The organism is Cryobacterium sp. MP_M3, from assembly GCF_015752155.1.
Classification (GTDB): domain Bacteria; phylum Actinomycetota; class Actinomycetes; order Actinomycetales; family Microbacteriaceae; genus Cryobacterium.
The window spans coordinates 1-56,926 of sequence record NZ_JADOVI010000013.1; the positions used below are offsets into that span (position 1 = coordinate 1).

A 56,926-nucleotide genomic window follows, 5' to 3' on the forward strand; every position below is an offset into this window, starting at 1 on the left:
TTGTGCTTGAGCTTGGCCACGGTGAGTTGCTCCGCCGCCGGCAGAAGGGCCTGTTCGAACGCGGCCAAACCCTCCTCGGGGATCGACCAGGACTGGGCCAGGATCGCCTGTGCATGCCGGTAACTGATCCGCCCCTCCGCCAACGCCGCCCGGGTGCCGGGGAGGTCCTCGGCCAACGCCTGGCTCTCCGCCAGCAGGGTCTCCGCGGTGCGCTCCGGGATCCGGAGCGTGGCGGCGAGTTCGCTGGAGAGCTCCCGCTGCGCGATCTCCTCCCGGCTCCACCGGGACTGCAGGCTCAGCGGAATCGACGCGGCCTGCGCGGCGCTGAACCGGCGGGCCCGATCGACCGCCTCGGCCCGCACCGCGAAGCACCGGGCAATCGCCTTGTCCGCTGCCGCGACCTCGTCAAAGAGCCGTCCGAGCTGCTGCTGGGTGGTGCTCACCGGGGTGGCCATACCCGCACACTACGACCAGCCACCGACATTCCCCGGGGCACAACCGGCCCTCGCACTTGGGTGTGGATAAGCTGATCAAACCCGTTTTGTGGAGGACAAGTCGGGGGCGATTTCGACAAGCTCAATCACCGGCACGGGGGTCGAGCTTGTCGAGACCCGGTGCGCTGATTTCGACAGGCTCAATCGCCGGCGGCGGGCCTGATTCGATAGCGCACGTGGGGGCGAAGGGGGGAGCCGAGGGCGACCCGCGGGTGCTCGAACTCGTCGACGAAGGTCATCCCGAGCCGTTCCATCACCGCACGGGACGGGAGGTTGATCACAGCGGTGATGGAGTGGACCTCCGACAGCGCCAGCTCTCCGAAGGCGAACCCCAACGCCGCGTGGGCAGCCTCGGTCGCGTAACCCTGGCCCCAGAACTCCCGGGCCAGGCGCCAGCCGACCTCGACCCCGCCGGAACCCGGGATGCCGACGGGCATCGGCGCCAGTCCGGTGAAACCGAGGAACTTTCCCGAGGAGGCATGTTCGAGCGCCCAGAGCCCGTAGCCGTGTTGATCGAAGAGCGCGTCGGCGCGGGCCGCCAGCCCGCCGCTTTCGGCCCGCGTCAGCGTCGCGGGGAAGTAACGCATCACAGCCGGATCGGCCCCCATGGCGGCGAAGGGTTCCCGATCGGGCTCACGCCACCGGCGGAGCAGGAGCCGGTCGGTACGGAGGTCGAAAGGCATCCGCCCAGACTATGGGCGATTGCGCGCCAGGTGTGACAGGCAGATGAGAAAGTCACAGCCATTTAGCAATGGTGCTACATTGCTAACATGCAAGAGAGCGCGAGCGACGTATTCACGGCCCTGGCCCACCCGACCCGGCGGCAGATCCTGCAGGATCTCAAGGAGGGTGAGCTGGCCGCGGGCGAGATCGCCGCCCGCTTCACCAGCTCCGGTCCGACCATCTCCCGGCACCTTTCCGTGCTCCGTGCCGCCGGGCTCGTCACCGAGCGCCGCGATTCGAACCGCATCCTCTACTCCCTCGTCGGCGACCGGCTCGCCCTGTCGGTCGGGGATTTTCTGTCCACCGTCTGCCCCGAGCAGATGCTGCTGCGCGGACTGCGCCCGGGCGCAGAGACGTCGGGCCGGCCGGCCGCGGCCGAGGTCACGCCGTGAGGATCCCCCTGCCCACCCTGGCCGCGACCATCGAACGTCGCCTCCTGATCAACTACCGGGTCGATCCGGCGGTCGCGCAGTCGCTGCTCCCGGCATCCCTTCGGCCCCAGCTCGTCGACGGCAGCGCGGTCGCCGGGATCTGCCTGCTGCGCCTCGGTGCGCTTCGCCCTGCCTGGTTCACACCCCCGGTCGGCTGGGGCGCCGAAAACGCCGCCCATCGCGTCGCCGTCGAGTGGGACGATGCGGCCGGCACCCACTCGGGCGTCTACATCCCCGAACGGCACAGCGCCTCCCGGCTCCCGGTCGCCGTCGGCGGCCGCCTCTTCCCCGGCGTGCACACCCTCGCCCGTTTCCATGGCTCCGAGCAGTTCGACGGCCCCGAGTCCGGCGACCGGATCCGGCTCAGCATGACCGCGCCCAACACCACGGTACGAGCGGATGTCCGGGTGGGCACGGGCTGGACGAGCACGCTCTTCGAGACGGTTGCGGACGCATCCGCGTTCTTCCGGAACGGCGCCGTCGGCTGGTCGCCGTCCCGCGACGGCCGCAGGCTCGAAGGACTCAGGCTCGACACCACCGCATGGGCGGTTCAGCCGGGCGAGGCGCTGACCGTGGAGTCCTCGTTCTTCGACGCCCTGCCCGACGGGTCGGCCACCCTCGACAGCATGCTCGTAATGCGGAACGTGCCGATCACCTGGACGGTGCCGGCCGGGGTGGGCCCTGCCGGACCGGCCACGGCGACGGCCGCCACGACAGTGGAGTGACCACACAGTGGAGTGACCACACAGTGGAGTGATGACTCAGATCGCTCCGGCGGCCACCGGCTCGTCGCCGGGAGCCATGGTGATCCGCGCCACCGCGATCCCCCCGACCCCGTGCAGGGTGAGTTGCCTGCCGGCACCGAGGTACACGGCATCGTGACGGGCCAGCGTGCGGGTGGACGCGCCCGGGGGAGTGCCCCCGGGGACGGTGTCGAGGGCGGCGTCGACAACACCGTGGAGAACGAGGATCACGAGTTCCTCGCCGGCGGCGGTCGTCAGTTCCGCGCGCCCGGCCACCTCCGCCGCGCACAGCGATCCGGTCGTTCCGCCCCGGCGCACCATCAGGTTCAGGTCGAGGGTCGGTTCGGTGACGCCGAGCGACGTCACGGCCCGTTCGCCGGGGAAGGCGCGCACCTCGTGCTGCCCGACCGGCACCAGCTCGCCTTCCTCGACGAGCCGCAGCCCGTCGGCGGACAGCGGCATCAGCCACCGGTCGACGCCCGGATAGGGGGAGAAGTCCCCGTCGCGCTCGACCGTCGCGATGCTGACCCGCCAGTCGAAACCCGGGTCCGCGCCCGGACTGCGGTGGTCGCCCCGAACAATCACCTCGGCGGTCGTGCCCCCGCCGTTCCGCCACGCGGCGCGCACCCGGCCTGCGACCGGCAGCAGGACCGGGCCACCGTCAGACATTCGGCCCGCCTCAGGCATCCGGCCCACCTGAGGCGTCGAGGCCGCCGCCGCGCCGGCTCCGCACGCCCCGGCGCCAGACCGCGGCGGTGAGGGGCACCCCCGGCCGGTAGGCCAGATGGGCGACGGATGGCGCGTCGAGCACCTGCAGGTCGGCCCACCCGCCCACCCGCAGCGACCCGACCGCATCGGCTCCGTGCTCGCGGCCGATCGCCGCCGCGGCGCCGCGGGTCGCCGCCCAGACGGCCTCCTCGATGGTCAGCCCCATCTGCAGCACGGCCGTCGCCACGCAGAACGGCATCGACGTCGTGTACGAGGTGCCCGGATTGCAGTTTGTGGCCAGGGCGATCCGCGCCCCGGCGACGAGCAGGCGCCGGGCCGGCGGGAACGGCTCCCGGGTCGACAGGTCGCAGGCCGGCAGCAGCGTCGCCACGGTCGCCGACCCCGCGAGGGCCTCGATGTCGCGCTCCTCCAGGTGGTTGCAGTGGTCGACGCTGGCGGCGCCGAGTTCGACCGCGAGCCGCACCCCGCCGCTGAAGCCGAGCTGGTTACCGTGCACGCGCACGCCGAGACCGGCCGCGCGGCCGGCGAGCAGCACCTCGCGGCTCTCCTCCACGTCGAACGCGCCGACCTCGCAGAACGCGTCGATGTAGTCGGCGTGCGGGGCCACGGCGGCGAGCATCGGCCCGGTGACGAGATCGAGGTAGGCGCGCCGGTCCATCCCCGCCGGCACGAGGTGGGCGCCGAGGAAGGTGACCACGTCGGCCACGGATGCCGCCGCGCGCGCCGACCGCTCCTCGCTCGCCAGGTCGAGGCCGTAGCCGGTCTTCGTCTCGAGGAATGTGGTGCCCTGGGCCTCGGCCTCCCGCCGCAGCCGGGCGGCACCCGCGACGAGTTGCTCTTGGGTGGCCGCCCGGGTCGCGGCCACAGTGGTGTTGATGCCGCCGGCCGCGTAGCGCTGCCCGGCCATCCGGGCCTCGAACTCCGCGGCTCGGTCGCCCGCGAAGATGAGGTGGGTGTGCGTGTCGACCCAGCCGGGAAGCACGGCGCGACCGCCGACATCCGTGCGGGTGTCGGCCACGGGGGCTTCCGCGGCCGGGCCCAGCCAGACGATCCGGCCGTGCTCGACCAGGAGCGCCGCATCCGTCCGGCGGCCCGGACCTGCCGGGAGGCCTGCCCCGGCGCTGTCCGATTCCCCGGCCTGGGTCGTCAGCTCGCGGATGCCCGTGATCAGTTCCGTCGTCATGGCCGGCCTCCTGGTGCTGGTGCGGGTGCGGGTGCTGGTGCGGGTGCGGGTGCGGGTTCGAGCGCGGCCAGGGCCGAGCGCAGGAGTTCCTCCGGCCGGTGCCCGGCCGTGCCGTCCCACGCGACGAGCCGGCCGGAGTCGGCGACGACCCTGCCGTGCACGATCACCCGGCGCACGTCGGCGGACGTCGCGGTGAGGGGCAGTTGGGCCGGCGCGGAGCCGAGCGTGCGCACGGTGTCCGTCGCGACCTCGACGAGGTCGCACAGTTCGCCCGGTCGGAGCCGGTGGGCACCGAGGCCCAGGCAGAAGTATCCGTTGTCGGTCGCGGCGGCGAGCAGCTCGGCCGGCGTGAACCGGCCGCGCTTCCCCGAGGCGAGGCGTTCGCCGGCCTCGAGCCCCCGCATCTCGAGGAACGGATCGACGACAGCGTTCTGGTCGGAGCCGAGCGCGATGCGCGCGCCGGCGCGGTGCAGGCGCAGCGCCGGCCCGATCCCGTCACCGAGGTCTGCCTCGGTGGTCGGGCACATCACGACAGTCACCTCGGACGCGCCGAGGAGCGCCACGTCGGCGTCGCTCAGGTGGGTGGCGTGCACGACGCTGAGCCGTGGGCTCAACCCGGCGAGGCTTGCAAGCAGGCCGGTCGGGGTGGTGCCGTAGGCGGCGCGGCAGTCGGCGTTCTCCTGCGGCTGCTCGGAAAGGTGGATGTGCACGGGGACAGTCGGCGGAAGGCCGGCCAGCGCCTCCCGCAGGGCCTCCGGCGGCACCGCCCGCACGGAATGCAACGCGGCGCCCAGTCCGATCTTGACCTCGGGGTCGTCGGCGACTCTTGTGCGAAGTGTCTGCCAGCGTTCCAGCCACGCGCTCGCCGAGCCGTCACCGAACGCGCGCTGTTCCGGAGCGAGAGGCTTGCGGATGCCGCCGCTCAGATACAGGGTGTCGAGGAGCACGAGCCGGATGCCCACCGCGCGGGCAGCCCTGGCCAGGGCGAGTTCCATGGCGTGCCGGTGCGGGTAGGGAGTGCCGTCGCTCCGGTGGTGCAGGTAGTGGAACTCGCCGACCGCGGTGTAACCGCTGGCGAGCATCTCCGCGAAGACCGCCCTGGCAAGTTCGAAGTACAGTTCGGGGTCGAGCAGGCCCGCAACCTGGTACATCGCCTCGCGCCACTGCCAGAAATCCCCGCCGCCGGCGTGGGTGCGGCCGCGCAGCGCGCGGTGGAAGGCGTGCGAGTGGGCGTTGGCCATCCCGGGCAACACGGTGCCGAGCCGCACGTCGCCCGGCAGCGGTGCCGACCGCTGGGTCACCCGGGTGATGCGGCCGTCCGCGCCGGCCTCGAGGCGCACGCCGGGGGTGGGCGCCCCGTCGATCAGCAGGGTCTCGCACCAGTACGTCACTGCTGGTCGGGCCGGTCCGGACCCGGTGTCCCCCGTCACAGCAGCGACCTCAGCAGCGCCTCCAGGGCGTCGATCCCGGCCACGCAGTCGTCGGCCTCGGCGAATTCCTCGGGGGAGTGCGAGACGCCGGTGGGGTTGCGCACGAAGAGCATGGCGCTCGGCACGCTCGCGGCCAGAACGCCGGCGTCGTGGCCCGCCCCGGTGGGCAGGAACGGCACCCCGCCGAGCTCACGGCCGAAACGCTCGCGGAGACCCTGGTCGAAGGTCACCGTGCCGGTCCAGGATTCCTCGGTGACGGCGACGGTGCATCCGTTCAGGCCCACGGCCTGCTCGACCTGGGCCGTGATCGCGGCGACCAGCTCCCGGGTCTCCGCGTCGGTGTCGCTGCGGGCGTCGAGCCAGGCGTGGACCGCGGAGGCGATCACGTTGGTGCCGCCGGGCACGACCTCAAGCCGGCCGACCGTGGCCCGGGCACCCGGGATCGCCGACGCGGTCTCGTGCACGGCGACGACGGCGCGGGCGGCGGCGACCATCGGGTCGCGGCGCCCGGGCATCAGGGTTGCCCCGGCGTGATTGCCCTGGCCGGTCACGGTGAGGCGCCAGCGGCCGTGGGCGAGGATGGACGAGGCCACGGCGACGGGCCGGCCCAGGTCGATCAGGCCGCGGCCCTGCTCGACGTGCGGCTCGATGAAGAGGCCGATCCGGCCGAGCGCCTCCCGGTCGGCGCCGAGGCGCTCCGGGTCGAAGCCGGCGCGGACGGCGGCCTCGGCGAGCGTCACGCCGTCGGGGTCGACCAGGGCCCTGGCCCGGTCGGCGTCGATGCCGCCGGTCATCAGCCGGGAGCCGAGGCAGGCGATCCCGAACCGGGAGCCCTCCTCCTCGGCGAAGACGAGGACGGCGACCGGCCGGGACGGGGTGAAACCGGATGCCTGCAGCCGCCCGATCGCCTCGAGCGCCGACACGACCCCGAGCGGGCCGTCGTAGGCGCCGCCGCCCGGCACCGAGTCCAGGTGGCTGCCGGTGACGACCGCCCCGGGCCCGGGCGCGCCCCACCAGGCCCAGAGGTTGCCGTTCCGGTCGGTCTCGACCCCAAGACCGAGGCGTTCGGCGCGTTCGATGAACCAGGCCCGGAGCTCGAGGTCGGCACCCTGCCAGAGGTGGCGGGAGTACCCGCCACGGTGGGCATCCCGGCCGGTGCCGGCGATCTCGTCGAGGCCGGCCAGCACCCCGTGCGCGAGCAGCGTCGGCCTGCTCACTCGGACTCCCACATCGGCACGCGCAGGCCGCGCTCGCGGGCCACCTCTTCGGCGCGCTCGTAGCCGGCGTCGACGTGCCGCATCACGCCGGTGCCCGGGTCGTTGGTGAGCACCCGTTCGATCTTCTCGGCGGCGAGCGGGGTGCCGTCCGCGACGATGACCTGGCCGGCGTGGATGCTGCGGCCGATCCCGACGCCGCCGCCGTGGTGGATCGACACCCAGGTGGCGCCTGACGCGGTGTTCAGCAGGGCGTTCAGCAGTGGCCAGTCCGCGATCGCGTCCGAGCCGTCCTTCATCCCCTCGGTCTCCCGGTAGGGCGAGGCGACCGAGCCGGAGTCGAGGTGGTCGCGGCCGATCACGATCGGCGCGGAGAGCTCGCCGGAGGCGACCATCTCGTTGAATTTGAGCCCGGCCAGGTGGCGTTCCTTGTAGCCGAGCCAGCAGATCCGGGCCGGCAGGCCCTCGAAGTGCACCAGGTCCTGCGCCTTGGTGATCCACCGGCGCAGGTGCTCGTCCTCCGGGAACAGTTCGAGGATGGCCTTGTCGGTGGCCGCGATGTCGGCCGGGTCGCCGGAGAGCGCCACCCAGCGGAACGGTCCCTTGCCCTCGGCGAAGAGCGGGCGGATGTAAGCGGGCACGAACCCGGGGAACTCGAACGCGCGCTCGCAGCCGCCCAGCTGCGCCTCGGCGCGGATGGAGTTGCCGTAGTCGAAGACCTCGGCGCCGGCATCCTGGAACAGGACCATCGCCTCCACCTGCTTCGCCATGGATGCGCGGGCCCGCAGGGTGAACTCCTCCGGGTTGGCGGCGGCGTAGGCGTGCCACTCGGCCACGGTCACGCCCTCCGGCAGGTAGGACAGCGGGTCGTGCGCGCTGGTCTGGTCGGTGACGATGTCGATCGGCACCTTGCGCGCCAGCAGCTCGGCGAACACGGTCGCGGCGTTGCCGACCAGGCCCACCGAGAGGGGCCGCTTCTCCGCCTTCGCCGCGAGCACGCGTTCGACGGCGTCGTCGAGGTCGGTCGTGAGCTCGTCGAGGTAGCCGTGGTCCACCCGGCGCTGCAGCCGGGTCTCGTCGACGTCGACGATCAGCACGACACCCTCGTTCATGGTGACGGCCAGCGGCTGCGCGCCGCCCATGCCGCCCGCCCCGCCGGTGAGGGTCAGCGTGCCGGCCAGGGTGCCGCCGAACCGCTTGGCGGCGACGGCGGCGAAGGTCTCATAGGTGCCCTGCAGGATGCCCTGGGTGCCGATGTAGATCCAGGAGCCGGCCGTCATCTGGCCGTACATGGTCAGGCCGAGCGCCTCGAGGCGGCGGAACTCCGGCCAGGTGGCCCAGTCGCCGACGAGGTTGGAGTTGGCGATGAGCACTCGCGGCGCCCACTCGTTGGTGCGGAACACGCCGACCGGCTTGCCGGACTGCACCAGCAGGGTCTCGTCCTTCTCCAGTGTCGTCAGGGTGCGCACGATCGCGTCGTAGGCCTCCCAGTTGCGGGCGGCCTTGCCCGTGCCGCCGTAGACGACGAGGTTCTCGGGGTGCTCGGCGACCTCGGGGTCGAGGTTGTTCATGAGCATCCGGAGCGGCCCCTCGGTCTGCCAGCTCTTGGCGGTGAGGGTGGTGCCGCGCGCCGCGCGGACGGGACGGGATTCGGACATGGATGGTTCCTCTGGCTCGTGGTTGTTCTGGATGGGCGAAGGTCGGGGTGCTCGCTGAGGCGAAGCGGGTCAGGCCGGGCCGGGGGCGGCCGGGTCGGTCGCGGCCGGGACAGCCTTGCCGAGCCCGGCGGACACGGTGCCGGCGGCGCGCACCAGCAGAGGACCGTACCGGTCGAGGTCCTCAGGGGTGACCCGGTAGCTCGGGATGACGAGGCTGAGGGCGGCCACGACCCGCTGCTCGGAGCGGATCGGGGCGGCGATGGCCGTGACATCCGTTTCGACGCCGCGCTCGACCACGACGTACCCGGCCGCCGGGGTGTGCCCGGTGAGCACCTGGCCGACCGCGGACCGTTCGAGCGGCACCGTGCGGCCGACCCAGTTGGCGTGCCGCACCGAGTGGGTGCCCGGGGCGATGGCGATGTAAAGACTCGAACGGTCGTGGCCCTCTACGCTGAGGTACGTCGACTCGCCGGTCTCGGCGACGAGGTCTTCCATGGCCGGCCTGGACAGGGTCACCAGTGATTCGCTGCTCAGTGACTGAGCCCCGAGCTGGATGATCCGGCTGCCCGGCCCATAGCTGCCGTCTTCGTCGCGGCGCACGAAGCCGCGCGTCTCGAGGGTGCGCAGCAGCCGCAGAGCGGTGCTGGGGGAGAGGTCGACCGCGCGCGAGCTCTCCGAGAGGGTCAGCCCGTCACCGTCGCAGATCACGGCGAGCAGGTCGAGCGCGCGCTCCACGGTGCGGGTGGACGACTCGGCCATGCAGCTCCCTTGCCTTGACTATGCCATCCAGTAAAACACGGATGTCACTGGCTGGCAATACTCACGGCACAGCAAAGCGGCCGGTGGCCAGGGTGATCACGCCTGCCTGGCCGACGCCGGGCGGTCGGCCGGCCGGTCAGTTGCCGAGGTTCACGCCGCGCTGGGCCATGAACGGCACGGCGTCGACGGCGGTCCCGTCGATCCGGACCTCGAAGTGGAGGTGGCAGCCGGTCGCGGCTCCGGTGCTGCCCACCCCGGCGATCACCTGGCCGGCGATCACCGGTTCGCCCACACTGACCAGGGTTTCGCCGGCGGCGATATGTGCGTAGCCGGTCTCGATGCCGTTGCCGTGGTCGATCAGGATCCAGTTGCCGTAGGTGCCCAGCACGCCGGCGGCCTCGACGACTCCGTCGGTCGCCGCGTAGATGGCCGCGTCGCAGCCGGCGCCGATGTCGGTGCCGCGGTGGAAGTCGCTGACCCCGGCAACCGGGTGCACGAGGCGGGGGCCGAACGAGTCGGTGATGCGCCCGGCGGCCGGCTTGGCCCAGCCCTGGTCGCTGAGGCGCCCGGTGTCTGCGGCCGACGGAAGGGCCGGCAGCGGCCGGAGCTCGCTCGCCGCGGGCGCGGCCGGAGTCGACAGCGCGAGGGCCGCGAGGTCGGCGGATGCCGCGTCGACGTCGGCCTGCGCCGCCGCGATCGCAGCGAGTGCGTCGGCGACGGGGACCGCAGCCGTCACGGCCTGCGCCGCGGCATCCTGCGTCTCGAGCGCCTGCTCTCGTTTGGTGTCGGCGGCGACCCGCGCGCGCACCTCGTCGAGGTTCGCGGTCAGCCTGGACAGGGTGTCGAGCGTGCCGAGCTGGAAGAGGAGGTCGCTGCCGGCCTTGTCGTCGAGCAGAACGTCGACGGTGGCGGTGCCGGATTGCTGCATCATCCCCCGGACGAGCATCGCCAGTACTCGGCGGGACGCGTCGGCGGTGACGCCGGCCTTCTCCCGGAGGGCGTGCACGAGGTCGGCTCGGCTGACGGCGGCTTCATAGTCGGCCTTGGCGGACGCGTAGGCGAGATTCGCCTTGCCCAGGGCGGTCTGGGCGGCGCCCAGGTGAGACTGGGCCGCTGCGACGGCGGCGGCGTGGCGGGCGGCGGCTGCGAACGCCGCGGTGGAGGCGCGCTCAGAGGCCGCTCTGGCGGCCCCAGCGGCCGCTGTGGCCGCGGCTGCCTGACGCGCGGCCGGCGACACGGTGGGGGCCGGGGGGCCGAAAACCTGTTTCGGTTCCGGCGCGACGACCGGCGGCGTCGCAGCGGGGGCCGCGGTGGGTGTCGCGGCGGGTGAGGGTGTGGGAGCGGGAGTGGGAGTGGGTGTGGGAGCGGGAGTGGGTGTGGGTGTCGGAGTGGCGGTCGGATCGGGGGTCGGTGTCGCCGTCGGGGTGGGGCTCGGTTCCGGTGTCGGCGTGGCGGCCGGCGTGGGCGTGGGTGTCGGCGTGGGGTCGGGCGCGGCCGTGGGATCCGGTGCCGGAGTGGTCGTCGCGACGGGACCGGGAGGGACCACGGGCTGCGGGTCGGCTTGCGGGGCCGGAGCGGGCGCTGGAGCAGGTGCAGGCGCTGGTGCAGGCGCCGGGTCGGCGGCCTGCTCGACCACCACCGGGCTGTCCCGCGGGGCAGGGGCAGGGGCCGGAGCGGCGGCTTCCTCGACCGGGTCCGCCGGGGCCGGGGTCGACGCTTCCGCGGTGGGCGTGCCGGGCGCGCTGTCGGCGGCCACAACGAGCACGGGCTGCCCATCATCGGCCAGGGCCGACGTCGGCACGCCCACGATCGTGAGCGCGACGATCACGATCGACGCAAGCGGAAGCGCCAGTCGGCTGGCCGGACGGGCGTTCCCGGGGCGACTGGTTCGACGAACACTGCGTGGTGAGCTCATGTGCCTATGCAATCCATGTTCGGGTGATGGACGGCCGGATCGAACGGGTCAACGTCCGGCCATCATTACACGGGCGGGCGAGGGGCACAACCATCCGGATTCGGGAGCCGGAGGGTGCGGCCGGGGACACGGTGGAGGTCATGTCAAACCGCCACGAGGGCCCGGCGCAGGAACGAATCGATCACCAGGCCGGCCTCCCGGAGCGACTCGTTGGCGAGCGGCGCCGGCGGTGCCGCGGCCGCATCCGCTCCGGTGCTGCGGAGCCGGTCGTGCAGCAGGAGCAGCGCGGAGAGCAGATCCGAGAGCTCGCCGTCGGCGGTGGCGTGCAGCATCCTGACCTGGGCCTGGCGGAGGTCGGGGCCGGGCGCGCAGCCCAGCTCCCGGTTCAGGATGCGCCGGCACCGGTCGAACGCGGCCAGGCCGTCCGTCGGCCGGCCGGCCAGTTCCAGCGCCAGGACCAGCGCGGTCCAGGCGCGCTCGTTCAAGGGGTCGCCGTCGGCGGCCTGGCTTGCCCAGCCCACCGCTTCCGCCGGGTGGAAGAGGGCCATGGCGCACCCGGCGGCGAGGATCCTCGCCTCGGTGACCCGGGCCGCATGAGCGGAGCGTTCATCGACCGCCCAGGCCGGCAGCAGCTCGCTGCCGAGCAGGGGCCCGGCCGCCAGGTCGAGCGCTTCGTGCAGCATCGGCAGAGCCTCCGCCGCCCCGGAGTGCTGGGCGAGGCGGAGCAGCGTGTCGAACCGGTCGAGATCGAGATCGACCAGGGCCTTGTCCATGACGTAGCCGCCGTTGACCGTCTGCAGCGGTCCGGACTTGCCGGCGCCCGGCTGCAGGTACCGGCGCAACACGCATACGTAGCTTTCCAGCGTGGCCTGCGCCTCAGCGGGCGGGTTGCCACCCCAGAGCAGGTCGATCAGCCGCTCTTTGGAGACCGGCGTCCCCAACTGGAGCAGCAGGATTTCAAGGATCTGCCTGGGCTTGGGTCCGCCCAGGTGGTGGGCGCCGAGGACGGCGCCGCCCCGGCAGACCCGAAGGCTGCCGAGGATCTGGATTGTGACGCGGGTAGGTACTGCTTCGAATGTTGGCCCGGGTGAGCCATGGGATTTCTCCATGACGGCCTCCAATAGCGGATTGGCTTTCATCGTGCCGACCAGGCCGAGGATGAGGAAGCCTCAGGCAGGGGGGGCGCGAATCCCCAAAATTAGGGGGCGCGGGGAGCGCCGATTCGTGCGGTGGGGGTGAAACCGGCGCGTGCAAGATTTTCCCAAGGCCGCGGTCACACGCTGTCGTCCTCTATTCACTTTCACGAGGCAGGTGTGTCATGAATCCATTTGAGGGCAAGGACAACGTCGGCAGGGTATGGCCGGCCTGGGCCACTGCGGGGAAGAACCGCGGGCGACCAGGCCCTGAGCAGAGTCCGGGATCGGTGTTCGGCACCCCCACCAAGGTGGTCGCGGCCGGAATGGCCATGGTCCTCTACGCCTTCCTCGGCCTCTCCGCCACCACGTTCAGCGCCGCCGGCGCCCCGGTCGGCCAGGGCTTCACGGTCACGGCGTCCGACCTCGCCTACATCCTCAAGCAGATCAAGGTCGCGGAGGCGCACGTCGCCAACACGACCTCCCTCACCGGCCCGTGCGGCGCCCTCGTCGGCCCGGGCGCGAACCAGGTTCCGGACGCCCTGACCTCCTATGGCCTGCGCACCGTCGACGGTTCCTGCAACAACCTGCTCGCCGGGCGCGAGACCTACGGGGCCGCCGACGTGCTGTTCCCGCGGCTGACCACCCCCGTCTTCAAGGACGCCGAGGCGAGCCCTCCCGGCTTCCCGCCGGCGGCATCCTCCTCCTACACCCAGAAATCCGGCTTCGTCTATGACAGCCAGCCGCGTGAGATCAGCAACCTGATCGTCGACCAGACCGCGACCAATCCCGCCGCCATCGCCGCCGCCGGGTTCCCGGTGCGCTCGCAGAGCGCCCCCGGCCTCTTCCCGTGCACGACCGACCCGCAACCGCTGGCCGTGCCGCCGGTCGCCGGCGTTCCGCTCAACTGCGTTCCGTCGGGCCAGACCCTGTTCATCCCCAACATCACGACCGACGTCGGCCTCTCGCCGCCGTACAACTCGATGTTCACCCTCTTCGGCCAGTTCTTCGACCACGGCGTCGACCAGACGGTCAAGGGCGGCGGCACCGTCTTCGTGCCGCTCAAGGACGACGACCCGCTCATCCCGGGTGCCGACCACGTCCTCGGCACGGCGGACGACCTGCCCGTCGGCCAGCGCTTCATGGTGCTGACCCGGGCGCAGAACCAGCCGGGCGTCGACGGCGTCCTCGGCACCGCCGACGACGTGCAGGATGCCGCCAACACCGACACCCCCTACGTCGACCAGTCGCAGACCTACACCTCGCACCCCTCGCACCAGGTCTTCCTGCGCGAATACGTGAACAACAGCCTCGGCAAGCCGGTCTCCACCGGCAAGCTGCTCGGCGGCCCGGCCGGCCCGACTGCCGGCGGAATGGCCACCTGGGCCCAGGTGAAGAAGCAGTCCGCGGAACTTCTCGGACTCCTCCTCGCCGACAAGGACGTGCTCGACGTGCCGCAGCTGGCGGTCGACCCCTACGGCAAGTTCATCCCCGGACCGGTCAGCGGACTTCCCCAGTACGTCACCGCCTCCGGACTGGTCGAAGGAAACCTCGCCAACCCGGTGCCGGTCCCGGCCGACGTGGTGTACTTCCACACGCCGTTCCTGACCGACATCGCGCACAACGCGGAGCCGAAGGCCGGCCTGGTCCCGGATGCCGACACCACCGCATCCGCCGACTTCGCCGCCCAGCCGGCCGGCACCTACGACGACGAGATGCTGGGCGCCCACTTCACCGCCGGTGACGGGCGGGTCAACGAGAACATCGGACTCACCACCATCCACCAGGTCTTCCACTCGGAGCACGACCGCCTGGTCGGCGACATCGAGAACACCCTCACGAACGACACCTCGGTCAAGGGCATCGCCGCCCTCGCCGAGTGGAAGCTCGCGACCGGTGCCGGCGGCTGGAACGGTGAACGACTGTTCCAGGCGGCCAGGTTTGTCACGGAGATGGAATACCAGCACCTCGTGTTCGAGGAGTTCGGCCGCAAGATCCAGCCGGCCATCCAGCCGTTCCACGTCTATCACACCGACCTCAACCCGGCCGTCAAGGCGGAGTTCGCGCACGCGGTCTACCGCTTCGGGCACTCCATGCTGACCGAGACGATCGCCCGCACCAACGCGGACGGCACCGACAACTCGATCTCCCTGCTCGACGGCTTCCTCAACCCGCCGTCGTACACCGACGGCGGCAGCGCAGGCTCCCTCACCTCGGAGGATGCCGCCGGAAGCGTCGTCATGGGCATGAGCGACCAGACCGGAAACGAGCTCGATGAGTTCGTCACCGACACCCTCCGGAACAACCTGCTGGGGTTGCCGCTCGACCTGGCAACCCTCAACATGACCCGGGCGCGTGACGCCGGCGTTCCTCCGCTCAACGAGGTGCGCCGACAGATCTTCAACTCCACCGGCGACGGCCAGCTCACGCCCTACTCGAGCTGGGCCGACTTCGGCCAGAACATCAAGCACCCGGAGTCGCTGATCAACTTCGTCGCGGCCTACGGCACCTACCCGACCATCACCAGCGCCACCACGCTGGCGGGCAAACGGGCGGCCGCCACGGCCATCGTCAACCCGGCCGGTGCGCCCACGGCCGAGGAGCTCGACTTCCTCAACAGTGCAGGGGCTTACGCCACGGCGGAGACCGGGGTCAACAGCATCGACCTGTGGATCGGCGGGCTGGCCGAGAAGACGAACCTCTTCGGAGGTCTGCTCGGCAGCACGTTCAACTACGTGTTCGAGAACCAGATGACCGACCTGCAGAACGGGGACCGGTTCTACTACCTGCTCCGCACCCCCGGCATGAACCTGCGCACCCAGCTCGAGGGCAACTCGTTCGCCGAGATGATCATGCGCAACACGAACGCGAACACCCTCAAGGCGGACGTGTTCGCGACGGCCGACTGCAAGTTCCAGATGAGCAACCTGGCGGGAACGGCGGCGGGATACGTCGCATCCGGTCCGACGGTCGGTGACGACCCGAAGTCTGAGTGCAACGAGACCGCGCTGCTCCTCCGCAAGCCGGACGGCACCATCCAGTACAAGGAGGTCAACACCATCGACCCGGTCGGCATCAACGGCCAGTCCGTCTACAACGGCACCGCCGGGGCAGACCGGGTGGCCGGCGGCAACGACAACGACACCTTCCTCGGCAACGAGGGCGACGACGTCATCGCGGGAATGGGCGGTGACGACGTGGCCCTCGGCGGCGACGGCAACGACCGGATCACCGACTCCGCCGGCGACGATGTGCTCAAGGGCGGGCCGGGCAACGACTACATCAACTCCGGCATCGGACTCGACATCATGATGGCCGGCGACGGCCAGGACTTCGTCAACGGCGGAGCCAACGACAACGAGACCTTCGCCGGACCGGGCAACGACTTCGTGCGGGCCGGTGACGGCGCAGACGCCGTGTTCGGCGACGGAGGCGACGACTGGATCCAGGGTGGTTCGGGCCAGGACCTGCTGATCGGCGACCACAGTGCGCCGTTCTTCAACGACCCGGGCCAGACCAGGCCGGGCAACGACATCTTCATCGGCCAGGTCGGCGAGAACGATTACGACGCAGAGGGCGGTGACGACATCATGACCTCGAACGCGGCCATCGACCGCTACGCTGCGGCCGCCGGCTTCGACTGGGCCAACCACCAGTACGACACGGTGGCGGCCGACGACGACATGAAGATCAACCAGAACCTGATCGGCGTCGCACTCCCCGTCGTGGTCAACCGCGACCGGTGGCAGGAAGTGGAGGCCAACTCCGGCTCCGCGTTCAACGACGTGATCCGTGGTGACGACGTAGTGCCCAGCGCCGTAGGCGGCGCCGGCTTCAGTGGCTGCGACGTGCTCGACCAGGCCGGCATCGACCGGATCGCCGGACTCGGGGCAATCCTCCCGGCCCCGACGACACCGCTCGCACCGGTGGAGGCGGCATCGCCGATGGGCGAATGTCCTCTCGTCGGCCCGGTCTGGGGCGATGGCAACATCCTCCTCGGCGGCCTCGGCTCCGACACGATCGAGGGTCGCGGCGCCAACGACGTCATCGACGGTGACCGGTACCTGCGGGTGCGGATCAGCGTTCGGGATGCCGCCGGCACCGAGATCGGGTCGACCGACCTGATGGAACACCCCTACCTGGCCGGCAGCACGCACACCCTGGAACAGGATGTCGCGGCCGGCGTCGTCGACCCGGGCAACCTGGTCGCGGTGCGGGAGATCATCACGCCGACCGCCACGGAGGCCGCGGGCAACCGTGACTCCGCGGTGTTCTCCGGCCTGACGGCGAACTACACGGTCACCACGACCGGCGGAGACGGCACGCTCGGCTCTCCCGGTTCGGTCAGCACGGTCGTCGACAACGTCGGGACCGACGGCACCGACACCCTGCGCAACATCGAACGGCTTGCCTTCCTCGACACCGTCGCCCCCGGCACCCCGATCATCGGCCTCGCGGCCGCCGGGAACGCCACGGCCACGGTCGACTGGACCGCCGCCGCCGGAGCCACCGCCACCGGATTCTCGGTGAAGGTGCTCGATGCCACCGGGACCCAGGTCGGCGCCCTCCGCCCCGTCCTGGCCGGTTTCAGCCGGTTGATCGTGACCGGCCTGACCAACGGTGTCAGCTACACCTTCCAGGTCTCGGCCACCAACGCGGAGGGGACGAGCCCGTTCTCGGCCTCCTCCAACGCGGTGACCCCCGTGGCCCCGCCGGTGCTCACCGTGGCCGGCGCGCCGACGATCGGAACCCCGGTCGCCGGTGACACGCGGGTGACCGTCAACTGGACCGCTCCCGCCCCGCTGGCCGGCGCCGCACCCATCACCGGGTACCGGATCCTGACCTACGCGGGAACCGCCGTGGCACCGCTGTTCTCCCAGGAGACCGGCAACGTGACCAGCGGGACGGTACTGCTTCTCACCAACGGGACCGCCTACACCTTCACGGTCGAAGCGATCAACTCGGTGGGAATCGGGGCCCCGTCGGCCCGGTCCGTGGCAGTGACCCCGGCCGTGCCGGTCACGGTGGCAGGGGCGCCGACCATCGGCATCCCCACGGCCGGGATCGCCTCGGCAACCGTGAACTGGACCGCTCCGGCCTCCGACGGCGGTTCGGCCATCACCGGCTACACGGTGCGGGCGTTCAACGGTGCCACGCTGGCCGTCACCCAGACGGTCGCGGGCAACGTGGGAACGGTCGTCGTGACCGGGCTCACCAACGGGACGGCGTACACGTTCGACGTCGCGGCGGTCAATGCAGTCGGGACGGGCGCCTTCTCGGCCCGCTCCGCCGCGGTGACTCCGCGGGCGGACTTCATCGCCCCCACGGTGACCGCCCGCACCCCGGCTGCCGGCGCCCTGGCCGTGAGCCAGACCGCGAACCTGACGGCAACGTTCAGCGAACCGGTCACGGGAGTCAGCGCAACCAGCGTCGTGCTCACCCAGGGAGCGACGGCGGTCCCCGCCGTCGTGACCTACAACACGGCAACCCGGGTGGCAACACTCAACCCGAACGCGACCCTGGTCGCCGACCGGGTCTACACGGTGACCATCTCGGGCATCCGTGACGTCGCGGGGAACGTGATGATCATCGACACCTGGACCTTCACCACCGGTCCGGCGCCGACGATCGTCACCGCCAACCCGGCGGCCGGCGACACCGGGGTCGGCCGGAACCGCAGCGTGGTCGTGAGATTCAGTGAAGCCGTCACCGGCGTCACCGGAGCCACGGTCCAGCTCACCCGGGTCTCCAACGGCGCGGTGGTCGCGGCCAGCAACACGCTGACCAACGCGAACCGGGGCGTCACGATCACACCCACCGCCACCCTCCTCGCCAACACCCGCTACCGCGTCACCATCACCGGTGGCACGGCGGGCGTGCGAGACCTGGCCGGCAACCCGCTGGTGACCCAGACCTGGGTGTTCACCACGCGCTAGCCCGTTCCAGCCAACCGGCCGGCGTCCTCCCGTGAGGGCGCCGGCCGGTTGCCCACCGATCACCCCCCGATCCGGACCCTTACCCACTCTGGAGAGATCATGACCACACGCAGGGAAGTACTCCAGCTGGGCGCATTCGGTGCGCTCGGCATCGCCGGGATGAAGGGCGGCAAGGACCCTGTCCCCAGCGTTCCCGCCGTCCCCCTCCTCACCTCGAGCCAGCTGGCCCCCCAGAACATGCCGGTGCCCTACGCCGGGGTGTTCCGCCGCCCACCCGAACTGGCGCCGTTCGAGACGGGCTTCGACGACGGCGACCCGATGCGGCCGTTCGCCCGCTACGCCCTCACCCAGAAACTCGGCCAGGCCCAGTTCGTGCCCGGGCTGTCGACGACGGTCGCCGGCTACAACGGCATCTTCCCCGGGCCGACCATCCGGGCCCGCCAGGGCACCCGGATCGAGGTCCGGATCCGCAACGGCCTGCCGCAGAGCGGCCTGCTGCACCCGAACGCCTTCCGCACGGTCACCCACCTGCACGGCTCGGCGTCGCTTCCGCAGTACGACGGCTACGCCAACGACTTCACCGTGCCCGGCAACGTGAAGAACTACCACTACCCCAACTGGCAGACGGCCCGCACGCTCTGGTACCACGACCACAACCACCACGTCACCGCGCAGAACGTGTACTCCGGGCTGGCCGGGTTCTACCCGCTCTCCGACCGGTTCGAGCGGGCCCAGCTCCCGCAGGGCGAATACGACGTGCCGCTGATGATGTCCGACGCCATGTTCAAGGCCGACGGGTCCCTCGGCTACAACGACAACGGGCACAACGGGCTGTGGGGCGACATCATCATGGTCAACGGGGTGCCCTGGCCGACCATGAAGGTCAAGCCGCGGCTGTACCGCTTCCGGGTGCTCGTCGCATCCATCTCCCGGTCCTACCGTCCGGCCCTTTCGACGGGGGACCCGGTCTACGTGGTCGGCACGGATGCCGGGATGGTGCCCGTCGTGCAGGCCGTGCCGTCCTGGCGGCAGGGCACTGCCGAACGCTACGAGATCCTGATCGACTTCCGCCGGTACCGGACGGGCCAGACGGTCGATCTGCAGAACCTGAGCAACAAGAACAACGTCGACTTCGCCAACACCGGCAAGATCATGCGGTTCGAGGTGGTCGCGGACTCCGGCCCGGCGTCGATGTCGGCCATTCCGACCACCCTGGAAGACGGCGGGGCGCTCAACCCGTCCCGCGGCGGCATCGCGACGATGGCGCTCACCGCGGACATGGCCAAGGTGAAGCGACAACTTCGGGTGACCAAGGAAAACGGCAACTGGGTGATCAACGGCGACACCTGGGACACGGTGGAGAAGTCGGGGTTCACCAAGCTGTTCGGCAATCCCCAGCCGTACGACGTCGAGGAGTGGACCATCATCAACGCCTCGGGCGGCTGGTTCCACCCCGTGCACATCCACCTCATCGACGCGAAGATCACCGGGCGCAACACGAACGGCGGCAAGCCGTTCGCCTGGGAAACCGGGCCGAAGGATGTCTTCTACGCGGGCGAGAACGAGTCCATCACGGCGCTGATGCAGTTCGACACCGGGGCGGATGCCGGCGGGCGCTACATGATCCACTGTCACAACCTCGTGCACGAAGACCACGACATGATGGTGCAGTTCTCGGTGGGCGACTGGCGCAACAACGACCCGATCGCCTCGGATCGTCCCGTGCCCGACACCACGCCGATCGATTCGTTCCCGCCGGTGTACCTGCCCGGCTTCCCGGCGGGAACCTGAAATGAACGGCGTCGTCCGCACGGCCACGGTGGTGCTCCTCGCTTTCGCGTTGAGCGGGTGCACCGCCGTGGCCCCTGGTCCGGGCCAGACCGGCGGCGCGGCCGGGGTCACGGCCGCGCTCAGCGCAGAGGCGGTCTCCGACGTCGGCAATGCCCGGCCGGCGGTGAGCTACGACGGCCTGATGGTTCGCCGCCGGGTGGTGGTGGCGATCCACCCGAACGACGGGGCCGACCTCGTCGCGCTCCGCCGGGAACTGAACCGGGCGGCGGCCAGGGAACACCTGTTCCTGGCCGACGTCTCGCCTGACGTCCTCGACGCGGTGGTACTCGAGCATCTGGTGCCCGAGGTGATCGTGGCCCTGCCGGACGGGGCGACCCTGAGCGACGCCGGCAGGCTGATCGACCCGGCAGGCTACCCGGGCGGGGCGTTCCCCGGTGCCAGCCACTTCCATGTGGACTCCGTGCTGGTGCACGAACTGCGGTTCTCGATCCGGTCGAAGGATCCGGCCGGGCTGGCCGACGCCATCGATCGGGAGGGGATCCTGTCGGATGCCCTCGGCAACTACGAGAGCACCGCCCGGACGGGCAGGCTCGACCTCGAGTACACCGGCCCGCTGCTCGGGGACGCCCTTGTCGAGTCGGTGCGGGCCGCCATCGCGCGGGCCGCCCACGCGCATCCCGGCGCCGTCACGGTCGGCCCCCGCTCAGAGAGCGGGACGGGCGTGGACATGGCCGCCGAGCCGGCCCCGGCGGCGCCCGGAGAGGATGTCCCGGCCGGCGACGGCCACGAGCACGGTTAGTCCCGGTCGAGGGTCGCCACGACCGTGGTGCCCTCGCCCGCCCGGGAGGTGATGGCAAGGTCGCCGCCGGCGACCCGCACGGTGTCCCGCATGATCCGGAGGCCCAGGTGGCCGTGGGGCGAACCTTTCTCCGGATCGAAGCCGCAACCGTCGTCCCGCACCGTCAGGGTCGTGCGGTCCCCGTCCTGCGCGAGGGTGAGCTCGACCCGGCCGGCGCCGGCGTGTTTGACGGTGTTGGCCAGGGCTTCCCTGGCCACCCGGTAGAGCAGGGCGGTCCGGTCCCGGTCGAGTTCGATCCGTTCGGGGAGTGCGACGTGCGCCTCGATGCCCTTCCCGGCGAGGGGATCGGCGAGGCGCAGGAGCGCCTCGGCCAGGCCCAGCGCGTCGAGGTCGGGGGGATACAGTTCGGTGGTCATGGCCCGAAGGGCGCCGAGGTTGCGTTGGAGGATCGCGCGGGCCCGGCCGAAGAGCGGGCGCTCTCCGGCCAGTCCGTGCCTCTCTTCCGCCTCGAAGGCGTAGGAAAGCCCGGCGAGGTCCTGGATGACCTCATCGTGCAGTTCGCGGGCGATCCGCCGGCGTTCGAAGTCCGAGGCCACGATTGCATGCTGGAGCAGCCGCCGCCGGGCGGCCTGGTGGGCCTGGATGCGCCGGGCCAGCCCGATTGCGGGCAGGAGCTGTCCCAGCTGCAGCGCGAGCAGGGACAGGGCGAAGGCCGGAATGATCTCCGCGATCAGGGTCGTCTGCTCCTTCTGCACGGCCTCGTCGTCGAAGTAGGCCTCGAACATGAGCGGCCGGCCCGCGGCATCCGTGGTGCGCACGTTGATCTCCACCAGCTCGCCCAGGGCGTAGTCCTGCTCGTTGTCGACGCGGCGCTGGGTGCCGAACGATGCTCGTTCCGGGCCCCCGGCCAGCAGGTCGGAGCTCCAGCGGGGGAGCGGGAAGCTGCGGCCGATCAGTGAGGGGAGGTCGGAGTAGATGATCCGGCCGTTCGGGTCCCACACCTTCACCCGCACGATGTAGTCGCCGTCCAGCCAGGGCGCGAGCTTGTCGTCGAGAGCCCGCAGGGCGGACGGATCGCCGGCGCGAAGCCCGTCCGTGACGAGCGGTGCGACCGTGTGGTCGGCGAGTTGGTGGGTGTGCTCGGTGGCCGCTGTCAGGGTGTGCTGCTCCGCCTGGCCGCGGATCCAGAGGGCCACCGGCACGGAGATCGCCACCAGGGACACCAGCCCGATGAGCAGGAACCGGGTGACGGCGGAGCGCACCTCGGACCGCTCGATCGCCCGCCCGTCGTCGAAGGGGAACGGGGCGGATTCCTGCGTCGCCGGTCTAGACATTCTCCGGCGCCGTCGGATCAGGCATGTTCGCTCACCCCGACGAGCCCGAGCCGGGTGGCGCTCACGACGGCCTCGAGCTGGGAATGCACCTCGAGCTTCGCGAGGATGGACTTCACGTAACCGCGGCAGGTGTTCTCGGAGATTCCCAGGGCCAGGGCGTTGGCCCGCACGTCGTTCCCCTCCGCCATCAGCCGGAGCACCTCGAGTTCGCGGCGGGTGAGGGTCTGCACCGCCGGCTCGTCCTCGTGCAGCCGCCACTGCGCGCTCAACTGGGCGACCAGCGACGGGTGCACCAGGAACCCTCCGGCCCTGGCGTGGCGGAGGGTGTCCAGCATCCCGGCCAGGGAGCCGTCCTTGGGCAGGAACGCGCACACCCCGATGGCGGCGGCCTGTTCGAGGGCCTCCGGGGTGGGGTCGCCGGTCAACATCACGATCCGGGTCTCGGGCGCCTGGGCCAGGATCAGGGCGGCGATGCCGAGGCCGCTGCCGTCGGGCAGGTGGTAGTCCATCACCACGAGGTCGGGCTTCAGGTCGCGGCACAGCTCGATCGCCCGTCGGCCGCTGTCGGCCGAGCCGACCGTGATCAGGTCCGGTTCGCGGTCGAGGGCTCCCATCAGGAGCTCGGCGAAGGTCGTGTGGTCGTCGACGATGAGGATCCGGATCATGGCGCTCCTGGGCGGGGAGTCGGTGGTGCGGGGGTGGATCAATGCGCGGCCGGAGGGAGCGCGCCCGCATTCGGGTGTGGGCGGCGTGTCCGGATTCTCAGTATGCGCGCGGCCCTGCGGCCGGTCCACTGCCCGGCTCGCCCCAGTTCAGGGACTAGCGGAGACTCGATTCTGGTGCGTGGGGCCCTGATCCGGGCGCGACCCCGGCCTCAGCCCCGGGCACGGCTCCGGCTCCGGCTTCAGACGAGCGGCCCGGTGACGGCGGCCGCGGCATCCGTCACCGCGCCGGACGCCACCAGGTGCACGACCGCCTCGATCTCGGGGGAGAGGAACCGGTCGTGGCCCGGGCCCTCGGCCACGGTGCGCACCAGGTCGCGCACAGCGCCGGTCGCGGCGCCCGGCCGCACCGGGGCGCGCAGGTCGAGGGAGCGCGCGGCGGTCATGATCTCGATCGCGAGCACCCGCTGCAGGCCGTCGATCGAGTGGCGCAGCTTGCGGGCCGCGGCCCAGCCCATCGACACGTGGTCCTCCTGCATGGCCGAGGACGGGATCGAGTCGACGGATGCCGGCACCGCCAGGCGTTTGAGCTCGGAGACGATCCCGGCGGCGGTGTACTGCGCGATCATCAGCCCGGAGTCGACGCCGACCTCGTGCGCGAGGAACGGCGGCAGGCCCTTGTTGCGGTGCGCGTCGAGGTGCCGGTCGGTGCGGCGCTCGCTCATGCTGGCGACGTCGGCCGCGGCGATCGCGAGGAAGTCGAGCACGTAGCCGACCGGGGCGCCGTGGAAGTTGCCGTTGGACTGCACCCGGCCGTCGAGGGTGACGACGGGGTTGTCGACCGCGCTGGCGAGCTCGCGCCCGGCGATCAGCGCGGCGTGGTCGGCCGTGTCGCGGGCGGCGCCGTGCACCTGCGGGGAGCAGCGCAGCGAGTAGGCGTCCTGCACGGTGGGGTCGTCCGGGCCGGCGTGGCTGGCCAGCAGCGGGGAGCCGTGCAGCAGCGCGCGCAGGTTGCCTGCGCTCTGGGCCTGGCCGAGCTGGGGGCGGAGGGCTTGCAGGTCGGCGGCGAAGGTCGCATCCGTGCCGAGCAGAGCCTCGACGCTCATCGCGGCGGCGATGTCGGCCGTCGTGAGCAGCCGGGTCAGGTCGGCCAGGGCGAGCACCAGCATGCCGAGCATGCCGTCGGTGCCGTTGATCAGGGCGAGGCCCTCCTTCTCGGCGAGCACAACCGGCGTGATGCCGGCCGCGGCGAGGGCAGCCTGGCCGCTCATCGGCGTGCCGGCGGCGTCACGCACCCGGCCCTCGCCCATCACCGCGAGGGCGCAGTGGGCGAGCGGGGCCAGGTCGCCGGAGCAGCCGAGCGAGCCGTATTCGTGCACGACGGGGGTGATCCCGGCGTTGAGCACGGCGGCGTAGGTCTCGGCGGTGACCGGGCGCACCCCCGTGCGGCCGGTCATCAAGGTCGACAGGCGCAGCAGCATGAGCGCGCGCACCACCTCGCGTTCCACCTCGGGGCCGCTGCCGGCGGCGTGCGAGCGCACCAGGCTGGCCTGCAACTGGGCGCGGCGGTCGCTCGTGATGAAGGTGGTCGCCAGGGCGCCGAAGCCGGTGGAGATGCCGTAGTGCGGGTTGACGTCGTTGGCCAGGCCTTCGATGATCCGCCTGGTGGCGGCGACTCCGTCCAGGGCGGCCGGGTCGAGCACGATCGGGGCGTCCAGCCGGGCGACTGCGACCAGGTCGGCGAAGGAGACCGGGCCGGCGCCGACGGTGACGACCGCGGGGCGGACGGACGCGGGGAGGGCGGATGCGGGCGTGACGGCTGCGTGGCTGAGGGACATACTCCGATTGGACACCAGTGCGAGCCAGGCCACCACTCATTTAGACTGGCTGATGTCCGGTACCCCGGACAGTTCAGGAGGGGGTCGCATGGCCGGCTCCAAGGTTCCCGCGGCGGAAGGCACGCTGCGCATCCTCTCCCACCTGGCGGTGCAGCGCGGTCCGGTGCCGGCTTCGGCGATCGCCACGACGCTCGGCCTGCCGCGGTCGACCGTCTACGATCTCCTCGCCGTGCTCACCGAGCAGGGCTTCGTGCTCCACCTGCCGGAGGAGCGCCGCTACGGGCTGGGCGTCGCCGCCTTCGAGCTGAGCTCCGGCTTCTCCCGGCAGCAGCCGCTGTCCCACCTCGGCCGCCCGCTGATCGCCGCGCTCGTCGACCGGATCGGCGAGAGCGCGCACCTCGTCGTGCTGCACGGCCGGGACGTGGTCTACCTGATCGAGGAGCGGGCGCCGCGGCGGCCCTCGCTGGTGACGGATGTCGGCGTGCGCCTGCCCAGCCACCTCACCGCGAGCGGGCGGGCCCTTCTCGCGGCGCTGCCGAATGCCCAGTTGCGCGCGCTGTACCCGAACGCGGCGGCATTCGCCGCCCGCGACGGGCAGGGTCCCCGCACGTCCGGTGAGCTGCGCCGGCTGCTGGAGCGGGTGCGGGCCGACGGGTTCGCCCAGGAGGACGGCGAGATCACGGCGGGGATGGCATCCGTGGCCGTGGCGGTGCGGGACCACGCCGGCTGGCCGGCGGCGGGGATCGCGGTCACCTTCCCCCGGGAGCGGATCGCCCCGGCGGAGTGGCCGGCCCTCGCCGCCGAACTGGCCGGCACCGCCGCGGAACTCTCCCGCCGCATCCGCGGGCGTCCGGCCGGCTGAGCGCTCGCTCTCAGAGCCTCGATCTGCCTCCCGAAGCTGCCTCAGCCGGCGAACAGGGCGATCAGCAGGGCAACGTAGACGACGACGAACACGGCCGGCGTCACGAACCGCACCACGTTCACCCAGGGTGCCGCCGACAGGATGCGCCGGGTGACGGCCGACGTGCCGCCCACGGCCCGCAGGTCGGCGATGACGGCCAGGGCTTCATTGGCGGCGTTGATCTGCACCAGCGCACCGAGGATGCCGGAGGCCAGCAGCACGCCGGCGGCCGCGACCCGCACGCTCGGGTCGGCTGTGGCCAGGCCCAGGGCCAGGAAGCCCACCAGTGCCGTGAGCAGGAAGGTGGGGGCGACCTGGGACACGATGACGTGCCAGCGGGTCTTGATCCACAGGTTGATGAGCTCGGATTCAGTCATGCGGGGCTCCACTCCGGTCGCCGCGGACGGACGACATGGTCCTATTCTTGCGCCCATCCGGCGCATCACGGCTCAACGTCCGAGCGCCCCGTGCAGGAACGCGGCGACTCGTGCGCGCATGCCCTCGTCGAGGATGCCGATCGAATGCACCGTGCCGGGCACCGTGACCAGCTCGTGGTCGATGCCGAGGCGTTCGAGGTTCGTGGCGAAGCGGGTGGCCTGGGCGAGGGGGATGAATTCGTGGTCGGACTGGCCGATGAAGACGGGCGGGTCGGTGCGGTCGAGCCGGCGCGCCGGCGATGCGGCGACCGCCTGGGGGCAGTCGGCGAGCGACGAACAGCCGAGGTAGCGGAGCACGAGGTTCTGCAGCCGCTCCGAGGCCCCGTCGGTGGCGAGGGCCTGGCCGGTCAGGTCCGTCGGCCCGGAGAGTTCGGCGACCGCGGCGACGCGTGACCCCTCGGTGAGCGGGCCGGTGCCGCGGGTGCCCAGGAGCAGGGCGAGGTTCGCGCCGGCCGAACCGCCGAAGGCGCCGATCCGGGCCGGGTCGATGCCGAACCGTGCCGCGTTGTCGGGCCGGCGGATCCACTCCACGGCTGTGGCGAGGTCGTCGATCGCGGCGGGGAACACCGAGGCAGGGGCGAGGCCGTAGTCGACCGAGTACGCGACGAACCCTTCCGAGGCGAGCCATTCGCAGACGCCGCGCCAGTCGTCGTTGGCCTTGTCCCCGCGCACCCAGCTGCCGCCGTGGATGGACACCACCGCGGGCAGCGCCGCGGCGCCGGGTGTGCCGGGGGTCGATCCGGCCGGGGAGCACACGTCGAGGGCGAGCGGGGTGCCGTCGGCCTCGGTCGTGTAGACGACGTCGGTCGTGACCGTCACGCCCGCCGGCTTGGCGAACGTGCGGATGCCGAGCAGCGATGTGCGGGGCGCTCCGACGGCGGTGCCCTTGGACGCGGCGATGGTCGCGTCGGGGACCGTGGTGCCCGACTGCAGCCCGGCCAGGCCGGCGGTGCCGACGAGGGCGATGGCGAAGACGGTCAGGACGGTGAGCAGGCGGGCGCGGCGGCTGCCGAATCGGGTGTGGGGAAGGCGGGTTTTCACGAGTGCTCCGAAGTGCGGGGGTATGCCTTGAGAATAGATCGTCTTCCACCGGGCGGCGAATCCCGTTCGGGGGCCGAGTCTCAGGACGTGGGGGGCTGCCGCACCGGCTCTTAGGCCGCGGCGTCGGCCGGTTCGGCTGGTTCTTCGGGGCCGTCGAGGCGCGGGCGGAGGGCGGCAAGGATGCGCTTGACGTCCATGGCGACGGAGGAGGCCACCGCCATCGAGGTGATCGGGGCGGTGCCCCTGTGTTCGTCGAGTTCGGCCAGCAGGGCCTCGACGGCGGCATCCGCCTCGCCGATCGCCGCCTGTTCGGACTCGTCCGGGTCCCAATCCCTCAGCGCTGCGGCGACGGCGGCCAGGGCGGCGCTGACGTGGGGCCGAAGTTCCGGGTGGAGCTCGAGGGGAACGGGTGTTCCCCAGACGGCGCCGGCCAGGACATCGGTCAGGTCGCGCACGTGGAAGGTGGCGGTCTCGAACGCGGACAGGTCGTCGTAGTCCGCGGAAAGATTTCGGCGGTGAATGCGGGCCCGGGGATTGCCTTTGCGGCTGTCGTCCGCGTAAAGCAGCGCGATCCGTACCTCGCGGCCGAGCTCCACGAGCGCCAGGTTCCGCGTGGCCCAGCTGTCGCGCTCGGGCGGCCAGTCTTCGGTCAGCGCCTCGGAGACCTCGATGAGATGGTCGGCCAGGGTCGTGCGGAACCGCGTCAGCTGCCGGCCGACAGCGTCGAAGGCCAGCGGCGGCAGCACCAGGAGATTGACGGCCAGGCCGATCAGGATCCCGAGGCTCATCTGCTCGAGGTACCCGATCGAGTAGCCGTCCGCGTTCGGGCCGCCGATGATCAGCACGAACAGGGCCGTCACCGGGATGTACTCCCGGTTCGGGCCGAACCAGCCCGTGGCCGCGATCACGGCGCCGATGCCGACCGCGAGCGAGATCGTGAACACGTTGGGCTGGCTGAAGATGAGCACCGCGGCCGCGAGGAGGATGCCGACCGCCAGCCCGCCCAGGGTCTGCAGGGCGTTCCTCACCGAGCTCATCAGCGTGGGGTACATGCTCACGAGCGCGCCCAGTGGTGCGTAGTAGGGGTACTCGTCGGCGACGCCCGGCAGGAGCGGCGCCACCGACCAGGCGATCGCCACGGCGACTGCGGCCTTCAGTGCCTGGACGAGCTTGAGATTGGTGGCGGTCTTGCCGACCCAGGAAATGGCGGTGCGCGCCGGGCGTGCGGCCGACCTGGTCAACGGGTGCCCGCCCCGCGGTCCGGATCGGCTGCGTGGCGGCCGGAGGGAGTGAGGTCTTTCGCGAAGCAGACGCTGAACTCCTCACCCACGTACTGTCCGAACGGGGCGATCTCCCGGTAGCCGCACCGCCGGTAGAACGCCAGGGCGGCGTCGCTCTGCGGTCCGGTCTCCAGCACGACCTGACGGATGCCGGCGGCCAGGGCATCCGCTTCGGCCCGGGCGAGCAGGCGGCCGGCGACGCCGCGGCCGCGCGCGTCCGGGTGCACGAACATCCGTTTCAGCTCGGCGGTGCCGTCGCCCTGGCTCACGAGCGCGGCGATGCCCAGCGCCAGGCCGGATACGTCCCGCGCCGCATAGAAGGTCACGCCGGGCAGTTCGAGCTCGTCGACGCCGAGCAGGAAGTTGCTTTCGGGCGGGTAGAGGGACTGCGCGTACTCGGCGCTCTGGCGGAGCAGGGCGGCGATCCCGGGCTGCCTGGGCGACTCGATCGCTATGGTCGTCAGCATGGAATCAGACTAGACGGAGAAAGCGGTCCGTGACTTAAGGGCATCGATCGGGTAACGTAGGTAAGTCGGCTCTTGACACCGCGCAATTTTTACGTGTGCGCGGATGGGTTTGTAAGTCAGGATGGGCCGGTTTCCCAGTAATCCGCTGGTGAAAAATCACTGTATGTGAACGGCCCCGGCCATAGACTGCCCGGGTTCTCAGGTTGCGTCGCGCATGTGCGTCGTCGTTCTGCCATGTACTCAACACAACCCAGGAACTTTTCTATGCCTAATAGCAAGAATCCGGCCGTCGGTCGTTCGAACAAGAACTACGATCCCAAGTACTCCGCCAAGGGCGGACCGTCCAAGGGCGGCCCCGCACGCGGCGGCAGCGCCCCGGGCAGCAAGAGCCCCGGACACCGCGGCCACCACGACGACGCCGCGGCGCCGAAGAAGGCCCGCTGGAACGCCGGAGAGCGCGCGGACCGCGCCGCCGGCCGCCCGGCCAACGACCGTCCCGCCTACGGCAACGACCGCCCGGCCTACGGCCAGCGCTCGGAGCGTCCCGCCTACGGTGACCGCCCGAACCGTACCGAACGCCCGGCGTACAACAACGACCGTCCCCGCACGGACCGTCCCGCCTACAACAACGACCGTCCGTCGTACAACGGCGCCCCGCGCACGGATCGCCCGACTCACAGCAACACCGAGCGTCCGTCCTACAACGACCGTGCCCGCACGGATCGTCCGGCGTACAACAATGACCGTCCTCGTACGGACCGTCCGGCTTACGGTGACCGCGCTCCGCGCACGGACCGTCCGGCGTACAACAACGACCGTCCCCGCACGGACCGTCCCGCCTACGGTGACCGCGCCCCGCGCACCGATCGCCCCGCCTACACCAACGACCGTCCGTCCTACGGCGACCGCGCTCCGCGCACGGACCGTCCGGCGTACAACAACGACCGTCCCCGCACGGACCGTCCGGCCTACAACAACGACCGCCCCTCCTACGGCGACCGTCCGGCCCGCTCGAACTCCGACCGTCCGTCCTACGGTGACCGTCCGGCGCGTTCGAACTCCGACCGCCCGTCCTACGGCGACCGTCCGGCCCGCACCGAGCGTCCCTCCTATGGGGACCGCCCCGAGCGCTCGCACTCCGACCGCCCGAACCGGTCGCACGACGACGGCGGCCACTCCAGCAACTTCTACCCGAGCCGCGACACCAAGGCGCACTTCGCCGCCGGTGACGACGTGGTTCTCGAGCGCCTGGAAGCCATCGCGACCACGGCTGCTGAAGTCGTCGGCGTGACCTTCGCAGACCTCGGCCTCGGCGAGAACATCGTCCGCGAGCTCGCCACCCTCGGCGCCGCCACCCCGTTCCCGATCCAGGCTGCGACCATCCCGGATGTCCTCGCCGGCCGCGACGTGCTCGGCCGCGGCAAGACCGGTTCAGGCAAGACAATCGCCTTCGGCGCTCCCCTCGTGGAGAAGCTGCTCGAGAACAACGGCGCCAAGGACCGCAAGATGGCCCGCAAGCCCCGCGCGCTCATCCTGGCCCCGACCCGTGAGCTGGCCCTGCAGATCGACCGCACCATCCAGCCCATCGCCCGCAGCGTCGGCCTCTTCACCACCCAGATCTACGGCGGTGTTCCGCAGTACCGCCAGGTCAGCGCCCTGCAGCGCGGCGTGGACATCATCATCGGCACCGCCGGCCGCATCGAAGACCTCATCGAGCAGGGTCGCCTCGACCTGTCCGAGGTTGTCGTCACCGTCCTCGACGAGGCCGACTACATGTGCGACCTCGGCTTCCTCGAGCCGGTTCAGCGCATCCTGCGCCTGACCAAGAAGGGCGGCCAGAAGCTGCTCTTCTCGGCCACCCTGGACAAGGGCGTCGCCCAGCTGGTCAAGGAATTCCTGACCAACCCGGCCGTGCACGAGGTTGCCGGTGAAGACCAGGCCTCCTCCACGATCGACCACCGCGTGCTCATGATCGAACACCGTGACAAGAGCGCCATCATCGGCCAGCTCGTCGACCGCCAGGGCAAGACGCTGATCTTCTCCCGCACCCGTGCCTACGCGGAGCAGCTCGCCGAGCAGCTCGAAGACGCCGGCGTGAAGGCGACCAGCCTGCACGGCGACCTGAACCAGGCCCGCCGCACCCGCAACCTGCAGATGCTGACCAGCGGTCGCGTCAACGTGCTGGTGGCAACGGATGTCGCAGCCCGCGGCATCCACGTGGACGACATCGACCTGGTCATCCAGGCCGACGCCCCCGACGAGTACAAGACCTACCTGCACCGCTCGGGCCGCACCGGCCGCGCCGGCAAGTCCGGCACCGTGGTCACGCTCATCCCGAAGCAGCGTCGCCGCCGCATGGACGAGCTGCTCGGCCGCGCCGAGATCGAGGCCAGCTTCACCAGCGCGACCCCGGGCGACTCCGCGGTCAGCGACCTCGCGGGCATCTAACCCGCCGCACCCGCACTACGAAGCAGAGGCAGCCACCGTCACGGTGGCTGCCTCTGCTTTTCGTCGTGGAGGGCTAGTGCCGCGGCCGGGCGACCAGCACGGGGCACTCGGCCAGGCGCACGCACTGGTCGCTCACCGAACCGAGCAGCAGGCCGGCCAGGCCGCCGCGACCCCGGGACCCGACCACGAGCATCCGCGCGTGCCGGGAGACCTCGATCAGGCTGCGCGCCGCACTGGCGTGCACCGCGAGGTAGTCGACGGTGACGCCCGGGAAACCGGCGACATTGGTGTGCACGTCGTCGATCAGGGCCGAGCGCACCGCGGCGGCATACTCGGGGAACGACGAGACGTAGCCGAATTCCCAGTTCGCCGGCCGGGGCGCGGTTTCAATCGACCAGGCGCGCACGATGACGACGGGGGAGTGCAGCCGATCGGCCAGTTCGAGGGCGGTGGCCAGCGCATGGTCCGCCCCGCTCGAACCGTCGTGGCCGACCACGATGCTGCCGGCCGGTGCCGGGGGCACGGCCGAATCCTGTGGGGCGGGCGGGGGAACGGTGCCTTCGGTGCTCATCGCTGACTCTCCGAACTGGTGCGCGGGTGCGGAATGCGTCCTCGTGATCCCACCCTAGCCACGTTGGGCTACGGTTACCGGTCCGGGGCGTCGATGATCAGGTTGGTGATTCTCGCGGTGCAGAGCCGGCGGCCCTGGTCGTCGCTGATCACGATCTCATGGGACGCGATGGTGCGGCCCAACCGGATGGCCGTGGCCACCCCGGTCACGATGCCCTCCCGCGCCGCGAGGTGGTGGGTCGCGTTGATGTCGAGGCCCACGGCGCTCCGGCCTGGCCCGGCGTGGATCACGGCCGCCCACGAGCCGAGCGCCTCGGCGAAGGCGACGGATGCCCCGCCGTGCAGCAGCCCGAACGACTGCCGGTTGCCCTCGACGGGCATCGTCGCGACGACACGTTCGGCGGACTGCTCGAGGATGGTCACGCCCATCTTCAGGTCGAGCTCGCCGAGGGTGATCTTCCAGCTGTCGTTCACGTTTCTCTTTTCCTGATGACGGTGGCGACGGTGCTCGACCACCGAATCGCTACTTCTGTGCCGACACGCGGAGGCCGTCGAGCGCCACGGCGAGCACGTCGTCGGCGAGCTGGGCCGCGTCTTCCGGGCCTTCCGGGCGGTACCACTCGGCGATCGAGTTGACCATGCCGAACAGCAGCCGGGTGACGACGCGCGGGTCGATGTCGCTGCGGAGCGACCCCTCGTCGCGCGCCTCGGTGACGAGGGCCGTGACGGCCTTGTCGAAGGCGCGCCGGCGGGACAGGGCCGAGCGTTCGACATCCGTGTTGCCGCGCACCCGCAGCAGCAGCGTCACGTACGGCAGCCGGTCGGTGAGCACCCGGACCGCCCCGCGCAGCACCCCGGCCAGGCGATCGATCGCCGGGCCGACCTGGGCGCTCTCCTCCGTGAGCACACCCTCGAGGCCGTCCAGGGCCTCGGCGAGGGCGAGCTCGAGAAGCTCGTCCTTCGACGCGAAGTGGTGGTAGATCGCCGACTTGGACAGGGCGAGCCGGGTCGCGAGCACGCCCATCGAGGTGGCGTCGTAGCCGAACTCGATGAACGCGGCCACGGCCACCTCGAGGATGGCGCGCTGATCGTAGCCGGGACGCCCCCGCCGGGTCAGAGCTTGTTCAGACATTACGGAGAAGTCTCTCATGTGGGGAGCCGAACTGGTTGATGGTGAGGGCCGTGGACGCAGCTGCATCGGTGCGCGCCCGTCAGCGCACGGACTTCCGCTCGTAGATCGCCATCGACCAGACGTACCCGACGACGATCAGCACGACGCACCAGCCGACCGCCAGCACCGGGTTCCCGCCGAGCGGGGTGCCGAGCAGGAGCCCGCGAATGGTCTCGATGAACGGGGTGAAGGGCTGGTAGTCGGCGAATCCCTGCAGCCAGGTCGGCATGGAGTCCGTCGGCACGAAGCCGCTCCCGAGCATCGGCAGCAGGAGCAGCACGACCGGCAGGTTGCTGGCCGTCTCGACCGACTTGGCCTGGATGCCCATGGCGACGCCGACCCAGCTGGTCGCATAGGCGATGAGGGCGATCAGTCCGGCCACGGCGAGCCATTCGATCGGTCCGGCCGTCGGTCGGAAACCGATCAGCAGACCCACGCAGAGCACGAGCGCGACGGCGATGACCGCCTGGAGGGCGTTGCCGATCACATGCCCGGCCAGCACTGCGGCGCGAGAGATCGCCATGGTGCGGAACCTGGCGGTGATGCCCTCCTTCATGTCCATCGAGACCGTGGTGGCCGTGCCGCCGGCGGTGCCGGCGATGGTGATCAACAGGATGCCCGGCAGGACGTAGGCGAGGTAGGCCTCCCGCCCGCCCGCCGGGTCGACGCCGGGCAGGCCGGCGCCGAGCGTGCCGCCGAAGACGAACACGAACAGCAGCAGGATCACGACCGGCCCCAGGATTGTGAAGATCGACAGGCCGGGGTAACGCACCATGTGCAGCAGGTTGCGCCGCAGCATGGTGATCGCGTCGGTGACGACGTATGAGCGTCGAGTGGCGCCCGGGCCCGCCGGGCCGTGGGCGGTGATGGTGGTCATGGTGTCATTCCCTTCTGGTTCACCTGGCCGGACGGCGCCGTCGTGCCGGTCAGCGCGAGGAACACGTCGTCGAGGTCGGGGGTGTGGATGCTGAGGTCGGCGACCTCGAGACGGGCCGCGTCGAGGCGGTCCAGAACGGCGCGGAGGGCGCCGACGCCGCCATCGCTGGGCACGGTGAGCTCCAGCCCGGCGTCGTCGCGCGTGGAATCCCCGAACAGCCGTGAGGCGGAGTCCAGCGTCGCGGCATCCGTGAAGCGAAGCCGGAGGTGCCCGCCCGGAACGAGGCGCTTGAGCTCGTCGGGCGTTCCGGCGGCGACGATGCGGCCGCCGTCGAGAACCGCGATCTGGTTCGCGAGCGCGTCGGCCTCCTCGAGGTTCTGGGTGGTGAGCAGCACGGTCGTGCCGTTCGCGACGAGACCGCGCACGATGTCCCACATGGTGCGTCGGCTGCGGGGGTCGAGGCCCGTGGTGGGCTCGTCGAGGAAGATCACCCGGGGTGCCGTCACGAGGGTCATCGCGAGGTCCAGCCGCCGTCGCATCCCGCCGGAGTAGGTGGCGAGCGGTTTCCGGGCGGCGTCCGCGAGGTCGAACTGTTCGAGCAGTTCGGTCACGCGAGCCGCCCCGCGTTTGGCGCCGAGGTGGCGCAGCCGGGCCATCAGGAGGAGATTCTCCTCGCCGGTGAGCAGACCGTCGACGGCGGAGAACTGGCCGGTCAGGCCGATCACCGCACGGACGCCGTCCGGATCGCGCACCGTGTCGAATCCGTGCACGAGGGCCGTCCCGGCGCTCGGCCGCAGCAGTGTGGACAGAATGTGCACGGTCGTCGTCTTGCCGGCGCCGTTCGGGCCGAGCAGGGCGGTGACGGTGCCCGCGGCGACCGTGAGATCGATGCCGTCGAGCACCACCTTGTCGCCGTAGGATTTTCGCAGCCCGCGGAGTTCGATCGCTGGAGTGGTCATGAGTGGTGGTCCCTTCTGTCGGTTGGCTGGTTGGCTCGCTGGCGGTTGTCAGGGCCGGGCCGGCCGGCGCCTTTCAGCGGGCGCGCTGGATTCTGATGCCGCCCCACTGGGTGCGCGCACGCACCGCGACGGTTTGCTCCGACGGGTCGGGGGCGCGGTCCCCGTCGAGTTCGTTGCGCACATGCCCGTCCTTCGAGGCCAGGTCTAGCCAGGCCGGGACGCCGGGCCGCACACCGACGGTGACCGGGCCATAGCCGCTCTCCACCTCGATGGCACCGGCGGAGACCGCGCCGAGATGGATGCTGCCATAGGCGGTCTTCGCTGTGACGGAGGCGAGAGCCCTCGTGATCTCGAGGTCTCCATAGGAGAGCTTGAGGTCGAGGGCCCCGCCCGACTCTCCGATCGTGATGCTGCCGTGAGAGGCCCTGAGAACGGCGTCGCCACTGATCGTGCCGATCCGAATCTGTCCGTGGTCGGCCGTGATCTCGCTCCCGCCGTGGATGGTTCCCACCGTGGCGTTGCCGTGCCCGGCGCGAAGCCACAGGTCGCCGGTCGTGTCGACTTCGACGCTTCCGGTGAGGTTCTTGATGCGGGTGGCGCCGAGACGACCTGCCGTGCGCGCGTTGCCGACCGCGATCTCGGCGGTGAGTCGTGACCCTGCCGGCAGTTCAACCTTCAGGTCGACCGATTCGGTGGGGCCGATGATGCTGAAGCGGGGCTTCGGGCCGGTGATGGTCAGCCGTTCCCCGTCGAAGGTGACGAGGGTCTCCTCCGCCCCGCGGCGGTCGACCGACCTCGCCGGGTTCGTGGGCGACACGGTGACGACGGTGTCGGCGCGGTCGCCGGCGACGACCTCGATCTCGCCGACCTGCAGGTTGATGGCAAGGTCGATCGGGGTGGGGGTGCGGTAGGTGGGCATGCTGGCGCTTCCCTTCGAGGGGCGTGGTTGTCCGGCCCCGCGGGGTCGCGGGGCCGGTATAGCGACGAGGTGGGCGCGCGAGGCGTGACTGCCCCTAGCGCGCCCAGCCCGCGAAGTTGTCGCCGGTGCGCAGCGTGCGCTGCGCGGACCGTCGTTGCCTGGGCTGGAGGGCGGCCGCGACCGCGCGCACCAGCCAGGTGTTGACCGAGAGGCCGTCGGCCGCGGCCGCCTCGTCCACCTGGGCCTTGAGGGCGTCGGGCAGGCGAAGGGTGGTGCGCGAGGTGCTCGCATCGCCCTGGTCGACGGATGCCGGGGGCCGGTCGTCGCCGTCGGCCTCGGTGTTCGGCGCGGTGACGACGAACTCGACCTCGCGCCCGCGAAGCCGCAAGTCGACCGACCCAGGGGCGAGGTCGCGGGTGATCTCGCCGGCCGCGGCGGAGAGGGCGTCGAGCAGCACGAGCCGGGTCGCGGCATCCAGCGCGGCGGCGAGCCGCTCGGCGACGGCGCGAGTCTCGTCCGCGCCGTTCGCCGCGGCATCCACCAGCTGGCGCTGCAGGTCGTTCACGTACTGTCCGAGTTCCATGTCACCATCATGACACCACGATGGTGTCATGTCAAAGAATATTGGTGTCTTCGTTGCTCGTTATGGTGTCATGTCGTCTTTGCGCCTGGGCAGGCAGCTCAGCGCAGGTCGTAGACGCGCTTGTGCTTGCCCGTGCTGCGCTCGAGCGTGCCCGGTTCGACGATCAGCACGCTCACGCTCGAACCGATCAGGTCCTTGATCCGGTGGATCAGCAGCGCGCTGGCGATGTCGGATGCCTCGTCGCTGGCGTGCTCGTGGCGTTCGATCCGCACGGTCAGCTCGTCCATCCGGTTCGGGCGGGTCAGCTCGATCACGAAGTGCGGCGACAGGTGGGGGATGCCGAGCACGATCTCCTCGATCTGGGTCGGGAACAGGTTCACCCCGCGCAGGATGATCATGTCGTCGTTGCGCCCCGTGATCTTCTCCATCCGGCGCATTCCCGGCCGGGCGGAACCGGGCAGCAGCCGGGTGAGGTCGCGGGTGCGGTAGCGGATGACCGGGAACGCCTCCTTGGTCAGGGAGGTGAACACGAGCTCGCCCTGGGTTCCGTCGGGGAGCACGAGCCCGGTGTCACCATCGATGACCTCGGGCAGGAAGTTGTCTTCCCAGAGGTGCGGGCCGTCCTTCGTCTCGATGCACTCGTTGCCGACGCCCGGGCCCATCACCTCGCTCAGCCCGTAAATGTCGAGGGCGTCGAAGTCGAGGCGGTCCTCGAGCTCGAGCCGCATCTGGTTGGTCCACGGCTCCGCGCCGAGAACGCCGGCCTTGAGGCTCGAGCCGCGCGGGTCCATGCCGGCGGCGACCATCGCATCCGTGATCGTCAAAAGGTAGCTGGGGGTGGACATGATGACGTCGGGCTCGAAGTCCTGGATCATCTTGACCTGCTTGTTGGTCTGGCCGCCGGACATCGGGATCGCCGTGGCGCCGAGCGCCTCGATGCCGGCGTGCGCGCCGAGGCCGCCGGTGAAGAGCCCGTAGCCGTAGGCGTTGTGCACGCGCATGCCCGGCCGGACCCCGGAGGCGCGGAGGCTGCGGGCGACGAGCCCGGCCCACATGGCGAGGTCGTTCTTGGTGTACCCGACCACGGTGGGCAGGCCGGTGGTGCCGGAGGAGGTGTGGATTCGGGCGACCTGGTCCATCGGCACGGCGAACATGCCGAACGGGTAGGAGACCCGCAGGTCGTCCTTGGTGGTGAACGGCAGCAGGTTCACGTCTTCAAGGGTTCGGATGTCGTCGGGGTGCACTCCGGCGGCGTCGAACTTGCGGGTGTACAGCGGCACATTCGCGTAGGCGAGGCGCACGGTCTTCTGCAGGCGACGCAGCTGCAGGGCCTGCAGCTCGTCCCGCGACATCCGCTCCTCCGGGTCGAGCTCATCGAGGGCGGGGGCGTGCAAGCGGGTCTTGGTCATCGTTGACATGGGGCCTCCAGGTTGATGTGGTTAATTGCCGGCCGGCGCGGGCAGGGGAAGGTTGGTGGTGCGGCTTCGACCGCGGAACTCCGCGACCGGCACGTTGTGATCATTGGTGACGCGCACGTCGTACAGTCCGGACCGCCCGCTCTTTGTGCGAAGCACTGCGGTCGCCGTGAGGGTCTGCCCCACGGCCGTCGGCTTGAGGAACGTGATGTCGGCGCCGGCCGCGAGCGTGACGTGGTGGTCGTCGTTGCAGGCGATCGCGAACGCCGTGTCGGCCAGGGCGAAGACGATGCCGCCGTGGGTCACGTCGAACCCGTTCATCATGTCGTCCCGGAGGACCATGGACACCACCGCGCGGCCCGGTTCCGCCGCGCGGACGACCATGCCGAGTGCTGCCGATGCCCGGTCATTTTGCATCATGGCGCCGTTGGAGGGCGGTGAAGCATCCGTCATCTGGTTCTCCTCATTGAGTTCCGCTGGCCGCAACGCGTGGTTGTGGGGGTAGTAGGGAAACCATATACTAACTGAACGATCGGTTGGTAAAAGTTCGCGAAACCAGGAGTCAATGATGACAATCCCGCCAGTTCCCTACGATATTGCCCCGAGCCCTGCCGCCGGCGTGTCACCGGAAGAGCAGCAGTTCAACGACCTGATTGCCGCCGATTCCCGGATCGAGCCGCGCGACTGGATGCCGGAGGCGTACCGCAAGACCCTTGTGCGCCAGATCTCCCAGCACGCGCACTCCGAGATCATCGGCATGCAGCCGGAGGGCAACTGGATAACTCGGGCGCCCAGCCTCAAGCGCAAGGCCATCCTGCTGGCCAAGGTGCAGGACGAGGCCGGCCACGGCCTCTACCTCTACTCCGCGGCGCAGACCCTCGGGATCACCCGCGACGAGATGACGGATGCCCTCATCGCCGGCAAGGCCCGCTACTCCTCGATCTTCAACTACCCGAGCCCGACCTGGGCCGACATGGGTTCGATCGGCTGGCTCGTCGACGGCGCCGCCATCTGCAACCAGGTGCCGCTCTGCCGGGCCTCCTACGGACCGTACGGGCGCGCCATGGTGCGCATCTGCAAGGAGGAGTCGTTCCACCAGCGCCAGGGCTTCGAGATCCTGCTCGAGCTGATGAACGGCACCGACGAGCAGCGGGCGATGGCCCAGGAATCGGTGAACCGCTGGTACTGGCCGGCCCTGCAGATGTTCGGCCCGCCCGACGACGACTCGCCCAACTCGGCGCAGTCGATGAAGTGGAACATCAAACGGTTCTCCAACGACGAACTGCGCCAGCGCTTCGTCGGGATGCTGGTGCCGCAGGCCGAGGTTCTCGGCGTGACGCTGCCGGATCCCGACCTGCGCTGGAACGAAGAGAAGGGTGTGTACGACATGGGCGAGATCGACTGGACCGAATTCCACGAGGTGCTCCAGGGCCGGGGACCGGCGAACGCCCGGCGCCTCCAGCGTCGCCGCGACGCCCACGAGAACGGCCGCTGGGTGCGCGAGGCCGCGGCCGCGTACGCCCGTAAACAGGCCGCGAAGCTGACCGAGACGGCGGTCGCCTGATGAGCGCACCCGGTGCATCCGAGAAAGAGGTCTGGCCCCTCTGGGAGGTCTTCGTGCGTTCCAGCCGTGGCATCAGCCACACCCACGTCGGCTCGCTGCACGCCCCCGACGCCACACTCGCCGTGCGCAACGCCCGCGACCTCTACACCCGCCGCAACGAGGGGGTCTCGATCTGGGTCGTGCCCGCCGAGGCGATCACCACCAGCGACCCCGATGCGAAGGGCGCCTTCTTCGAATCGCCTGCCGGCAAGAACTACCGCCACGCCAGCTACTACTCCAAGAGCGAAGGGGTGAAACACCTGTGAGCACCCCCAGCCGCACGGATGCCGGCACCAACGCCACGAGCGCTCCCGACCGGGGCCACGACCACGGCGAGAACGAGGGCCACGGCGAGGGCCACGGCCACGTCGAGGTCGACGGCGTCGAACTCTCCGCCGAATTGGTCGAGGGACCCTCGGTCGCCTCGCACGACGTCGCCGAATACGCGCTCTGGCTCGGCGACGACTCCCTCGTGCTCGCCCAGCAGCTGGGCTGGTGGATCTCCCGCGCCCCCGAGCTCGAGGAGGACATCGCCCTGGGCAACATCGCCCTCGACCTGATCGGCCACGCCCGCTCGCTGCTACACTACTCCGGAGCGGAATCGAACCGCACCGAAGACGACCTCGCCTACTGGCGCACAGAACCCTCGTGGCGCTCCGCGCACCTGTTCGAGCAGCCCAACGGCGACTTCGCACACACCATCGCCCGGCAGTTCATCGCCGCGAACTACCTGTTCGAGCTCTACAGCCGGCTGGCCGGCTCGGCCGACGCGACCCTCGCGGCGATCGCCGCCAAGGCGGTCAAGGAGGTCGACTACCACCGCGACCACGCCGCCCAGTGGGTGCTGCGCCTGGCCCTCGGCACCGAGGAATCCCGGGCCCGGATGATCACCGGGCTGAGCGACCTGTGGCCGTTCCTCGACGAGCTCTTCGTCGACGAGCCGCTGATCGACCGGCTGGAGGGCGTGGCCGTGCGGCCGTCCACCCTGCGCGGCCCGGTCGAGGATGCGATGGCCCCCGTGCTGCGGGAGGCCGAGCTCGACGAGCCGCGCGGCTTCATCTCCTCCGGCGGCGGCCGACGCGGGGACCACTCCGAGAACCTCGGCCCGCTGCTCGCCGAGATGCAGGTGCTGGCGAGGGCGCACCCCGGAGCGTCCTGGTGACCGAGGCGAAGGTGGCGCCCGCCGCATCCGTCGCCCGCCCGCGGCCGACCGACCTGGCCTCCCAGCGGGCCTGGGACCTGGCCGCGAAGGTCTGCGACCCCGAGATCCCGGTGCTCACGATCGAAGACCTCGGCGTGCTGCGCTCGGTCACGGTCGACGGCACACGAACGACGGTCACGCTGACCCCGACCTACAGCGGATGCCCCGCCATGGAGGCCATGCGGGACGACGTGCTCACCGTGCTGCACGGCGCCGGCTACGACGACGTCACCGTCGAGCTCGTGCTCGCCCCCGCCTGGACCACCGACTGGATGAGCGAGGAGGGCAAGGCGAAGCTGGTCACCTACGGCATCGCCGCCCCCACCGGTCGATCCGGTGTTCGCCCGGCCGGCGCCGTGCGCCTCCAGCTGGCGGTCAAATGCCCGCGCTGCTCCTCTCTGAATACGCGGGAACTCGCCCGCTTCGGCTCGACGTCGTGCAAGGCGCTCTATGAGTGCCGGGACTGCCTCGAACCGTTCGACTACTTCAAGGTGTTGTGACCATGGCCGCACGAAATCTCGGCAGTTCCGATTCAGGCACGACCGTCCTCGACCCGGCCCAGGCGGTCGCGACCCCCGAGGGCGCGCCGGCCGGCAAACGCCGCGGCCGGTTCCACACCCTCACCGTGGCGGAGGTGCGCCCGCTCACCCAGGACAGCGTCGAGGTCACCTTCGCCGTGCCGCCCGAGCTGCACGGGGAATACGACTACGACCCCGGCCAGCACCTCGCCCTGCGCGCCACCATCGACGGGCGGGAGCTGCGGCGCAGCTACTCCATCTGCCGCCCGCGCACCGTCGGCTCGGTGAGCGTCGCGATCAAGCGCGACCTCGGCGGCGTCTTCTCGAGCTGGGCGAACACCGAGCTGCACGCCGGCGACCGGCTCGACGTGATGAGCCCCCAGGGCACCTTCACGACCGCCCTCGACACCCTCGACGACACCCACATCGTCGGCATCGCCGCCGGAAGCGGGATCACCCCGCTGATGTCGCTCGCGCACACCGTGCTCGAGCGCTCCGCCACCTCCCGGTTCACCCTCGTCTACACGAACCGCACCGCGCTCGACGTGATGTTCCTCGACGAACTCGCCGACCTCAAGGACAAGTACCCGGCCAGGCTGGCGCTGCACCACGTCCTGTCCCGCCAGACCCGCTCCTCGACCCTGCTCTCGGGCCGGATCGACGAGGAGAAGCTGCGGCTCATGCTCGCGAGCATCATCCGGCCGGCCGCGGTCGACGAATGGTTCCTCTGCGGACCGTTCGAACTCGTGCAGCTCTGCCGCGACACCCTGGAGAGCGTCGGCGTCGCGCCGGAGCACATCCGCTTCGAACTGTTCACCACCGGCGAGCCGGCCCACGCCGGCGGTGACACCGGCCGGCCGGTGATCGTCGCGGCCGGCGACAAGACCTTCGAGATCGAGTTCACCCTCGACGGGGAGAGCGCCACGGTGACGACACCCGTCAACGCGAAGGAGAGCATCCTGAATGCCGCCCTCCGGGTGCGGCCGGACGTGCCGTTCGCCTGCGCCGGGGGAGTGTGCGGCACCTGCCGGGCCAAACTCGTCAGCGGCGACGTGACGATGACCGAGAACTACGCCCTCGAGCCGGACGAGATCGCCCGCGGCTACGTGCTCACCTGCCAGTCGCACCCCACGACCGACAAAGTCGTCGTCGACTACGACGTCTGACCGATCAGCGTTGAGAGGCCACCAACCGTGATCGAACTGACCATTCGCGACGACGTCGCACACGTCGTCCTGAACGCCCCCGACAAGCTCAACGCGCTGGATCCGGCCGGGCTCGCCGAACTCGACGCCGCCTACGAGGCGGCGGAGACGGCCGGGGTGCGCGCCCTCGTGCTGCGCGGTGAGGGCCGGGCGTTCTGCGCCGGGCGAGACATCGCCGGCGTCGACCCGCGGAGCGACGACGTGATGGGGTTCCTCGGCGAACTCGTCACCCCCCTGCTCAGACGGATGAGCGCCTTCCCGGCCCCCACCTTCGCGGTCGCCCACGGCGCCTGCCTCGGCGTGGGCCTCGGCCTCCTGATCGCGACGGATGTCGTCTATGTCGCCGACACGGCGAAAATCGGCTCCCCGTTCGCCAACCTCGGTGCCACGCTCGACTCCGGCGGGCACGCCCTGTTCGTGGAGCGGCTCGGCGCGCACCGCACCCTCGACCTGATCTACTCCGGCCGGCTCATGTCGGGCGCCGAGGCCGTGGCCGCCGGGCTGTTCAGCCAGGTCTTCCCGGCGGACCAGGTGCGGGCCGCGACCGAGGGAGCCGCGGCGCGTGCCGCGACCGGCGCCACCCAGGCGTTCCTGGCCAGCAAGGAGCTCGTGCGGGCGCTCCGCGACGACCGGCTCGGGCTGTGGGAGAGCGTCGCGGCGGAGAACCGCGCCCAGGCCGCGCTCTGCGCCACGGCCGACTACCGGGAGGGCTTCGCCGCGTTCCAGGAGAAGCGCCGGCCGGTGTTCACCGGCCGGGACTGACCGGGGGGCGGACCGCGTCATCCACGATTGCAGCAGACGGAGCCCAACGAATGCTCGTTGGGCTCCGTCCTGGGGATGTCAGGCGTGTGTCTGCGGAGACTCCCCGACCGTCGGTGACGTTGCTGCGGGCTGCAGCGCATCCGCTTCGGGCCGGGTGCGCCATGGCCGCCGACTGTGGATTGCCAGGAGCTGTGCGCCGAGACCGAAGAACACCATGGCGGCCCATACAACGATGTTCAGCCACGGAATCTGCAGGCCGACGATGAGGATCACGCCGCCGACGAGCGCCTTCAGGACGGGATGTTGGTTCCCGCGGAACAGGAGCCGTCCGAGGTAATACGCGCCGTACACGAACGTCGCGAGCGTGAGCACGATCCACACCAACAGGACGGCAAGCGCGAGTGGTGCGCCGATGATGGAGACGAGGAGGGCCACGAACGCAATCGGTACGGCGATGGATGCCACGAACCCCACGAGCAACGCCTTCCAGGGTGACGGGACGAGGTGGTCTGTCACCCGCTGCAGCAAGCGCGGAACGAGCAGGGCCGCGGCGATGGTGATGAGGCTCAAAGCGACCAGCGCGTAGAGCAATCCGAGAAGCCAGCCGACGAACACGGCCCAGGGTGAGACCTCGACCTGGGGTGGTTGCTTTCGTTCGATGCGCTCCACGGTGCCGCTCACTGCGCCCGCCCTGATGCGTGCGGCGGTGTCGCTTTGATAGGTGACGTTGCCCCCGACCCTTCCGTCAACGGTGAGCTGTCCGGTGCTGACGAGCAGGTCACGGCCGACTTCCCCGGCGATCGCGACGTCGCCCCCTGCACTCACCAGGTCCTTACCGATCGATCCGGCGTCGGTGATGATCACGGTCCCCGCGAACACTGTTCCACTCCGCGAGACGTCACCGCTGATCGTGATGCTGCCCCCGGCAAGACGCACATTGCCGTCAACGGTCCCGGTGATGGTGACGGTCTGGGCTGCGGCGATCACGTCTCCCCTGACGTTGCCGCTGATGGTGACGCTCTGGCCCGACGCATACACGTCGCCGTCGACCTCACCCGAGACGTCGACGGCAAGACCACTGTAGAACTGTGGACCCCGACCGTCGTTCTCTGCAGAAGCCGCGGTCGGCACGGAAAGTGGTTTCGACGTGGACGCCGCGGCGACTGCGGCTGTTCCCGCGGGGAGGATCAGAAGCCCCGCCGCGAGAACAGTGGCGGCGAGCCGCCAGGTGTGTGACAGAACTCTCATTTCGATTCCTCTCTCATACCTCGTGCGTCCGCTTGATGGCACCCGCCAGGTGTCATGGCCGGATGCCCTCGCAACGGGTGGATTCGTGGGGCTGGATGTGGCGGGGTTCGGTCAGCGAGCAAGATACACCCGATGCCGAAGATGCGGCCCGAAAAGCCGACCCCCCAATGGTCAGGGAGCGGCGGCGGCCCCGGGTCGGTTGCGAACGGGGCGATCGCGAAGAAGCCCAGGGTCACGAGCGGGAAGATGACGATCCAGGTGATCATCTTCCGCGATTCGAGAGCAGCCGTATGTCTCGCATCCCATCGGTTGTGCGGCCGGTTGATCACGAGACGGGGCTGAGCAATGGCGGATCGAGTATTCACAGTACGATCGCGACCACATCAACGATGCTTATTCATAGGGGGATCCGATGCGCACTATGAAGCGCGCCAAGCTTGCCGCCTTAGCCGGGTCTATCGTCTTCGCGACCACCATCTCCGCATGCGCGAGCGATGAGGCATCGAGGCCACACTCGGCTCAACAGAGCGTGGAACAATTTGCCGGAATCGTTTTCGACTACGACCCATTGGCCTCTCCGGCCGCACTCGCGGAGCAGAGCAGGCTCGTGGTGACGGGAACGATTGATCGAGTCCAAGAAGGTCGAGTGGAGATCGTCCCAAAGAACGAGAACATACCGGGGATCTCTACCATCGTGCTCGTGCTGAGAGATCCGAAGGCGGTGGTGGGAAGCGTCGATGAACGCACCGATGGCTTGGTGTATGTCGAGTTGCCGAATCCCGGCGGGCACGACCCGGATGCGTACCAGGACGGCTTGCGCGAGGGTTCGAGTGTCGTCGCATATCTCGTTCCAGCATCCGACGGGGTACCCGTAGAGGGTGTGGATACCGCAATCGCCGATCCGAAGGCGGGGCGACCCGCTGGGCAGGCTCTTTACCTTCCCGCGGGACCACAAGCGCTGATCCTCCAGTACGAAAACGAGGCTGTCGTATGGCCCCTGATCGGGGAAGCGCGAGACGGCAGGCTTGAAGACACGTTGCCGGGCGGGAAACTCATCGCACCCTGATGACTTCGGTTCCTCCCTGAGACAGCGCGTATGTTCGATGCATCCATCCCGCCTCGCACGTGCACGTCTCCATCCACGCGCCTGGGACCAGCGGCAGGAAACACCGCCGCCAGTCACTGCGGTCCGCAGGCCGGTTCAGCGGCGGCGGCCCTGGAGCGCGCGGTAGGCGCGCATCAACTGGGGCACTACGAGGTAAACGGCGACCGGCACCACGACGATCGACAGCACGAACGCCCGGAGAACCGGGTTCCAGTCGGTTGCGAACGGGGCGATCGCGAAGAAGCCCAGGGTCACGAGCGGGAAGATGGCGATCCACGTGATCATCGCCCTGACGTGCACGGACGGGGGTACTGACGCGGCGTTGCTCTGGTTCGGCTGAGAAATGGACATGGTTGTTCCTTTCGTTGTACTGCAGTGGTTGTGAACTGAGGGTGGTCGTGAATCGAGCTCGGTCAGGCGGATTGCCGGCCGGCGGATGCGGCGGTGATGTCCTGCTGGAGCAGCCATCCGTTGATCGCGATGGCACTGGCGCTCCCGGCGCCGGCCGCGGTGATGACCTGGGCGCTCGGCGTGACGACATTGCCCGCGGCCCAGACGCCGGGAACGCTGGTCTGGCCGGCCGCGTCGACGGCGACGAGCCCGGTGTGGGGGTCGACCTCGCAGCCCAGGGAGCGCAGGAGATCATCGGTGGGGCGGGGGACGGGCGCGATGAACACGGCCTCGCACTCAAGGGAGTGTCCGTCATCGAGGCTGATCGCGACGGGGCCGTCAATCTCCCCGCCGAGCCGGGACACCGTGCCGTCGACGACCCGGATGCCGAAGGCGGCGAGGTAGTGCCGCTCGGCCGGAGTCAGCTCCATGCCATTGGTCAGGAGGGTCACCCGACCGCTGTACCGGCGCAGAAGCCCGGCCTGCTTGAGTGACATCTCCCGGGCGGCCCCGCCGATCACGCCGATCGAACGGTCCCTCACCTCGTAGCCATGGCAGTACGGGCAGTGGTGCACCAGTGCACCCCATCGTTCGCGTACTCCGGGGATGCCGGGGAGCTCGTCTTTCAGCCCGGGCGCCACGAGCAGGGTCCGGGCGACCTCGACCGTGCCGCCGGCCAGGGTCACGTCGAATCCGCCGTCGTCGCGACGCTCGATTTCGCTCACCGTCGCGGGCTCGATCGCGGCGCCGGAGGCAGTCGCCTCGCGCCGCCCGACGGCCAGGAACTCCGCCGGCGACATGCCGTCCCGGGAGAGAAAGCCGTGCATGTGTGCCGCCGGTGCGTTGCGCGGTTCGCCGGCATCGAGCAGCAGAACGTTCGCGCGGGCCCTCGCCAGCACCAGTCCGGCGCTCAGGCCTGCGGCTCCCGCGCCGATGATTATCACGTCGTGGTGTGTCTTTTCGGTCATTGTCACCACCTCCGCAAGTAGAGTCCCACCGCCGGGGCACGGAGTGGAAGTTTTGTTGCCGAAACAGGGAGGAACTGATTCGATGGGCGCATGAGCACTGCGCAACGCATCGAGACGGCGCTCGGTCAGATCGCGCCCAGGCTGCGCCGAATCCGCCAGAAGAAGGACCTGACCCTGGCCGAGTTGTCGAAGGCCACCGGGATCTCCACGAGCACCCTGTCCCGCCTCGAATCGGGGCAGCGGAAGCCCAGCCTCGAACTCCTGCTGCCCATCGTGGCCGCCCTCGGGGTGCCCTTCGACGAGATCGTCACCCCGCCGAGAATCGAAGACCCCCGGGTGCTCCAGAACTCCACCCGCACCGACGGGCGCACCCTCACCCCGCTGTCGGTGCACCAGGGCGAGCCGCAGGCGTTCAAGATGTCCATCCCCGCGACGGATCGCGACCCTGAGCCGCGAACGCACTCCGGCTACGAGTGGATCTACGTGCTCTCCGGCCGGCTGCGGCTGGTCCTCGGGGAGCACGACATCATCATGGGAACCGGCGAGGCCGCGGAATTCGACACCCGGAACCCGCACTGGTTCGGGTCCACCGGCGCGGGGCCCGTCGAGATCCTGAGCATGTTCGGCAAGCAGGGGGAGCGCATCCACGTGCGCGCCCGTCCCCCTGCCGAGGTTCGCCGGTAGCATGGTGGATTGACCACTGCGGAACGCACGAGCGTTTTGCATACGTTACGGAGAAATCCCCATGACCACAGGAACAGTGTGGGTCCCGCCCAGCGCGCTCGCCTCGATGATCGAGGAACTCGCGCAACTGGCCGCGCACCCCCGTCCCGACGCCGTCACGGCCGGCCGGATCCGCGAGCTGCGCAAGACCCTTCGTCATTCTGAAGCCGAGATCAAGCCGGACGACGGGCTGGTCGAACCGGGAATGAGGGTCACCGCGATGCTCTCCGGCGACACCCGGGCGACCGTGTTCCTGCTCGGGGAACGCGAACTCGCTTCCCTCGATCCCGGCGTGGACATCGACGTGTATTCCCCGTCGTCACCGGTGGGCCGGGCCATCATCGGCTCTTTCGTCGGGGACACCGTCACGTACGCCACCCCCTCCAACCCGAGCGTCCGGATCGAGATCCTCGCCGCCGTCCCCTACACCGGCTAGGCCCCCCGGGCGCCGGGCCTCCCGGCGTGTTGCTCCGCTGGTGCCGGGCGCGGCGCAATATGCTGCCTCTATCTGCGGCTCGCACGCGAGTCGTGGCACCCGTTCGGATTCTCCGTCACAAATCGGGTTTGTGGCCGACGACCCGGACGATGAGTTGCTGTGGGGCTGCCTCGGGTGGCCGCCCCACAGCGACATTCGCCCGGCCGCCACCGTCGCCGGCAGAGATCAGGCGACGGCGAGCATCCCGGCGGCGGCCAGCGCGAGGGCGAGGCCGAGCCACTGCACAGGGGCGATGCGTTCGCGCAGCACCACGGCGGCGAGCAGGATGGTGCCGGCCGGGTACATCGCGGTCAGCACGCTCATCACGCTGAGGTCTCCTGCCCGCATGCCGAGGAGCAACAGGAAGTTGGCGATGACGTCGACCACACCGCAAGCCGCCGCCAGCCGGAGACCCACCAGCAGGGTCGGGCGTCGAAGCGGCGGTGCGGAAGAGAAGGCCGGGGCGCCCGCCGCCTGTGACCGGGCCGCCGCCGGCACAGCCGGCATCCGTCGCCGGCGCAGGCCGGCCAGGGCCAGCCCGCCGACCAGCACGAACATGATCGTGCCGTTCACAGCGCGGTTCAGCACCAGCGGGACCAGCCCGCTGTCGTCGGGGGTCAGGTCGATCATGACCATGAACGCGCCGATCATGGCGCCGGAGCCGAGCGCCATCAGCACCCCGACCGTGCTCGGCCGCACCGCGCCCTTCTCCGGGACGAAGCCGACCAGCACGACCGCCACCAGGGCCAGGCCCAGGGCCCAGTAGCCGATCGGGGCGAGCCGGTCGCCTCCGGCGAGCCCGGCCACCATCGGCACCACCGCGGAGACCACCGCGGTGAGCGGGGACAGGATGCTCATCGGCCCGATCGCGAGGCAGGCGTAGAGGAGGGAGATGGCGACGGCGCCGCTGACCCCGGACAGCGCTCCCCAGAACACGGCCTGCGGGGACCAGACGCCGCCCACGAACGGCAGTGCGACGAGCAGGGCGGCCAGGCCGGATGCCGCGGCGACCGCGGTCACGAGCATGGAGCTCATCCGCTTCGCGGCCAGGCCGCCGAGGAAGTCGGCGCTGCCGAAGATGAGCGCCCCGATGAGGCCGAGTCCCGCTGTGAGCATGAGAAGCCCAGCCTAGCCAGTGACGCGGAGCCGGCGCGGATGCCTGCCCGCCGCATCGACGACCCGCCGCCGGGCCGCCGGGTAGGGTGGGAGCGAACGAGGAGAGGGGGCGACGATGACCACGCGCTGGGCACGGTTCGCCCGCGGCTGGATCGCCGCCCTGTTCTCGACCTTCGTCGCCGCTCTCTCCCACACCCTCGGCGGCGGGTCCGGCCCCGGCCTCGTGCCCGTGGCGCTGTCCCTCGCCTTCGCCGGCATCGTCTGCATCGGGCTGGCCGGCCGCACCCTCTCGGTCTGGCGGGTGAGCCTGTCCGTGGTCGCCAGCCAGCTGATCTTCCACGGCCTGTTCTCGCTCGGTGGCTCGGGCGGTGCACTGGCGACGCCCGCCGCCGCGCCGCACGCCCACTATCCGGTCGCCGTTCCGGTCGACTCGGCCTTGCTCGGCGCGGCCGGTTCCGGCCACCTCGGCTCCAGCGCGATGACGGGAGCGATGCCGGGAGCGATGGCCGGCGGCCCCGCCGACGGCGTCGCCATGTGGCTGGCCCACCTCGCCGCCGCCGCGGTGACGATCCTCGCCCTCCGCTTCGGCGAACGCGCGTTCTGGGGTCTCCTCGAGAACGCGCGCCTGGTCATCCGTGCGCTCTTCGCGCAGCACGCTCTCACTCCGCCGCCGCGGTCGCCGCGCCGCACGGTGACCACCGCTCGGGTCTTCACGCCCCGCGACCTGAGCGTGCTCCTCTCGACCATGCGGCATCGTGGCCCGCCGGTCTCTCTGCCTGCCTGACGCTGCCCGCCTGACGCTCCCGCGTGTCGGCCCCGTGCGTCGGACCATGTCAGACCAGACCGATTGCGCCACCGCGCCGAACCCTCTGCAGGCCTCTTCCTGCGTTCCCGCCGGTGCGCCCCACAGCAAGGACACCCCATGAAGCTCCAGAAAACCGCCCTCGCCGCCTCGGCCCTCGCCGCCGGTACCCTCCTCGCCCTCGCCGCGCCGCTCGCGGCCAGCGCCCACATCGACATCGACCCGTCGTCCACCGCGGCCGGCTCCTACGCCGTGCTCAGCTTCGCGCTGCCGCACGGCTGCGACGGGTCGCCCACCACGAGCATCAGCATCAGCATCCCGGAGAGCATCGTCAGCGTCACCCCCACGGTCAACCCCGACTGGACCGTGGCGAAGACCGCGGTCGACCTGGCCAAACCGATCACCGACGAAGAGGGAAACACCATCAGCACCCGGATCGGCCAGGTCGTCTACACGGCCGTCACCCCGATGGAAGACGGACTGCGCACCACGTTCGACCTGAGCGTGCCGCTCCCGGCCGACGCGGCCGGGAAGACCCTCGAGTTCCCGGTGCTGCAGACCTGTGTCACCGGGTCGACGACCTGGGACCAGCACGCCGTGGAGGGCGAGGCCGAGCCGGAGCATCCGGCGCCGTCCATCGCGGTCACCGCCGCCGTCGCCGACGGTGAGCACGGCCACGCGGCCGGTGCCACGGATGCCGAAGAGACCTCGGCCGCGACCGCCGGAGACGACGTGCTCGCCCGGGTGCTCGGAGTCGGCGGCCTCGTCGTCGGGGCGATCGGCATCGTGCTGGCCGTGACCGGGCGACGCACCAAGCGGTCGGTCTAGGCTCGATCCATGCGAGGCAACAGGGTGACGCACGGTTCCGGGACCAGACGCTGGTCGATCAGGGCGCTCGGCGGCGCCGTCATCGTCGCGGCACTGGTCGGGTGGTCCGCCGCGCCCGCCTTCGCGCACAACTACCCGGTCGGCTCGTCGCCGGCCGAGGGCGCGGTCGTGACCGAGCAGCCGGGCACGTTCACCGTGACGACGAACGACCAGCTGCTCGACCTGCACGGCGAGGGCTCCGGGAACGCCATGGCGATCCGGGGCCCCGCCGGCGCGGCCACCCCGCTCTACTACGGCGACGGCTGCGTCACCCTGTTCGGTCCGAGCATCGAAACCAAGGCCCAGCTCGGCCAGCCGGGGGAGTACACCGTGATCTGGCAGGTCGTCTCCACCGACGGGCACGCCGTGTCGAAGGAGTACACCTTCAGCTGGCAGCCGGCCGCCGGCCAGAAACTGGCCGAGGGGTCGCCGACCCTGCCCAGCTGCGGCGGCACGGCGCAAACCGGCGCGGATGCCGCGGCATCCGCGCCTGCCGGCACCGGCCCCGGCCTCGGTGACCTGGCCTGGATCGGCGGTGCCCTCGGCGCCGTGGTCCTGGCCATCGGCGGCACCCTGCTCGTGGTCAACCGGCGAGGCCGGACGCCGGCCGCCGAGCCGGACGAGGAAGCGGAAGCGGAAGAGTCCGTCGGAGGTCGCAGGTAGAGTTGCCGGGTGAGTTGGAACGCCGAAATACCGTGGGATCCTGACGAGTTCGAACCACCCGACGATTTCGATGCCCCACCCCCGCCGGAGGGCTACGCCGATGCCGCGTTCGCCGGGGCATCCGTTGCAGCCGGCCAGGCCTCCGGCGGGCGCCCGGCCGTAGCCGCGCCCCGGCGGGCCACGGCGAAGTTCGCCACCGCCGCCGAGGCCCTCAGCACGGTCTTCGGCTACGACTCGTTCCGCGGCGAACAGGCGCAGATCATCGACCAGGTCATCGCTGGCGGCGACGCGGTCGTGCTGATGCCCACCGGCGGAGGCAAGAGCCTCTGCTACCAGATCCCGTCGCTCGTGCGCGAGGGCACCGGCATCGTCATCTCGCCGCTGATCGCCCTGATGCAGGACCAGGTCGACGCCCTGACCGCGGTCGGCGTGCGGGCCGCGTTCCTCAACTCCAGCCAGGATTCCGCCGCCCGCGGCCAGGTCGAACGCGACTACCTCGCCGGCGAGCTCGACCTGCTCTACGTCGCCCCCGAGCGGCTCTCCTCCGAGGCCACCAAACGCTTCCTCGACCGCGGCACCATCGCGCTCTTCGCCATCGACGAGGCGCACTGCGTGTCGCAGTGGGGGCACGACTTCCGGCCCGATTACCTCGCCCTGTCCGAACTGGCCGACCGCTGGCCCGACGTGCCGCGGATCGCCCTCACGGCCACGGCGACGGATGCCACCCACAAGGAACTCACCACCCGTCTTCAGCTGGGCCAGGCCCGCCACTTCGTCGCGAGCTTCGACCGGCCGAACATCCAGTACCGCATCGTCGGCAAGGCCGAACCGCGCAAGCAGCTGCTCGCCTTCATCCGCGCCGAGCACCAGGGCGACGCCGGGATCGTCTACGCGCTCAGCCGCAAGACCGTGGAGCAGACCGCCGAGTTCCTGCGCCAGAACGGCGTCAATGCGCTGCCGTACCACGCGGGCCTCGACCAGGGCCTCCGCGCCCGCACCCAGTCCCGCTTCCTCCGCGAAGACGGCGTCGTCATCGTCGCCACGATCGCGTTCGGCATGGGCATCGACAAGCCCGATGTGCGTTTCGTCGCCCACATCGACCTGCCCAAGTCGGTCGAGGGCTACTACCAGGAGACCGGCCGCGCCGGCCGCGACGGCCTGCCGTCGACCGGCTGGCTCGCCTACGGCCTGCAGGACGTCGTGCAGCAGCGCCGCATGATCGACGAATCGCCCGGCGACCTCGCGCACCGGCGCAAGCTGTCCGCGCACCTCGACGCCATGCTCGCGCTCTGCGAGACCGTGAGCTGCCGCCGGGTGAACCTGTTGCGCTACTTCGGCCAGCCGAGCGAACCCTGCGGCAACTGCGACACCTGTCTCGAGCCCCCCGTCGGCTGGGATGGCACCGTGGCGGCGCAGAAGCTTCTCTCCACCGTCGTGCGCCTGCTGCGCGAGCGCAACCAGCGCTTCGGCGCCGGCCAGCTGATCGACATCCTCCGCGGCAAGGTGACACCGCGCACCACCCAGCACGGCCACGACCAGCTGGCCACCTGGGGCATCGGCGCCGACCTCAGCGACCAGCAGTGGCGCGGGGTCGTGCGCCAGCTCCTGGCCCAGGGGCTCCTCGCCACCTCCGGCGAATACGGCACGCTCGTGCTCACGGATGCCGCCGCCGAGGTGCTCGCGGGGCGCCGCACCGTCGAACTGCGCACCGAACCCGAACGGGCCGCCCGCCCGGCGGCCGGCGCGCGGAAGAGCGCGGCGAAGGCCGCCGCGGCCGACCTCAGCCCCGAGCAGGAAACCCTGTTCGAGGCGCTCCGCACCTGGCGCTCCGTGCAATCCAAGGAGCAGGGGGTGCCCGCGTACATCATCTTCGGAGATGCGACCCTGCTCGCCATCGCCGCGACCCGGCCGACCAGCCTGGCCGACCTCGACGGCATCTCCGGGGTCGGCGCCAAGAAGCTCGACTCCTACGGGGCGGCGATCCTCGAGGTCGTCACGGCCGGCGCCTGACCGTGCCCGAGCCGATGGGTGCCGAGCCGACGGGTAGCGAGCCGGCGGGCAGCGAGCCGATGGACTGGCCTGCCTACTACGACGCCCAGGCCGGCCGGTCCGCCCGCTCGGTGCTCGTCGAGGCGCTTCGGCTGCGAGGGGCGACCCCGCCCGGTGCCGCGATCGACCTGGGCTGCGGCGAGGGAACCGAGACCCGGCACCTGCTCCGGTCCGGCTGGCGCGTCCTCGCGTTCGACGCCGACCCCGGCGCGGAGGACCTCGTTCGGCAGGGCCTGCACCCCGCGGAACTCGGCCGGCTGGCCTTCCGCCAGGCCCGGTTCGAAGACCTGCCCGGGCTGCCTCCCGCCGACCTCGTCTACGCGGGCTTCGCCCTGCCCTTCTGCGACCCGGCCGCGTTCCCCGGGCTCTGGGCGGGCATCCGGGCCGCGTTGAAACCTGGCGCCTGGTTCGCCGGTGAACTGTTCGGGCCGCACGACGACTGGGCCGGCCGGGCCGGGATGAACTTCCACGACCGGGCCGAGGTCGAGCTGCTGCTCGCCGGCCTGGAGATCCACAGCCTCGTCGAAGACGACCGACCGGGCCAGTCGGCGATGGGTCCCAAGCACTGGCACGTCTTCCACATCATCGCCCGCAACCCGCTGTAACCCGTCCCGTTTGTGGATTAGCCCGACTCGAAGCGTGATACGGCTGTGGATTCCTACAAGACGTATGCCGGGGTCGGCACGCTTTGTTGTAGCCCCGTCACGCACTATTTCCGTGCGCCCGGTGATCGACCTAGCGTGTAAGAAAATTCCGCGCGAAGACGAAGGACCAATGATGGTTGACACTGCCCAGCGCTCCACCGCCCTGAAAAAGACCGGAACCCCGGCCACTCCGGCCGTCGACACCGGCCCGGTCATGGTGGCCGGCCACCCCGGCGCCCCGACCGTGAACATCGCCGCCCTGAACCGCCAGCTGCTCGGCACCTGGGCCGATGTGCGGGTGCTCGCCCGCGAACTCACCGCCCGCCCCGACCTGCACCGGATCGAGGGCCAGTCGATGACCGAGCACCGCGACCGCGTGCTCGCCCAGTTGAAGATCCTCGCCGCCAACGGCCACGTTCACCGAGCGTTCCCGAAGGACCTGGGCGGCTCGGACGACCACGGCGGAAACATCGCCGGCTTCGAGGAGCTCGTCACCGCCGACCCGAGCCTGCAGATCAAGGCCGGCGTGCAGTGGGGCCTGTTCGGCGCGGCGGTGCTGCACCTCGGCACCAAGAAGCACCACGACGCCTATCTCCCCGGTATCATGACGCTCGAGACCCCTGGCGTCTTCGCGATGACCGAGACCGGCCACGGGTCGGATGTCGCCAGCATCGGCACGACCGCGACCTACGACCCCTCGACCCGGGAATTCGTCATCCACACCCCGTTCCGCGCGGCGTGGAAGGACTACCTCGGCAACGCCGCCAGGGACGGCGTCGCCGCCGTGCTGTTCGCGCAGCTGATCACCCAGGGAGTCAACCACGGCGTGCACGCGTTCTGGCTGCCGCTCCGCGACGAGACCGGGGCGTTCCTGCCCGGAATCGGGGGAGAGGACGACGGCCTCAAGGGCGGACTCAACGGCATCGACAACGGCCGGCTGCACTTCGACCAGGTGCGCATCCCCCGGGAGAACCTGCTCAACCGCTACGGCGACGTCGCCGTGGACGGCAAGTACAGCAGCGCGATCGCCAGCCCGGGGCGTCGCTTCTTCACCATGCTCGGCACCCTCGTGCAGGGCCGCGTCTCGCTCGACGGCGCCGCCACCCAGGCCTCGGCGATGGCCCTGACCATCGCGATCACCTACGGAAGCCAGCGCCGCCAGTTCACCGCCGGCAGCGACACCGACGAAGAGGTCATCCTCGACTACCAGCGCCACCAGCGCCGCCTGCTGCCCCGCCTGGCCACGACCTATGCGCAAACCTTCGCGCACGACCAGTTCCTGGTCAAGTTCGACCAGGTCTTCAGCGGCACGGCCGACACCGACGACGACCGCCAGGACCTGGAAACCCTGGCAGCCGCCCTCAAGCCGTTGTCGACCTGGCATGCCCTCGACACCCTCCAGGAAGCCCGCGAGGCCTGCGGCGGCGCCGGATTCCTGGCCGAGAACCGTCTCGTCGGACTGCGGGCCGACCTCGACGTCTACGCCACCTTCGAGGGCGACAACAACGTGCTGCTGCAGCTCGTCGCCAAGCGCCTGCTCACCGACTACAGCCGCAAGTTCGCCCACGCCGGCACTGGGGTGCTCGCCCGCTACGTCGTCGCCCAGGCCGCGGACCGCGCCTACCACGGCACCGGACTCCGCACGCTCGCGCAGGCCGTCTCCGACTTCGGTTCGACCGCCCGCTCGGTCGGCGCCCTCCGGGAGACCAATGTGCAACGGGAGCTGCTCACCGACCGGGTCGAGACCATGATCGGCGAGATCGCCGGCAAGCTGCGCCCGGCCGCGAAGCTCCCGGCCAAGGAGGCCGCCGCCCTCTTCAACTCGCATCAGGACGCCCTGATCGAGGCCGCCCGTTCGCACGGCGAACTGCTGCAATGGGAGGCGTTCACCCAGGCCGTGGAGACCACCGAAGACGAGGGCAACCGGCAGGTGCTCACCTGGCTGCGAGACCTCTTCGGACTCGGCCTGGTCGAGAAGCACCTGGCCTGGTACCTGATCAACGGCAGGCTCTCGGCGCAGCGCGCCCAGTCGGTGACGGCCTACATCGACCGGATCATCGCGCGGCTGCGTCCGCACGCGACCGACCTCGTCGACGCGTTCGGCTACAGCCAGGACCACCTCCGGTCGAGCATCGCCAGCGGCGCCGAGAAGGACCGGCAGGACGAGGCCCGCGACTACTACCGCACCCTGCGGGCGTCCGGTCAGGCCCCCGCCCCCGAGAAGGCGCCGAAGAAGAAGTAGCAGGTCGTACCCAGGTATGAGGCCGGGCGGCCGAGGTAGGGCCGCCCGGCCGATGCGCGCCGCATCCGTCGCCCGTAGCGTCGTTGGGTAGCCGTTGTCACAGGTGTGACCCGGCCCCACGACGGAACGAGGAGACGGATGATCCAGGCACAGTCCCTGACCAAACGCTACGGAAGCAAGACGGCGGTCGACGCGGTCGACTTCACCGTGCAGCCCGGCAAGGTGACCGGCCTGCTGGGCCCGAACGGAGCCGGCAAGAGCACCACCATGCGCATGATCGTGGGGCTGGACCAGCCGAGCGCCGGTTCGGTCACCGTGAACGGCAAGCATTACCGCGAACACGCGGCGCCGCTCCGCGAGGTCGGCGTTCTGCTCGACGCGAAGGCCGTGCACACCGGCCGTTCGGCCCGCAACCACCTGCTGGCCATGGCCGCCACCCACGGCATCCCCGCCGGCCGGGTGGACGAGGTGATCGAACTCACCGGGCTCGGCTCCGTCGCCCGCA

Annotated in this window: 53 protein-coding genes (1 of these 53 cut by a window edge); 23 read left to right on the forward strand and 30 right to left on the reverse strand. The window is 70.6% G+C overall.

The features are described 5' to 3' along the window. A partial coding sequence (locus tag IWX89_RS14035; protein WP_196904173.1) for a DUF222 domain-containing protein occupies positions 1–455 on the reverse strand: 455 nt, incomplete at its 3' end. A 179-nt stretch (positions 456–634) separates the two neighbouring features. Then, complete coding sequence (locus IWX89_RS14040; RefSeq protein ID WP_196904174.1) at positions 635–1,177, reverse strand: GNAT family N-acetyltransferase; 543 nt, start codon at positions 1,175–1,177, stop codon at positions 635–637. A gap of 87 nt (positions 1,178–1,264) precedes the next feature. Here IWX89_RS14040 and IWX89_RS14045 point away from each other — a divergent pair, with 87 nt between their 5' ends. Together IWX89_RS14045 and IWX89_RS14050 are read left to right on the forward strand one after the other, a co-directional pair. Beyond that, positions 1,265–1,609, forward strand: coding sequence for a metalloregulator ArsR/SmtB family transcription factor (locus IWX89_RS14045; protein WP_196904175.1), 345 nt, complete (start codon positions 1,265–1,267; stop codon positions 1,607–1,609). Then, complete coding sequence (locus IWX89_RS14050; RefSeq protein WP_196904176.1) at positions 1,606–2,373, forward strand: DUF2071 domain-containing protein; 768 nt, start codon at positions 1,606–1,608, stop codon at positions 2,371–2,373. Before IWX89_RS14045 ends, IWX89_RS14050 begins: the two co-directional genes overlap by 4 nt. 36 nt (positions 2,374–2,409) lie before the next feature. Here the strand turns inward: IWX89_RS14050 and IWX89_RS14055 are convergent, their stop codons facing one another. From IWX89_RS14055 to IWX89_RS14090, 8 genes are all read right to left on the reverse strand, one after another. Continuing rightward, entirely contained in the window at positions 2,410–3,060 is a 651-nt protein-coding gene (locus tag IWX89_RS14055; protein WP_196904177.1) for a HutD family protein, read from the reverse strand. Between the two features lie 10 nt (positions 3,061–3,070). Next, positions 3,071–4,303 carry an imidazolonepropionase gene (gene hutI, locus IWX89_RS14060; protein WP_196904178.1) on the reverse strand — a complete coding sequence of 411 codons (1,233 nt, stop codon included), beginning with the start codon at positions 4,301–4,303 and terminating at the stop codon, positions 3,071–3,073. Further along, a complete protein-coding gene (locus tag IWX89_RS14065; protein ID WP_307836569.1) occupies positions 4,300–5,733 on the reverse strand; it encodes a formimidoylglutamate deiminase in 1,434 nt (477 codons plus the stop codon). Before IWX89_RS14065 ends, hutI begins: the two co-directional genes overlap by 4 nt. Then, positions 5,730–6,950, reverse strand: coding sequence for an allantoate amidohydrolase (locus IWX89_RS14070; protein ID WP_307836570.1), 1,221 nt, complete (start codon positions 6,948–6,950; stop codon positions 5,730–5,732). The genes IWX89_RS14065 and IWX89_RS14070 overlap by 4 nt, the downstream gene beginning before the upstream one ends. Beyond that, positions 6,947–8,605 (reverse strand): urocanate hydratase, encoded by a 1,659-nt coding sequence (gene hutU / locus IWX89_RS14075; protein ID WP_196904179.1) that lies wholly within the window; start codon positions 8,603–8,605, stop codon positions 6,947–6,949. The genes IWX89_RS14070 and hutU overlap by 4 nt, the downstream gene beginning before the upstream one ends. 69 nt (positions 8,606–8,674) lie before the next feature. Beyond that, positions 8,675–9,364, reverse strand: coding sequence for an IclR family transcriptional regulator (locus IWX89_RS14080; protein ID WP_196904180.1), 690 nt, complete (start codon positions 9,362–9,364; stop codon positions 8,675–8,677). A gap of 136 nt (positions 9,365–9,500) precedes the next feature. After that, entirely contained in the window at positions 9,501–11,279 is a 1,779-nt protein-coding gene (locus IWX89_RS18880) for a M23 family metallopeptidase (protein WP_196904181.1), read from the reverse strand. A 143-nt stretch (positions 11,280–11,422) separates the two neighbouring features. Then, entirely contained in the window at positions 11,423–12,388 is a 966-nt protein-coding gene (locus IWX89_RS14090) for a BTAD domain-containing putative transcriptional regulator (RefSeq protein ID WP_196904182.1), read from the reverse strand. Positions 12,389–12,597: 209 nt separating this feature from the next. Here IWX89_RS14090 and IWX89_RS14095 point away from each other — a divergent pair, with 209 nt between their 5' ends. From IWX89_RS14095 to IWX89_RS14105, 3 genes are all read left to right on the forward strand, one after another. Next, positions 12,598–18,348: a peroxidase family protein gene (locus IWX89_RS14095; protein WP_196904183.1), complete on the forward strand. Its 5,751-nt coding sequence runs from the start codon at positions 12,598–12,600 to the stop codon at positions 18,346–18,348. A gap of 99 nt (positions 18,349–18,447) precedes the next feature. Continuing rightward, positions 18,448–20,139, forward strand: coding sequence for a multicopper oxidase family protein (locus IWX89_RS14100; RefSeq protein ID WP_196904184.1), 1,692 nt, complete (start codon positions 18,448–18,450; stop codon positions 20,137–20,139). Position 20,140: 1 nt separating this feature from the next. Further along, complete coding sequence (locus IWX89_RS14105; protein ID WP_196904185.1) at positions 20,141–20,938, forward strand: hypothetical protein; 798 nt, start codon at positions 20,141–20,143, stop codon at positions 20,936–20,938. Here IWX89_RS14105 and IWX89_RS14110 read toward each other — a convergent pair. From IWX89_RS14110 to hutH, 3 genes are all read right to left on the reverse strand, one after another. Next, positions 20,935–22,272: a sensor histidine kinase gene (locus tag IWX89_RS14110; protein ID WP_196904186.1), complete on the reverse strand. Its 1,338-nt coding sequence runs from the start codon at positions 22,270–22,272 to the stop codon at positions 20,935–20,937. The two genes, IWX89_RS14105 and IWX89_RS14110, sit on opposite strands and share 4 nt — an antisense overlap. Before the next feature lie 17 nt (positions 22,273–22,289). Then, the gene (locus IWX89_RS14115; RefSeq protein ID WP_196904187.1) at positions 22,290–22,937 is read right to left on the reverse strand and encodes a response regulator transcription factor; all 648 of its coding nucleotides are present in this window, start codon (positions 22,935–22,937) and stop codon (positions 22,290–22,292) included. A gap of 239 nt (positions 22,938–23,176) precedes the next feature. Then, the gene (hutH, locus tag IWX89_RS14120; protein ID WP_196904188.1) at positions 23,177–24,772 is read right to left on the reverse strand and encodes a histidine ammonia-lyase; all 1,596 of its coding nucleotides are present in this window, start codon (positions 24,770–24,772) and stop codon (positions 23,177–23,179) included. 52 nt (positions 24,773–24,824) lie between these two features. Between hutH and IWX89_RS14125 the strand changes: the two genes are divergently transcribed. Next, positions 24,825–25,634, forward strand: a complete 810-nt coding sequence (locus IWX89_RS14125) for an IclR family transcriptional regulator (protein WP_196904189.1) — start codon at positions 24,825–24,827, stop codon at positions 25,632–25,634. 41 nt (positions 25,635–25,675) lie between these two features. Here IWX89_RS14125 and IWX89_RS14130 read toward each other — a convergent pair whose 3' ends face one another. From IWX89_RS14130 to IWX89_RS14145, 4 genes are all read right to left on the reverse strand, one after another. Next, positions 25,676–26,050 (reverse strand): hypothetical protein, encoded by a 375-nt coding sequence (locus IWX89_RS14130; RefSeq protein WP_196904190.1) that lies wholly within the window; start codon positions 26,048–26,050, stop codon positions 25,676–25,678. A 72-nt stretch (positions 26,051–26,122) separates the two neighbouring features. Next, positions 26,123–27,151 carry an alpha/beta hydrolase gene (locus IWX89_RS14135; protein ID WP_196904191.1) on the reverse strand — a complete coding sequence of 343 codons (1,029 nt, stop codon included), beginning with the start codon at positions 27,149–27,151 and terminating at the stop codon, positions 26,123–26,125. A gap of 110 nt (positions 27,152–27,261) precedes the next feature. Next, complete coding sequence (locus IWX89_RS14140; protein WP_231383319.1) at positions 27,262–28,392, reverse strand: aromatic acid exporter family protein; 1,131 nt, start codon at positions 28,390–28,392, stop codon at positions 27,262–27,264. Next, complete coding sequence (locus IWX89_RS14145) at positions 28,389–28,898, reverse strand: GNAT family N-acetyltransferase (protein WP_196904192.1); 510 nt, start codon at positions 28,896–28,898, stop codon at positions 28,389–28,391. The genes IWX89_RS14140 and IWX89_RS14145 overlap by 4 nt, the downstream gene beginning before the upstream one ends. A gap of 264 nt (positions 28,899–29,162) precedes the next feature. Between IWX89_RS14145 and IWX89_RS14150 the strand changes: the two genes are divergently transcribed. After that, on the forward strand, positions 29,163–31,346 hold the full coding sequence (locus tag IWX89_RS14150; protein ID WP_196904193.1) for a DEAD/DEAH box helicase: 2,184 nt from the start codon (positions 29,163–29,165) through the stop codon (positions 31,344–31,346). A gap of 73 nt (positions 31,347–31,419) precedes the next feature. On the opposite strand, the gene IWX89_RS14155 is transcribed toward IWX89_RS14150, so the two are convergent. The 9 genes from IWX89_RS14155 to paaI form a co-directional block, all read right to left on the reverse strand. Then, positions 31,420–31,917 (reverse strand): universal stress protein, encoded by a 498-nt coding sequence (locus IWX89_RS14155; RefSeq protein WP_196904194.1) that lies wholly within the window; start codon positions 31,915–31,917, stop codon positions 31,420–31,422. 74 nt (positions 31,918–31,991) lie between these two features. Beyond that, positions 31,992–32,345, reverse strand: a complete 354-nt coding sequence (locus tag IWX89_RS14160) for a hotdog fold thioesterase (protein ID WP_231383328.1) — start codon at positions 32,343–32,345, stop codon at positions 31,992–31,994. 94 nt (positions 32,346–32,439) lie between these two features. Continuing rightward, the gene (locus IWX89_RS14165) at positions 32,440–33,048 is read right to left on the reverse strand and encodes a TetR/AcrR family transcriptional regulator (RefSeq protein WP_196904196.1); all 609 of its coding nucleotides are present in this window, start codon (positions 33,046–33,048) and stop codon (positions 32,440–32,442) included. A gap of 79 nt (positions 33,049–33,127) precedes the next feature. Continuing rightward, the gene (locus IWX89_RS14170; RefSeq protein WP_196904197.1) at positions 33,128–33,964 is read right to left on the reverse strand and encodes an ABC transporter permease; all 837 of its coding nucleotides are present in this window, start codon (positions 33,962–33,964) and stop codon (positions 33,128–33,130) included. Continuing rightward, positions 33,961–34,923, reverse strand: coding sequence for an ATP-binding cassette domain-containing protein (locus tag IWX89_RS14175; protein WP_196904198.1), 963 nt, complete (start codon positions 34,921–34,923; stop codon positions 33,961–33,963). Before IWX89_RS14175 ends, IWX89_RS14170 begins: the two co-directional genes overlap by 4 nt. A 73-nt stretch (positions 34,924–34,996) precedes the next feature. Then, positions 34,997–35,842 (reverse strand): DUF4097 family beta strand repeat-containing protein, encoded by an 846-nt coding sequence (locus IWX89_RS14180; protein WP_196904199.1) that lies wholly within the window; start codon positions 35,840–35,842, stop codon positions 34,997–34,999. Between the two features lie 94 nt (positions 35,843–35,936). Beyond that, entirely contained in the window at positions 35,937–36,425 is a 489-nt protein-coding gene (locus IWX89_RS14185; RefSeq protein WP_196904200.1) for a histidine kinase, read from the reverse strand. A gap of 98 nt (positions 36,426–36,523) precedes the next feature. Then, complete coding sequence (gene paaK / locus IWX89_RS14190) at positions 36,524–37,834, reverse strand: phenylacetate--CoA ligase PaaK (protein ID WP_196904251.1); 1,311 nt, start codon at positions 37,832–37,834, stop codon at positions 36,524–36,526. A 30-nt stretch (positions 37,835–37,864) separates the two neighbouring features. After that, positions 37,865–38,293 (reverse strand): hydroxyphenylacetyl-CoA thioesterase PaaI, encoded by a 429-nt coding sequence (gene paaI / locus IWX89_RS14195; RefSeq protein WP_196904201.1) that lies wholly within the window; start codon positions 38,291–38,293, stop codon positions 37,865–37,867. A 115-nt stretch (positions 38,294–38,408) separates the two neighbouring features. Between paaI and paaA the strand changes: the two genes are divergently transcribed. From paaA to IWX89_RS14225, 6 genes are read left to right on the forward strand one after another with little or no spacing between them, the layout of a single operon-like run. Beyond that, positions 38,409–39,404 (forward strand): 1,2-phenylacetyl-CoA epoxidase subunit PaaA, encoded by a 996-nt coding sequence (gene paaA / locus IWX89_RS14200; RefSeq protein WP_196904202.1) that lies wholly within the window; start codon positions 38,409–38,411, stop codon positions 39,402–39,404. Next, entirely contained in the window at positions 39,404–39,709 is a 306-nt protein-coding gene (gene paaB / locus IWX89_RS14205; RefSeq protein WP_134509343.1) for a 1,2-phenylacetyl-CoA epoxidase subunit PaaB, read from the forward strand. Before paaA ends, paaB begins: the two co-directional genes overlap by 1 nt. Next, positions 39,706–40,605, forward strand: coding sequence for a 1,2-phenylacetyl-CoA epoxidase subunit PaaC (gene paaC, locus IWX89_RS14210; protein ID WP_196904203.1), 900 nt, complete (start codon positions 39,706–39,708; stop codon positions 40,603–40,605). Before paaB ends, paaC begins: the two co-directional genes overlap by 4 nt. An 11-nt stretch (positions 40,606–40,616) precedes the next feature. Continuing rightward, the gene (paaD, locus tag IWX89_RS14215) at positions 40,617–41,144 is read left to right on the forward strand and encodes a 1,2-phenylacetyl-CoA epoxidase subunit PaaD (RefSeq protein ID WP_307836575.1); all 528 of its coding nucleotides are present in this window, start codon (positions 40,617–40,619) and stop codon (positions 41,142–41,144) included. A 2-nt stretch (positions 41,145–41,146) separates the two neighbouring features. Beyond that, positions 41,147–42,328: a 1,2-phenylacetyl-CoA epoxidase subunit PaaE gene (paaE, locus tag IWX89_RS14220; RefSeq protein WP_196904204.1), complete on the forward strand. Its 1,182-nt coding sequence runs from the start codon at positions 41,147–41,149 to the stop codon at positions 42,326–42,328. Positions 42,329–42,355: 27 nt separating this feature from the next. Next, the gene (locus IWX89_RS14225; RefSeq protein WP_196904205.1) at positions 42,356–43,129 is read left to right on the forward strand and encodes an enoyl-CoA hydratase/isomerase family protein; all 774 of its coding nucleotides are present in this window, start codon (positions 42,356–42,358) and stop codon (positions 43,127–43,129) included. A gap of 78 nt (positions 43,130–43,207) precedes the next feature. Here the strand turns inward: IWX89_RS14225 and IWX89_RS14230 are convergent, their stop codons facing one another. After that, positions 43,208–44,377 (reverse strand): hypothetical protein, encoded by a 1,170-nt coding sequence (locus IWX89_RS14230; protein WP_196904206.1) that lies wholly within the window; start codon positions 44,375–44,377, stop codon positions 43,208–43,210. Positions 44,378–44,789: 412 nt separating this feature from the next. On the opposite strand from IWX89_RS14230, the gene IWX89_RS14235 reads away from it, so the two are divergent. Beyond that, on the forward strand, positions 44,790–45,443 hold the full coding sequence (locus IWX89_RS14235) for a hypothetical protein (protein WP_196904207.1): 654 nt from the start codon (positions 44,790–44,792) through the stop codon (positions 45,441–45,443). Between the two features lie 135 nt (positions 45,444–45,578). Here the strand turns inward: IWX89_RS14235 and IWX89_RS14240 are convergent, their stop codons facing one another. Then, on the reverse strand, positions 45,579–45,833 hold the full coding sequence (locus IWX89_RS14240; RefSeq protein ID WP_231383321.1) for a hypothetical protein: 255 nt from the start codon (positions 45,831–45,833) through the stop codon (positions 45,579–45,581). Between the two features lie 62 nt (positions 45,834–45,895). Further along, on the reverse strand, positions 45,896–46,840 hold the full coding sequence (locus IWX89_RS14245; protein WP_196904208.1) for an NAD(P)/FAD-dependent oxidoreductase: 945 nt from the start codon (positions 46,838–46,840) through the stop codon (positions 45,896–45,898). Positions 46,841–46,930: 90 nt separating this feature from the next. Between IWX89_RS14245 and IWX89_RS14250 the strand changes: the two genes are divergently transcribed. Both IWX89_RS14250 and IWX89_RS14255 read left to right on the forward strand, forming a co-directional pair. Next, positions 46,931–47,524 carry a helix-turn-helix domain-containing protein gene (locus tag IWX89_RS14250; RefSeq protein ID WP_196904209.1) on the forward strand — a complete coding sequence of 198 codons (594 nt, stop codon included), beginning with the start codon at positions 46,931–46,933 and terminating at the stop codon, positions 47,522–47,524. 61 nt (positions 47,525–47,585) lie between these two features. Further along, positions 47,586–47,999, forward strand: a complete 414-nt coding sequence (locus IWX89_RS14255; protein ID WP_196904210.1) for a GreA/GreB family elongation factor — start codon at positions 47,586–47,588, stop codon at positions 47,997–47,999. 225 nt (positions 48,000–48,224) lie between these two features. Here IWX89_RS14255 and IWX89_RS14260 read toward each other — a convergent pair whose 3' ends face one another. After that, entirely contained in the window at positions 48,225–49,154 is a 930-nt protein-coding gene (locus IWX89_RS14260) for an EamA family transporter (protein WP_196904211.1), read from the reverse strand. A 115-nt stretch (positions 49,155–49,269) separates the two neighbouring features. On the opposite strand from IWX89_RS14260, the gene IWX89_RS14265 reads away from it, so the two are divergent. From IWX89_RS14265 to IWX89_RS14295, 7 genes are all read left to right on the forward strand, one after another. After that, a complete protein-coding gene (locus IWX89_RS14265; RefSeq protein ID WP_196904212.1) occupies positions 49,270–49,938 on the forward strand; it encodes a hypothetical protein in 669 nt (222 codons plus the stop codon). A gap of 138 nt (positions 49,939–50,076) precedes the next feature. Continuing rightward, positions 50,077–50,784 (forward strand): YcnI family protein, encoded by a 708-nt coding sequence (locus tag IWX89_RS14270; RefSeq protein WP_196904213.1) that lies wholly within the window; start codon positions 50,077–50,079, stop codon positions 50,782–50,784. A gap of 9 nt (positions 50,785–50,793) precedes the next feature. Then, complete coding sequence (locus IWX89_RS14275; protein ID WP_196904214.1) at positions 50,794–51,486, forward strand: copper resistance protein CopC; 693 nt, start codon at positions 50,794–50,796, stop codon at positions 51,484–51,486. A gap of 9 nt (positions 51,487–51,495) precedes the next feature. Then, positions 51,496–53,496: a DNA helicase RecQ gene (recQ, locus tag IWX89_RS14280; protein WP_196904215.1), complete on the forward strand. Its 2,001-nt coding sequence runs from the start codon at positions 51,496–51,498 to the stop codon at positions 53,494–53,496. A gap of 2 nt (positions 53,497–53,498) precedes the next feature. Then, on the forward strand, positions 53,499–54,140 hold the full coding sequence (locus tag IWX89_RS14285; RefSeq protein ID WP_307836571.1) for a class I SAM-dependent methyltransferase: 642 nt from the start codon (positions 53,499–53,501) through the stop codon (positions 54,138–54,140). A gap of 172 nt (positions 54,141–54,312) precedes the next feature. Continuing rightward, on the forward strand, positions 54,313–56,421 hold the full coding sequence (locus tag IWX89_RS14290; protein WP_196904255.1) for an acyl-CoA dehydrogenase: 2,109 nt from the start codon (positions 54,313–54,315) through the stop codon (positions 56,419–56,421). Positions 56,422–56,559: 138 nt separating this feature from the next. After that, positions 56,560–56,926, forward strand: partial view of an ABC transporter ATP-binding protein gene (locus IWX89_RS14295; RefSeq protein WP_196904216.1) — the 5' portion only. Its footprint extends 566 nt past the window's final position; the window shows 367 of its 933 coding nt (coding positions 1–367); its start codon is at positions 56,560–56,562; its stop codon lies beyond the right edge, outside the window.

Coding starts and splice junctions, on each gene's coding strand:
- IWX89_RS14040 (WP_196904174.1), bottom strand. CDS start 1,177: ATGCCTTTCGACCTCCGTACCGACCGGCTCCTGCTCCGCCGGTGGCGT.
- IWX89_RS14045 (WP_196904175.1), top strand. CDS start 1,265: ATGCAAGAGAGCGCGAGCGACGTATTCACGGCCCTGGCCCACCCGACC.
- IWX89_RS14055 (WP_196904177.1), bottom strand. CDS start 3,060: ATGTCTGACGGTGGCCCGGTCCTGCTGCCGGTCGCAGGCCGGGTGCGC.
- hutI (WP_196904178.1), bottom strand. CDS start 4,303: ATGACGACGGAACTGATCACGGGCATCCGCGAGCTGACGACCCAGGCC.
- hutU (WP_196904179.1), bottom strand. CDS start 8,605: ATGTCCGAATCCCGTCCCGTCCGCGCGGCGCGCGGCACCACCCTCACC.
- IWX89_RS14080 (WP_196904180.1), bottom strand. CDS start 9,364: ATGGCCGAGTCGTCCACCCGCACCGTGGAGCGCGCGCTCGACCTGCTC.
- IWX89_RS18880 (WP_196904181.1), bottom strand. CDS start 11,279: ATGAGCTCACCACGCAGTGTTCGTCGAACCAGTCGCCCCGGGAACGCC.
- IWX89_RS14090 (WP_196904182.1), bottom strand. CDS start 12,388: ATGGAGAAATCCCATGGCTCACCCGGGCCAACATTCGAAGCAGTACCT.
- IWX89_RS14095 (WP_196904183.1), top strand. CDS start 12,598: ATGAATCCATTTGAGGGCAAGGACAACGTCGGCAGGGTATGGCCGGCC.
- IWX89_RS14100 (WP_196904184.1), top strand. CDS start 18,448: ATGACCACACGCAGGGAAGTACTCCAGCTGGGCGCATTCGGTGCGCTC.
- IWX89_RS14105 (WP_196904185.1), top strand. CDS start 20,141: ATGAACGGCGTCGTCCGCACGGCCACGGTGGTGCTCCTCGCTTTCGCG.
- IWX89_RS14110 (WP_196904186.1), bottom strand. CDS start 22,272: ATGTCTAGACCGGCGACGCAGGAATCCGCCCCGTTCCCCTTCGACGAC.
- IWX89_RS14115 (WP_196904187.1), bottom strand. CDS start 22,937: ATGATCCGGATCCTCATCGTCGACGACCACACGACCTTCGCCGAGCTC.
- hutH (WP_196904188.1), bottom strand. CDS start 24,772: ATGTCCCTCAGCCACGCAGCCGTCACGCCCGCATCCGCCCTCCCCGCG.
- IWX89_RS14125 (WP_196904189.1), top strand. CDS start 24,825: ATGTCCGGTACCCCGGACAGTTCAGGAGGGGGTCGCATGGCCGGCTCC.
- IWX89_RS14130 (WP_196904190.1), bottom strand. CDS start 26,050: ATGACTGAATCCGAGCTCATCAACCTGTGGATCAAGACCCGCTGGCAC.
- IWX89_RS14145 (WP_196904192.1), bottom strand. CDS start 28,898: ATGCTGACGACCATAGCGATCGAGTCGCCCAGGCAGCCCGGGATCGCC.
- IWX89_RS14150 (WP_196904193.1), top strand. CDS start 29,163: ATGCCTAATAGCAAGAATCCGGCCGTCGGTCGTTCGAACAAGAACTAC.
- IWX89_RS14155 (WP_196904194.1), bottom strand. CDS start 31,917: ATGAGCACCGAAGGCACCGTTCCCCCGCCCGCCCCACAGGATTCGGCC.
- IWX89_RS14160 (WP_231383328.1), bottom strand. CDS start 32,345: ATGGGCGTGACCATCCTCGAGCAGTCCGCCGAACGTGTCGTCGCGACG.
- IWX89_RS14165 (WP_196904196.1), bottom strand. CDS start 33,048: ATGTCTGAACAAGCTCTGACCCGGCGGGGGCGTCCCGGCTACGATCAG.
- IWX89_RS14170 (WP_196904197.1), bottom strand. CDS start 33,964: ATGACCACCATCACCGCCCACGGCCCGGCGGGCCCGGGCGCCACTCGA.
- IWX89_RS14175 (WP_196904198.1), bottom strand. CDS start 34,923: ATGACCACTCCAGCGATCGAACTCCGCGGGCTGCGAAAATCCTACGGC.
- IWX89_RS14180 (WP_196904199.1), bottom strand. CDS start 35,842: ATGCCCACCTACCGCACCCCCACCCCGATCGACCTTGCCATCAACCTG.
- IWX89_RS14185 (WP_196904200.1), bottom strand. CDS start 36,425: ATGGAACTCGGACAGTACGTGAACGACCTGCAGCGCCAGCTGGTGGAT.
- paaK (WP_196904251.1), bottom strand. CDS start 37,834: ATGACCAAGACCCGCTTGCACGCCCCCGCCCTCGATGAGCTCGACCCG.
- paaI (WP_196904201.1), bottom strand. CDS start 38,293: ATGACGGATGCTTCACCGCCCTCCAACGGCGCCATGATGCAAAATGAC.
- paaA (WP_196904202.1), top strand. CDS start 38,409: ATGACAATCCCGCCAGTTCCCTACGATATTGCCCCGAGCCCTGCCGCC.
- paaB (WP_134509343.1), top strand. CDS start 39,404: ATGAGCGCACCCGGTGCATCCGAGAAAGAGGTCTGGCCCCTCTGGGAG.
- paaE (WP_196904204.1), top strand. CDS start 41,147: ATGGCCGCACGAAATCTCGGCAGTTCCGATTCAGGCACGACCGTCCTC.
- IWX89_RS14230 (WP_196904206.1), bottom strand. CDS start 44,377: ATGAGAGTTCTGTCACACACCTGGCGGCTCGCCGCCACTGTTCTCGCG.
- IWX89_RS14235 (WP_196904207.1), top strand. CDS start 44,790: ATGCGCACTATGAAGCGCGCCAAGCTTGCCGCCTTAGCCGGGTCTATC.
- IWX89_RS14240 (WP_231383321.1), bottom strand. CDS start 45,833: ATGTCCATTTCTCAGCCGAACCAGAGCAACGCCGCGTCAGTACCCCCG.
- IWX89_RS14245 (WP_196904208.1), bottom strand. CDS start 46,840: ATGACCGAAAAGACACACCACGACGTGATAATCATCGGCGCGGGAGCC.
- IWX89_RS14250 (WP_196904209.1), top strand. CDS start 46,931: ATGAGCACTGCGCAACGCATCGAGACGGCGCTCGGTCAGATCGCGCCC.
- IWX89_RS14255 (WP_196904210.1), top strand. CDS start 47,586: ATGACCACAGGAACAGTGTGGGTCCCGCCCAGCGCGCTCGCCTCGATG.
- IWX89_RS14260 (WP_196904211.1), bottom strand. CDS start 49,154: ATGCTCACAGCGGGACTCGGCCTCATCGGGGCGCTCATCTTCGGCAGC.
- IWX89_RS14265 (WP_196904212.1), top strand. CDS start 49,270: ATGACCACGCGCTGGGCACGGTTCGCCCGCGGCTGGATCGCCGCCCTG.
- IWX89_RS14270 (WP_196904213.1), top strand. CDS start 50,077: ATGAAGCTCCAGAAAACCGCCCTCGCCGCCTCGGCCCTCGCCGCCGGT.
- IWX89_RS14275 (WP_196904214.1), top strand. CDS start 50,794: ATGCGAGGCAACAGGGTGACGCACGGTTCCGGGACCAGACGCTGGTCG.
- IWX89_RS14290 (WP_196904255.1), top strand. CDS start 54,313: ATGGTTGACACTGCCCAGCGCTCCACCGCCCTGAAAAAGACCGGAACC.